Below are 56,547 nucleotides of genomic sequence, written 5' to 3' on the forward strand. Positions count from 1 at the left end.
GGCGCCCCCACCGTCGTACCGCCACAGGTGTGGACGGCGCCGGCCCGTCAGCTCTTGCGGTGTCTGCCGCCGTGCGTGTCGGCGGCGTCGCTCCCGGCGTCCGCGGGCTGCCACACGGCGGCCTTCTCGCGCTCCGCCCGCTCCTTCTCGGCCTTCTCCGCCTCCTCGGCGGCCTCCATCTCGGCGAAGACGTCGATCGGGGCCGGCGCCTTGGCCAGGAAGACCCAGGTCAGCCAGACGGCGAGCAGGAAGGGCGGGATCTTCAGGGTGACCAGGACCCAGCCGAGCTGCTCGGTGTCCGCCCACCAGTACAGCGGGAAGAGGATCGCGCTCTTGGCGAGCAGGATCAGGCCCCAGGCGTAGCTGGCCTTGGTGTACGCCTTCTTGCGGCCCGGGTTGCGGGTGCGCCAGGAGAGGTTCTCCTTGAAGACCGGGCCGAGGATCAGGCCGATCAGCGGCACTCCGGCCAGCGAGGTGACGATGTACGCCATGGCCAGGCCGAGGGTGTAGAGCATGCCCGGCAGATAGAAGTTCTTGGCGTTGTCGGTCATCATCGCGAAGACCACACCGAAGGCGACGCCGAAGACACCGCTGAAGGCGTGCTTCACGGTGTCCTTCATCACCAGCCGCACCACGACCAGGATCAGCGACACGGCGAGCGCCGCGATCGCGGACATGTGCAGGTCGTTGTTGAGCGTGAAGATGGTGACGAAGAGCAGGCCCGGCAGCACCGTCTCGACCATGCCCCGCACGCCGCCGAACGCCTCGAACAGCGCGGCCTCGGTCACCGCCCGGGAGTCGTCCGCCTCTTTCTCTTCGGTCGGCTTGTCGAGCGACGTCACCGGCTACTCCCGTCCGAGGGGTCTCAGTTCGTATTTCGGGTTGAAGAGCACCCGGCGGCCCCGGCTCATCGAGATCCGGCCCGATGCGATGAGCTTGCGCCCCGGCTCTATGCCCACGATGGAGCGTCTGCCCAGCCACACCACGTCCAAGGCCGCGGAACCGTCGAACAGCTCGGCCTCCAGGGCCGGAACGCCCGCGCGCGGTCGCAGAGTGACCGTGCGCAAGGTACCAGTAACCGACACGACCTGCCGGTCCTGACAGTCGCAGATGCGGGTGCAGCCGGCGGTGTCGGCGTCCTCGCGCAGTTCCTCCGACTCCAGGTCCTCCTGCGAGGAGGAGAGCCGGTCGAACATGCGCCGGAACCGGCCCACCGGCTTGCCGGAACGCGGAGCAGCACTCATATGTGAAGCGTACCGGGGCCCGCCGACAGGGACGCACCCTCCGGGGGAAGGGATGGCGCGGCTCACTTCTCGAAGCGGTATCCCATGCCGGGCTCGGTGATGAAGTGCCGCGGGTGCGCCGGGTCCGCCTCCAGTTTGCGGCGGAGCTGGGCCATGTAGACCCGCAGGTAGTTGGTCTCCGTCCCGTACGACGGCCCCCACACCTCCTGGAGCAGCTGTTTCTGGCTGACCAGGCGCCCCGTGTTGCGCACCAGTACCTCCAGCAGGTGCCACTCGGTGGGCGTCAGGCGTACGTCCCTCCCGTCCCGGTGGACCTTCTTCGCGGCCAGGTCGACGCTGAAGCGTTCGGTCTCCACGATCACGTCGTCCCCGTCGCCGGGGACCGGTTCGGCGCGGCGTACGGCCGCCCGCAGCCGGGCCAGCAGCTCGTCCATGCCGAAGGGCTTGGTGACGTAGTCGTCGGCGCCCGCGTCCAGTGCCTCGACCTTCTCGTCGGAGGAGTGCCGGGCGGAGAGCACCAGGATCGGTACCCGGGTCCAGCCGCGCAGGCCCTTGATCACCTCGACGCCGTCCATGTCGGGCAGGCCCAGGTCGAGGACGACCACGTCGGGATGGCGGGCGGCGGCCAGCTGGAGGGCGCCCGCGCCGTCGTGGGCGGCGTCGACCTCGTAGTGGCGCGCCTTGAGGTTGATGACGAGGGCCCGCACGATCTGCGGTTCGTCGTCGATCACGAGGACCCGGGTCATGGGGCGGCCTGCCTTTCTGCCGGCGCACGGAGGGGGGTCGCGGTGGGTGGTCCCGCCACGCGGAGGGTGAGAACCATGGTGAGGCCGCCGCCGGGGGTGTCCTCCGCGTTCAGGGTGCCGCCCATCGACTCGGCGAAGCCCCTGGCCACGGCGAGACCCAGCCCGACGCCGGCTCCGCGCGGGGCGTCGCCGTAGCGCTGGAAGGGCTCGAAGATGCGCTCCTTGGCCTCGTCCGGCACCCCGGGGCCCCGGTCGACTATCCGTACCTCGACGCGGTCCGCGAGGGCGCTGGCGGTGACCAGGACGCCCCGGTCGTCCGGGCTGTACTTGACGGCGTTCTCCACGAGGTTGGCCAGCGCCCGCTCCAGGAGCCCGGCGTCCACGGCGACCATGGGCAGCGTCTCCGGGATGTCCAGCTCCGCGCTTCCCTCGGGCACCCCGCCGAGCGCCATCGGCGCCACCTCGTCCAGGTCGATCTCGCGGATCAGCGGGGTGACGGTGCCGGTCTGGAGGCGGGACATGTCGAGCAGGTTGCCGACGAGGTGGTCGAGCCGGTCGGCGCCCGCCTCGATGCCCTCCAGCAGCTCCGCCCGGTCCTCGTCGGACCAGGCGACGTCGTCGGACCTGAGGCTGGTGACCGCGGCCTTGATCCCGGCCAGCGGGGTGCGCAGGTCGTGGCTGACGGCGGCCAGCAGCGCGGTGCGGATGCGGTTGCCCTCGGCCAGTGCCCTGGACCGGTCGGCCTCCTCGCGCAGCCGGCGCCGGTCCAGGACGACGGCGGCCTGGGAGGCGAAGGCGGCCAGCACACGGCGGTCCTCGGCGGGCAGCACGCGGCCGGTCAGCGCGAGCGCCATGTGGTCCCCGACCGGCATGTCCACGTCCGCGTCCTCCGGGCGCTCCACCGGGGGCCCCGACCCGGCACGCCCGGCGCAGGTCCAGGGCGCCACGTCGCTCTCCCGTTCCAGCAGCGCGGCCGACTCCATGCCGAAGGTCTCGCGCACCCGCTCCAGGAGCGTCTCCAGACTGGTCTCGCCGCGCAGGACGTCGCCGGCCAGGAAGGAGAGGATCTCGGACTCGGCACGCAGCCGGGCGGCCTGGTGGGTGCGGCGGGCCGCGAGGTCGACGACCGAGGCGACGGAGAGCGCGACGCCGACGAATATGGCGAGCGCAAGGATGTTCCTGGGGTCGGCGATCGTGATCCGGTTGACGGGCGGTGTGAAGAACCAGTTCAGCAGGACCGAGCCGACCGCGGCCGAGGCCAGCGCCGGGTACAGCCCGCCGAGCAGCGCGGCGGCCACCGTCAGCGCGAGGTAGAGCAGCACGTCGTTGGCGAGCCCGAGGTTGACGGTGTTGAGCAGCAGGGTCAGCAGCACCGGGCCGCCCAGGCCCACGAACCAGCCCCAGACGCTCCGGGAGCGCCCCAGGCGCGCGCCCCTGGCCACGGGGAGTCCGCGGCCCTTGGCGACCTCCTCGTGGGTCACGATGTGGACGTCCAGGTCGGGGCCGGACTCACGGGCGACCGTGGCGCCGACGCCGGGGCCGAAGACGTACTGCCACGTCTTGCGGCGCGAGGAGCCGAGGACGATCTGGGTGGCGTTGACGCCGCGCGCGAAGTCGAGGAGGGCGGCGGGTACGTCGTCGCCCAGGACGTGGTGGAAGGTGCCGCCGAGGTCCTCGACGAGGGTGCGCTGGAGTGCCAGCTCCTTCGGGGACGCCGAGGTCAGCCCGTCGCTGCGGGCCGTGTACACGGCCAGCACCTCGCCGCCGGCGCCCTTCTCCGCGAGGCGCGCGGCCCGGCGTATCAGCGTGCGGCCCTCGGGACCGCCGGTCAGGCCGACCACGATGCGCTCGCGCGAACCCCAGATCTTCGAGACGCGGTGCTCGCTGCGGTACTGCTGGAGGTACTCGTCGGCCCGGTCGGCCACCCAGAGCAGGGCCAGTTCCCGCAGGGCGGTGAGGTTGCCGGGGCGGAAGTAGTTGGACAGGGCCGCGTCGACCTTGTCGGGCTGGTAGATGTTGCCGTGCGCCATGCGCCTGCGCAGCGCCTGTGGCGACATGTCGACCAGCTCGGTCTGGTCCGCGCGCCGCACCACCTCGTCCGGCACGGTCTCCCGCTGTCGTACGCCGGTGATCGACTCCACGACGTCGCCGAGTGACTCCAGGTGCTGGATGTTGACGGTCGAGACCACGTCGATCCCGGCGGCCAGCAGTTCCTCGACGTCCTGCCAGCGCTTGGCGTTGCGCACGCCGGGGACATTGGTGTGCGCCAGTTCGTCCACGAGGGCGACCTGCGGCCTGCGGGCCAGTACGGCGTCCAGGTCCAGCTCCGTGAAGGTCCCGCCGCGGTACTCCAGCTCCCGGCGCGGCACCTGCTCCAGGCCGCGCAGCATCACCTCGGTGCGGGCCCTGCCGTGGTGCTCGACGAAGGCGACCACGCAGTCCGTGCCCCGCTCGACGCGCCGGTGGGCCTCGGCGAGCATCGCGTACGTCTTGCCGACGCCCGGAGCCGCGCCGAGGTAGATCCGAAGCTTGCCGCGTCCCATGGCCTCATTGTCTTCCGGTCACCGCTGATTGCGCAGCGTCGACCTTACGGCCCACAAACGCGACATAACGGGGCGGGGTGCGGTTGTGGGCCGTCTTTGACGGAACCCTGACGCCCGGTGTCACTGCCCGACGATCTCCCCGTCCCGCAGTTCGAGCACCCGGTCGGCGAGGTCGAGGAGGGTGGTGTCGTGCGTGGCGACCAGGGCGGTGACCCCCTCGCTGCGCACGACGGCCCGCAGCAGCTCCATCACGGCGTGCCCGGTCTCGGCGTCCAGCTGGCCGGTGGGCTCGTCGGCGATCAGCAGTGCGGGGTTGTTGGCGAGGGCACGGGCGACGGCGACCCGCTGCTGCTGCCCGCCGGACAGCTCGCCGGGCCGCTGGGCCGCGTGGTCGGCGAGGCCCACCAGGGCGAGCAGGAGGGCGACGCGCTCCTCGCGCTCGCGGGGCGCGGCCCGGCGCAGCCGCATCGGCACGCCCACGTTCTCGGCGGCCGTGAGGATCGGGATGAGCCCGAAGGACTGGAAGACGAAGCCGACGCGGTCCCGGCGCAGGGCGAGCAGCCCGTCCTCGTCCAGGTCCGCCAGGTCACGGCCGTCGACCTCGACCCGTCCGGCGTCCGGTACGTCGAGTCCGCCGACGATGTTGAGCAGCGTGGTCTTCCCCGACCCCGACCGCCCCTTGAGGGCGACCAGCTCGCCCCGCGGCACCTCGAAGGAGACGCCGCGCAGGGCGTGCACGACGGCGGTCCCCTGGGCGTACGACTTCCGCACGTCCTCGACCCGCACCATGGTCTCGGTGACCACCGCCTGGCTCATGAGCCCCTCCCCCGCCGGACGACCGGGCGCCAGTATCGCCAGCGGAGCCCGCCGGATTCAACGGCCCGGCACCGCGGTCCGCCGGGCCGGCAGCGCGAAGGGCCGCATCCCCTGGGGAAGCGGCCCTGATGGCGCGCGTACGGAGAACCGCACGAAGTTCCTGCCTAGCGGACCTCGGTGATCTCCGGCCCGCGCTGGAGCTGGCCCATGCCTCCGGAGAAGCGGGATCCCTCTTCCTGCTGGACACCCTCGGGGACCATCTGCGCGTCGTCCGGCAGCTTGAGGACGATCGGGTCGCGGGGGGCCATGGGGCCGTCTCCGCGGACCACGACCGTGTCCCGGAAGATCTGCTCCAGCAGACCGGCGGCCTGCGGCTGCACCGCGCCCTGCCCCGAGATCACGCCCCGCAGGAACCAGCGGGGGCCGTCCACGCCGACGAACCGCACGACCTGGAAGCCGCCCGTGCCGTCCGGCAGCTGCACCGGCACCTGGGCCCGCAGCTCCCAGCCCAGCGGACCCTCGACCTCGTCGATGATGCCGCCCTGCTGGGTGATGCCGGAGCCGATCTCCTCGCGCACCTCGCCCCAGATGCCCTCGCGCTTGGGCGCGGCGAATCCCTGGAGCTGGATGGCGCTGTCGCGCAGCACGACGGTCGCGGCGACGATCGCGTCTCCGGCGACCTCCACCCGCAGTTCCATGCCCTCGACCCCGGGGATGAACATGCCGCCCAGGTCCACGCGCCCCTCGGCGGGGTCGCGGACCTCGGTGCTGTCCCAGGGCCCGTCGGGCCGCGGCTCGGGGTCGAGCCGCACGCGCTCGCGCTCTTCGTCCGCCTCGGTGTCGACGCTGTCGACGACCTGCTCGGTCTCGCCGGCCGCGTCCTCGGCGGCATCCCTCTTCTTGCGACGTCCGAACACGTCACTGTCCTTCCCGGTCGGATACGACCGAAGCGTATCGATTCCCACCCGTCGGGCCGCCCTCGGCGACCTGACCGCTTGTGCCGCTTGCACGGTCCGTCCCGGCGTGGCCGCCGGTGGACCCGAAGCCCCCCTCGGCCCGCGCCGAGCCGGGAAGCTCCGCGACCTGCCGGAAGCGGACCTTCTCGACCTGCTGGACGACCAGTTGGGCAATCCGGTCGAAGCGCTCGAACCGCACCGTCTCGCGCGGGTCGAGATTCACCACGATCACCTTGATCTCCCCACGGTACCCGGCATCAATCGTCCCCGGGGCATTCACGAGGGCGACACCGCAGCGCGCGGCCAGTCCGGAACGTGGGTGCACGAACCCCGCGTACCCCTCCGGGAGCGACACAGACACGCCGGTGGGCAGTACGGCGCGCTCACCGGGGGCCAGCGCGCAGTCGACGGTGGTGCGCAGGTCGGCGCCCGCGTCACCGGGCTGCGCGTACGTCGGAAGCGGTACGTCGGGGTCGACGCGGCGGATCAGCACCTCGAGCTCGGCGCGGGTCACGGGTTCACCTCGAAGGCACGGGTGCGGCGGATCTGGTCGGGGTCGTCCATGGCCGCGCGGATCTCCTCCTCGCGGCCGTGGTTCACGAAGTGGTCGACCTTGACCTCGATGAACAGGGCGTCGGCGCGGACGGCCACGGGCCCGTCAGGACCGCCGATCCGGCCGGTGGCGGTGGAGTAGATCTTCCGGCCGGCCACCGCGGTCACCTCGGCCTCCAGGTACAGCGTGGTGTCCACGGGCACCGGCCGCCGGAAGTCGGTCTCCAGCCGTCCGGTCACCGCGATCGTCCGCAGCAGCCAGTTCAGCGAGCCCAGGGTCTCGTCCAGGGCGGTGGCGAGCACTCCGCCGTGCGCCAGACCGGGCGCGCCCTGGTGGGCCGGCCGGACCAGGAACTCGGCGGTGATCGACACGCCCTCGCCGGCCCGGGCCTGGAGGTGCAGTCCGTGGGGCTGGTCGCCGCCGCAGCCGAAGCACTGGCCGTAGTGGGCGCCGAGTAGCTCGCCGGGGGCGGGCGCGTCGGGGTGCCGTACGGGTTTCACGGCGTCGGCGGGAGGCTGAAGACCTGGGGAAGTACCACTCACAGGCGCAGACCTTACCCGCGCGTCGGCCGAACACCGCCACCGTGCCAAGCTTGTTGCATGCAGCCCTCCCCCGCCCCGTACGAAGAACGCCTCACCGCGCCCCGCTCCTGGTGGCTGGTCTCCTTCCTGGTGGGGCTCGCGTTCGCGCTGATCCTGCTGCCCTTCGGCACGCTGCCGATGCTGGGCGGCCTCGCCGGCGGCACCGCGGTGGCGGCGGTGGCGGCCAGTTCGTACGGCGCGGTCCGTATCCGGGTCGTGGGCGACTCGTTGATCGCGGGCGAGGCGCGGGTGCCGCTCTCGGCGCTGGGCGAGGCGGAGGTCCTCGATCCGGAGGAGGCCCGCGCCTGGCGCACGTACAAGGCCGACACCCGGGCGTTCCTGCTGCTGCGCGCCTACATCCCGAGGGCCGTGCGCGTGGTGGTCACGGACCCGCAGGACCCGACTCCGTACCTGTACCTGTCGACGCGCGAGCCGGAGCGGCTGATCGAGGCCCTCACGGCGGCGAAGGCGGCCGCGTAGCCGGAGCGCACGCGCGCGGGGACGCGCGCGTGGTCAGTGGTCCGGCCGGCCGCCGGGTCCGAGTCCTCTGCCCGGCTCGCCCATCTCGAGGGCGTCCTTGGGCCGTTCCAGGGCGGGGAGGTCACCGAGGGCGCTCCAGGGGACCTGGCGCTTGCGCAGGTCGTCCCGGATCTTGTCGGCGAGCTTTCTGGTGTCACGGCGGTTCATGACGGCTCCCACGGCCGCTCCCACCATGAAGGGCATCAGGTTCGGCAGGTTGCGCACCATCCGCTTCATGATCTGCTGGCGCAGCTGGCGCTTCATGTGGCTGTTCATCGCCGCGCCGAGGGTCGACGGTCTGGACACGTCGACGCCGCGTTCGTCCGACCAGGAGTTCAGGTACGCGGTGCTGCGCTGCCCGAGGCCACCGGGCGGACGTACGCCGTAGACCTCGTGGAGTTCGGCGATCATCTTGAGCTCGATCGCCGCGACGCCGGTGACCTCGGCGGCCAGTTCGGTGGGCATCGCGGGCGGTACGGGCATCATCGCCGCCGCGCCGATCCCCGCTCCCACGGTCGCGGTGCCCTTGGCGGCACCGGCCACGAGGCGGTCGGCGAGCTCTTCGGGGCCGAGGCCCGGGAACTGCCCGCGCAGCGTCGCCAGGTCCCGTACGGGCACGCGCGGGGCCAGATCGATGATCCGGTCGGCGAGGTGCCCCAGGGCGGCTCTGGCGCGGGTGCCGCCGTTGCGGACGCTGTGTCCGGCCCTTTCCCGGAACGCCGCTGCCCGGCGCCGGGCAGCGGGCGCCGGGGTGTTCGTGGTCGCCGGGAGGTCACTCCGGCCGGCCACTGCTTCGAGCGAGGCCGTACCGGTATCGGTCGTGCCTCGCTCGTCGTCACGCGCGCTGTACGGACCGCCCGACTGCGGCGGTCCTTGGTCCGCTCCCGGCTTGGGGAGGCGGCGCTTCCAGGGAGGGGTCGAGCCGGTCACGGCCGACCCCGCCTCAGTCGCAGTCGCGGCAGATGGGCTGGCCGTTCTTCTCCCGGGCCAGCTGGCTGCGGTGGTGCACCAGGAAGCAGCTCATGCAGGTGAACTCGTCCTGCTGCTTCGGCAGTACACGGACCGCCAGTTCCTCGTTCGAGAGGTCGGCGCCGGGAAGTTCGAGGCCTTCCGCGGCCTCGAACTCGTCGACGTCGACGGCCGAGGCGGACTTGTCGTTCCGCCTCGCCTTCAGCTCTTCGAGGCTGTCCGAGTCGACGTCGTCGTCGGTCTTGCGTGGAGTGTCGTAATCGGTTGCCATGGTCGCTCTCCCCCTCTGGGTGTCTGCGGTGTCTCCAGCGCACGTAACGCGTGAGAGGCCGGACTTGTGCCCGACCTGAGGCGGAGATTTTGCCTCACATCAAGGTCTGTTACTCAATCGACACCCAACCGGACCCCTCATGAGTGATCGGCTTGGATGGCGATGGGGACCGTACACGGTCCTAATACCGCACTTCAAAGGCGTCTCACCGTGTACTTCCCGTGATCAAGACCCCTGAAAACCGGGATTTTCCCGGCTTTCCGACAGAGTGCATGATCACGGAGAGTAGATGGCGCGAAAGACGCTGCTGTGATCGATCACACACGCGACTCCAGGGCTGTTGGCCTGGAAATTCCGCTCAAAGCGAACATCCTCGGTTCTCGGTGAGATGTCGGGGTCATGATCTCAGACGGGCAGCGTGACGCGCATGACGAGCCCCCCGCCCTCGCGCGGCTGCGCGTAGATGTGCCCGCCGTGCGCGCGGGCCACGGACCGCGCGATGGAGAGCCCGAGGCCCACGCCCTTGTCGCTGCCCGTCCGCTCCGTACGCAGCCGCCGGAACGGCTCGAAGAGGTTGTCCACCTCGTACGCCGGTACGACCGGACCCGTGTTGGTGACCACCAGGACCGCCTGGCCGCCCTCCACGGCGGTGGAGACCTCGACCCAGCCCTCCTCCGGCACGTTGTAGCGCACGGCGTTCTGGACGAGGTTCAGGGCGATCCGCTCCAGCAGGACGCCGTTGCCCTGGACCACCGCGGCCTCGCGGGCGCCGCGGACCTCCACACCCTTGCTCTCCGCCTCGGCGTGCACCTGGTCGATGGCCTGACCGGCCACCTCGGCGAGGTCCACCGGTTTGCGCTCGACGATCTGGTTGTCGCTGCGGGCGAGGAGCAGCAGGCCCTCGACGAGCTGCTCGCTGCGTTCGTTGGTGGCCAGCAGCGTCTTGCCGAGCTGCTGGAGCTCCACCGGGGCGTTCGGATCGGACAGGTGCACTTCCAGGAGCGTGCGGTTGATCGCCAGGGGCGTGCGCAGCTCGTGGGAGGCGTTGCCGACGAAGCGCTGCTGGGCGGTGAACGCCCGCTGCAGCCGCTCCAGCATGTCGTCGAAGGTGTCGGCCAGCTCCTTCAGCTCGTCGTCCGGCCCGTCCAGCTCGATGCGGCGGGAGAGGTCGGAGCCCGCCACCGCGCGGGCGGTGCGGGTGATCCGGCCCAGCGGCGACAGGACGCGCCCGGCCATGGCGTAGCCGAAGGCGAAGGCGATCACGGCGAGGCCGAGCAGCGCCAGCAGCGAACGGCTGAGCAGGTTGTCCAGGGCGACCTTGCGCTGGTGGTCCATGCAGTCGCTGATCGCGGCGTTGAAGTCGGACAGCGACAGGTTGCCGTTGTCGACCACGGGGCAGTCGCTGCTGGAGACCTTGAGGTCGGCGAAGTCGACGATCTTGTACAGCGGTTCGTTGCCGGTGCGCACCGCCTGGGCGGCGAGCAGGTAGATGATCGACAGCAGCAGGATGCCGGCGATCAGGAACATGCCGCCGTACAGCAGCGTGAGCCTTATGCGGATGGTGGGGCGCAGCCACGGCAGGGGGGTGGCCGAGCGCGGGTCCCACGTGGGCTTGGGCGGCGCCCCGGGGGGCGCGGGTGTCGTCGCCACGGCCGATCAGATCCGGTAGCCGGAGCCGGGGACGGTGACGATGACGGGCGGCTCGCCCAGCTTGCGGCGCAGGGTCATGACGGTCACGCGTACGACGTTGGTGAACGGGTCGGTGTTCTCGTCCCAGGCCTTCTCCAGGAGTTGCTCCGCGGAGACCACGGCGCCCTCGCTGCGCATGAGCACCTCTAGCACGGCGAACTCCTTGGGGGCGAGCTGGACCTCCTTGCCGTCGCGGAAGACCTCGCGGCGGTTCGGGTCGAGCTTGATCCCGGCGCGCTCCAGGACGGGCGGCAGGGGCACGCTGGTACGGCGGCCCAGGGCGCGCACCCGGGCGATCAGCTCGCTGAAGGCGAAGGGCTTGGGGAGGTAGTCGTCGGCGCCGATCTCCAGGCCCTCGACGCGGTCGCTGACGTCTCCGGAGGCCGTGAGCATCAGTACGCGCGTGGGCATGCCCAGCTCGACGATCTTGCGGCACACGTCGTCGCCGTGCACGAGGGGGAGGTCGCGGTCGAGGACCACCACGTCGTAGTCGTTCACGCCGATGCGCTCCAGGGCGGCCGCACCGTCGTACACGACGTCGACGGCCATGGCCTCCCGGCGCAGTCCGGTGGCCACCGCATCGGCGAGCAGTTGCTCGTCCTCGACGACGAGTACGCGCACGTCGCTTGTCCTTCCTCTGTCCACCCGCGTAGCGCCGGTCGGCGCACGAGGGCTGGGGCCTGGTGGGTGTGTTGCCTCCATCCTGCCCTTTTCGGCCATAAGTCGGCTGTAAGGCGGGAGACGGGGCGGCGACGGGGAAAGTCCCGTGGGCGGGAATGAAGGATTTTCTCGCGTGGTTGAGGTTTCCGCGAAGAGGAGCGGGGGGAGGACGGCTTTACACCCCGCGATCACGCTCTGCCTGTACCGCGTTACCGCGCGGTACGCCGCGGTCCGCTTCCGCAGAGCGGGCGTGGGTGTCCGGCACCGTCGCCGCCCAGCAGGGCAGCGCTGGGCACTCCACAGGAGACGTGATCGCCCCTTCCGAACGGCACACCCCCGTGCCAACGACCCACGACCCAGGACGAGGGGGCGCAGCATGGACGCTTTCACCGCAGGACTTCTGCAGCGCATACAGACGACCGAGTCCGACCTGTCCCGGGCCCGAGACGAGGGCGACGAGTTCCTTGTCGACGTGGAACTGGGAGAGCTCGACGACCTGCGCCGTCTCGCCGCCGAGCACGGCGTGGAGGTAAGGGCGACCAACGCCTGACCGACTCAGGAATGACGGAGCCCCGGCGATCCAGCGCCGGGGCTCCGTCGCGTCCGGGTGCGCCGGCGGGCGGGGAGGCGGCGGGCTGACGCACGGACTCGAGCCGAGGCCCGTGACGACGGGCACCCGGTGCGCTGCCGCGCGGTGGCCCCCGCCGGCCCTGCCAAGCGGCCCCCGACGTCGGTGACGCCCGGGCAAGGCCGCCCGCCAGGGCCGGCTCGTCGGGCCTGACGTGCCGACGCGCCACCCGGCCCCGTGGCCGGGCGATGGAACGTTTGACGGGCGACCGTCGTGGCGGGCGTCTTCGCTCGCCCCACCGGCGCCTCCCGGCGCCCTGCCGGGGCCGGAGGGGCGCCCGTGCACCGCGCGGGAGCCATGGGCCCGGCCGGGTCATGCCTTGCCGCGCCGATGGGGCCGGGGTCCGACCGCCACCCCCTGATCCACCGCCGGGGGCCTACGCTCCGAAGTCCGTCAGCAGGTGCTGGAGGGGTTCGAAGACGGACGGGCTGGCCGCGATGGTCAGGGTGCCGGAGGGGCGCTCACCCGGGCGTCCTCCGGTCACCGCGCCCGCCTCACGGGCGATCAGGTCGCCCGCCGCGAGGTCCCAGGGGTGCAGCCCGCGTTCGTAGTAGCCGTCGAGGCGTCCCGCGGCCACGTCGCACAGGTCGATCGCGGCCGAGCCACCACGCCGGATGTCCCGCACCAGCGGGATGAGCCGTCGCGCGATCTCGGCCTGCTCCGCGCGGACGTCGGCGACGTAGTTGAAGCCGGTGGAGACCAGCGCCTGGTCCAGCGGGGCCGCGGGCCGGCAGGCGAGCGGGCGTTCGCCCTCCCAGGCTCCGGTCGCCCAGGCTCCGCCGCCCAGCCTCGCGTGGTAGGCCTCGCCCCGCATCGGGGCCACGACCGCCGCCGCCACCCGCTCGCCGTCCTGCTCGGCGGCGATGGAGACCGCCCAGGTGGGCAGTCCGTACAGGTAGTTGACCGTGCCGTCGAGCGGGTCGATGACCCAGCGGACGCCGCTCGTGCCCTCGGCGGCGGCGCCCTCCTCGCCGAGGAAGCCGTCCTCGGGGCGGCGCTCGGCGATCAGCCCGGTGATCAGCCTCTCCGCCGCGATGTCCATCTCGGTGACCACGTCGATCGGGCTGGACTTGGTGGCGGCGACCGCGAGGTCGGCCGGCCGTCCGTCGCGCAGCAGCGCGCCCGCGCGGTGGGCGGCCTCCCGGGCGATCGTCAGCAGCTCGGCGTGGAGCGGGTCGGTCGTCAGGTCGGTCACGGGCTTCCTCACGCGTAGGGGCTGTCGGCGCCCGCCGCGGCGGGCCGGGGGGCGCGGGCGGGGCAGCAGCCGACCGGGCACAGGTGGTGGCTCGCGCCGAGCGCGCCGAGGACGCACGGCGCGACCTCCTGGCCGCGCTCGCCGGCGGCCCGCTCCAGGACGAGGTCGCGGACCGCGGCGGCGAACCGCGGGTCGGCACCGACGGTCGCCGAGCGGCGCACCGGCAGCCCCAGCTCCCCGGCCTTGGCGGTGGCCTCGGTGTCGAGGTCGTACAGGACCTCCATGTGGTCGGAGACGAACCCGATGGGGGCCATCACCACCGCGGGCGCACCGGCTGCCCGGCGCTCCTCCAGGTGGTCGCAGATGTCGGGCTCCAGCCACGGGATGTGCGGGGCGCCGGAGCGCGACTGGTAGACCAGCTGCCAGGGGTGGTCGACGCCGGTGCGCTCGCGGACGGCGTCGGCGATCATCTGGGCGACGTCGAGGTGCTGGCGGACGTAGGCCCCGCCGTCACCGTGGGCCCCGACCGGGCCGGAGGTGTCCGCGGCCGAGGTGGGGATCGAGTGGGTCGAGAACGCGATGTGGGCGCCGTCGCGGACCTCCTCGGGCAGCTCGGCGAGGGACCGGACCACCCCGTCCACCATCGGCTCCACGAACCCCGGGTGGTTGAAGTAGTGCCGCAGCTTGTCGACCCGGGGCGGCTGAAGCCCCTCGGCCTCCAGGGCGGCCAGCGCGTCCGCGAGGTTCTCCCGGTACTGGCGGCAGCCCGAGTACGAGGCGTAGGCGCTGGTCGCGAGGACCAGGATGCGGCGGCGGCCGTCGCGGACCATCTCGCGCAGGGTGTCCGTCAGGTACGGCGCCCAGTTGCGATTGCCCCAGTAGACCGGCAGCTCCAGGCCGTGCTCCGCGAAGTCCTTGCGGAGGGCGTCGAGCAGGGCGCGGTTCTGGTCGTTGATCGGGCTGACCCCGCCGAAGAGGAAGTAGTGCTGCCCGACCTCCTTGAGGCGTTCCTTCGGGATGCCCCGCCCGCGCGTCACGTTCTCCAGGAAGGGGACCACGTCGTCCGGGCCCTCCGGGCCGCCGAACGAGAGCAGGAGCAGGGCGTCGTACGGACTGACATCGAGCACGTCTGGCATGTCTCGATCCTGCCACCAGGCACTGACAGCGAGGAAACGGCGGGGTACCGACCGTGTGTTTCACCAGGTCCGCGGGGGTGTTTCCGAGCGTTTGGGCGAGTAATCTGTATCGACTGTGTTCGCACCTTACTGAGCGCGTTGCCGAGCTTTTCCGGAGACCTCGTTGGCCAGCCCCTACCGCGCCCTGTTCGCCGCCCCCGGCAGCAAGGGCTTCTCCGCCGCGGGCTTCCTCGGCCGGATGCCGCTGTCGATGATGGGCATCGGCGTGGTGACCATGATCTCGCAGCTCACCGGCCGGTACGGACTGGCCGGGGCGCTGTCGGCCACCGTCGCGCTCGCCGCCGCCGTGGCCGGACCGCAGGTCTCCCGTCTGGTGGACCGCTACGGGCAGCGGCGGGTGCTGCGCCCGGCGACCCTGGTGTCGCTGACCGCGGCGGCGGTGCTGCTGCCGGCCGCACACTACGGGTGGCCGGACTGGGTGCTGTTCGTGGCCTGCGTCGGCATCGGCTGCGTGCCGAGCCTCGGCGCGATGGTCCGGGCCCGCTGGGCGGCCCTGTACCGGGGCACCCCGCAGCTGCACACCGCGTACTCCTTCGAGTCCGTGGTGGACGAGGTCTGCTTCATCTTCGGGCCGATCATCTCCATCGGCCTGTCCACGGCGTGGTTCCCGGAGGCCGGGCCGCTGCTCGCCGCCTGCTTCCTGGCGACCGGCGTCTTCTGGCTGACCGCGCAGCGGGCCACCGAGCCGGTCCCGCACCCGCGCGAGCACAAGGGCGGCGGCACCGCGCTCCGCTCGCGCGGCCTCCAGGTCCTGGTCGGCACGTTCGCGGCCACGGGGACGATCTTCGGGGCCATCGACGTCGTCACCGTGGCGTTCGCCGAGGAGGAGGGGCACAAGGCCGCCGCCAGCCTCGTCCTCGCCCTGTACGCGGCCGGATCGTGCACGGCGGCCATGATCTTCGGGCTGCTGCGCTTCGCCGGTCCGCCCGAGCGTCGCTGGCTTCTGGGCGTGTGTGCGATGGCCGTGAGTATGATCCCCCTGCTACTGGTCGGAAACCTGCTGTTTCTGGCCGCGGCGCTGTTCGTTGCGGGTCTGTCCATCGCTCCGACGATGATCACGACGATGTCCCTCATCGATCAGCACGTACCACGCGCGCAGCTCACCGAGGGCATGACCTGGGTGAGCACCGGACTCGCGGTCGGGGTCGCGATCGGTTCCTCCGGCGGCGGCTGGGTGGTCGACGCCTCCGGGGCGCGTGCGGGGTACTGGGTTCCGGCGGTGGCCGGGGCCGTCGCGGTCGCGGTCGGTTTCCTCGGGTACCGCCGGCTCAAGCGGCCGGATCCGCGTCGGGGAGGCACCGTTGAGCAGCACACGCACGGCGAGCGGCAGGGCGAACGGCCGGAACGGCACATGGCGTAACTGGGGCGGCAACGTCTCCGCGCGCCCCGCGCGGGAGGTCACCCCCGCCTCCGTCGAGGAGCTGGCGGACGCGGTCCGCGCGGCGGCCGGGGAGGGACTGCGGGTCAAGGCGGTCGGCACCGGGCACTCCTTCACCTCCATAGCGGCGACGGACGGCCTGTTGATCCGCCCTCAACTGTTGACGGGCATCCGTGACATCGACCGTGCCGCCATGACGGTCACGGTCGAGGCCGGCACTCCGCTCAAGCGGCTCAACCTGGCCCTCGCGCGTGAGGGGCTGTCGCTGACCAACATGGGCGACATCACGGAGCAGACCGTCTCCGGGGCCACCAGTACCGGCACCCATGGCACGGGCCGCGAGTCGGCCTCGATCGCCGCTCAGATCCGGGGGCTGGAGATGGTCACCGCGGACGGCTCGGTGCTGACCTGTTCCGAGCGGGAGAACCCCGAGGTGTTCGCCGCCGCCCGGATCGGCCTGGGCGCGCTGGGCGTCGTCACCGCCATCACCTTCGCCGTGGAGCCGCTCTTCCTGCTCACCGCGCGTGAGGAACCGATGCCCTTCGAGCGGGTCCTCGCCGACTTCGACGAACTGTGGACCGAGAACGAGCACTTCGAGTTCTACTGGTTCCCGCACACCGGCAACACCAACACCAAGCGCAACAACCGCAGCGCCGGACCGGAGCAGCCGGTCGGCCGGCTCCAGGGCTGGTTCGAGGACGAGTTCCTGTCCAACGGCGCCTTCCAGGCCGCCAACTGGGTCGGCCGCGCCGCCCCCGGCACGATCCCGGCGATCGCCCGGTTCTCCAGCAGGGCGCTCTCCGCGCGGACGTACACGGACACCCCGCACAAGGTCTTCACATCGCCGCGCCGGGTGCGGTTCGTGGAGATGGAGTACGCCGTGCCGCGCGAGGCGGTCGTCGAGACGCTGCGCGAACTCAAGGCGATGGTCGACCGGTCACGGCTCAGGATCAGCTTCCCGGTCGAGGTGCGCACGGCCCCGGCCGACGACATCACGCTGTCCACCGCCTCGGGCCGCGACAGCGCGTACATCGCCGTGCACATGTTCCGCGGCACGCCCTACCAGGCGTACTTCACCGCCGCCGAGCGCATCTTCACGGCGCACGAGGGGCGGCCGCACTGGGGAAAGGTGCACACCCGGGACGCCGAGTACCTCTCCCGGGTCTACCCGCGCTTCGGCGAGTTCACTGCGCTGCGGGACCGCCTTGACCCTGACCGTCTGTTCCTGAACGACTACTTGCGCCGGGTTCTGGGGCCGTAGCCGAGCCGTCGGGGGCGGGGCTCCCGGAGTCGCCGGAGCCCTCGTCCCCGGTGGCGTCCGGGGTGGGCGTCGGGCTGGTCGCCGTGCCGCCGTCCTGCCCGGCGTCGTCACCCGAGGAGGTGTCGTCGCCGGTTCCGCCCGGGGTGCCGGAAGGGGTGGCGGCCGGGGTGTCGCTCCCCGAGCCGTCGTCGCCCGAGTTCCCGGAACCGCCCGAGTCGCCCTTACCGTTCTCGGAGTTCCCGGAACCGCCGGAATCGCCCGAATCATCGGAATCGTCGGAGGTCCCCGAATCCGAAGCGGACTTGTTGTGACCGGAGAGGGCGTTGCCGACCGTGGTGCGGTGGCCACCGCTCAGGTTCTCGCCGGAGGCGACCTCGTAGGTGGTGATCCCCGCCATGGCGACCCCGAAGACGAGGGCCGCCGCGAGCACCGGGCGCTTCCAGCCCGTGGTCCGCGCGCGGTAGACGGTGCCCCTGGAGAACTCTCCCGGAGCCGGAGCCGCTCCGTGTCCCGCCCCCTGGGCGACGGCCGCCGTGCGCTTCACCCGGAGCTGTTCCCCGGTGCGCTTGAAGAAGTGCTGGAGGACCGAGCCCCCGCAGGTGGCGACCACACTGATCACACCGGCGCCCAGGATCGTGCCGTAGACGCCGAACGAAGAGGCGAGCTTGGCGGCCACCACCGCGGCCAGCGCGCTGCCCGCGACCTGGGCCACGCTCAGGTCGATCCGCCTGGCTTCCCCCTCCGTACGCACGTCCGCCTCCCCGGCGCCATCGGACTTTTCACGCATCCTCTGACCTTGCCTGCCTTTCCCCTACGGGACCGATCAACTGCACGAGAAAGGGACGTGCGACCGAAACCATTAGTTCCGTTTCTGGTGATTGCGTGAAGTACGCCACGTCCAAGATCGCGCACATCGCGGCGGGGGCGGCCAAGTACCCCCTCTTGCCAGAAGTTGGGCGGCGTGCCAATCCACGCACGTGGCCCGAATGGAGTACTGTTGCGAGCCCTGGGTCCGGTCTCCCGACAGGGGGTTCTGAGCCTTGAAGGACCGCCGGGAGGGGGCTAGTTGCACAGGGTGACGGAGTTGGTCACTTAGCGTTGCGAACAGGTAACCGTGCCATAACGGCGATCCAGGGCCCGCGCCCGACACGCCGGGCAACTCGGCAAGGTTGTGGCAGGCTGCACCCGGGCAGGCCACACTCGACAGAGCGGAAGCAGCGACGCACGTGACGTCGGCAGGCACCACCCGGGAGGTCCCCATGCCCGAACTGCGTGTCGTGGCCGTCTCGAATGACGGCACACGGCTGGTGCTGAAGGCTGCGGACAGCACGGAGTACACGCTTCCGATCGACGAACGACTCCGGGTCGCCGTGCGCGGCGACCGTCCCCGCCTCGGCCAGATCGAGATCGAGGTGGAGAGCCATCTCCGCCCCCGCGACATCCAGGCGCGTATACGTGCCGGCGCGACCGCGGAAGAGGTCGCCCAGATGGCCGGCATCCCCGTCGACCGCGTACGGCGCTTCGAGGGTCCCGTGCTGGCCGAGCGCGCCTTCATGGCGGAGCGGGCCCGCAAGACCCCCGTCCGCCGCCCCGGCGAGAACTCCGGGCCGCCCCTCGGCGAGGCGGTCCAGGAGCGGCTGCTGCTGCGCGGCGCCGACAAGGACACCGTCCAGTGGGACTCCTGGCGCCGCGACGACGGCACCTGGGAAGTGCTGCTGGTCTACGTGGTCGCCGGCGAACCGCACTCGGCGAGCTGGACGTACGACCCGCCCCGGCGGCTCGTCCAGGCCGTCGACTCGGAGGCACGCGCGCTGATCGGCGAGTCCGACGACCTCGCCGCGGCCGAGCCCAGCTTCCCGTTCGTGCCGCGCATCGCCCGGCTGCCGCGCGACCGGCCGCTGGACCGTTCCCTCGACCGGGAGCAGCGGGAGCGGCCGAGCCTGCCCCCGGCGCCGTCCGAGCCCGCCGAGGAGACCGCGGCCACCGCCTCCGCCGAACGCGAACGGGACTCGCTGACCAGCCTCCTGGAGGCCGTGCCGAGCTTCCGCGGCGACCTGGTGGTGCCCGAGCGCGCCCCGGAACCGGTGGTGGAGGAACCGGCCGAGGAGCCCGAGGTGGAGGAGCCCCCGGCGCCCGCCGCATCGGCAGGTTCCGCCTACGCCGACGTGCTCATGCCGCGCTCGGTGGCCAGTCACCGCGACCGGCTCACCGGCTCCACCGACCGCCAGGCGGAGGCCGACGGCGTCCGTCCGGGCCGCCGCGCGGCGGTGCCGAGCTGGGACGAGATCGTCTTCGGCACCCGCCGCAAGAAGCAGGACTAGGCGCCCTTCATCCGGGACCGGGGCCGTACCCACGCGGGTGCGGCCCCGGTGCCGTGCGCGGGACCTTGCACTGTTCGGTCGCGGGCCGACCGGTCACCCGTCGGGTGCGCCCTGTCCCCCCGCCCGCGTCCGCCTCCCCCGGCCAAGCGCACACACGGCCCGTTCGCTCCGGTCGCCACCGACAAGCGTCACCGGAGCCCGGCGTGCACCCCGCCCCGCGAACAGGACCGCCCTGTACGTGCCTTCCGCTCCCCTACTGGGGGTCCGGGCCCACCGCGACCGGCCGGGACGGGTCCGAGGACCACTCCGACCACGAGCCCACGTACAGCGCCGCCGGGATGCCCGCCACCGCCAGGGCGAGCACCTCGTGGGCGCCCGACACGCCCGAGCCGCAGTAGACGCCGACCTCGTCGCCCTCCGTGGCGCCGAGTGTCCTGAAACGCGCCCCGAGTTCCCCGGCGGGCAGGAAGCGGCCGTCCGCCGTCACGTTGTCCGTCGTCGGCGCGGACACGGCGCCCGGGATGTGGCCGCCGACGGGATCGATCGGCTCGACCTCACCCCGGTAGCGCTCCCCGGCGCGGGCGTCGAACAGCACCCCGGAGCGGGCCAGCGCGGCGGCACCGTCCGCGTCCAGCAGTCCCGACGCGCCCGGTGACGGGGCGAAGTCGCCCTCCTCCGGGGCCGGGACGTCCGTCGACAGCGGCGCCTCCCAGGCCGGCAACCCGCCGTCGAGAACCCGCACGTTCGGGTGACCCGTCCAGTGCAGGAGCCACCACGCGCGGGCCGCCGCCCACCCCTGCCCGCCGTCGTAGGCGACGACCGGCCGGCCCGACGACACGCCCGCCCGGCGCATCGCCGCGCCGAACTCGGCCACGTCCGGCAGGGGATGCCGGCCGCGCCCGCCGGGCGCGGAGGCGAGTTCCCGGTCCAGGTCGACGTAGACGGCGCCGGGAAGATGCCCGGCCGCGTACTCGGCCCGGCCGTCGAAGGGCGGGGCGCCGGCCGCCCTGGCCGTACTCAACTGCCAGCGCACGTCGAGCAGGACGGGCGGGTTGGCGCCCGCCAGCTCCTTCATGAGTTCGGATGCGGAGATGATGGCGTTCATGGCCCCATCCTGGCGTACCGAGTGGCCGAGGCGTCGATGTCGGGCTACTCTGCCCGCCGGACAGTACCGATCACGAGGCGTGCGGGTTCGGGCACATGCTGTACCACCCGGGCAGCCGGGCTGCCCCACGAGCGCACCCGAGGCGCACGGCGCCGGGACCGGTGCCGGCATCGGCGCGGGGTCCGTCGGAGCGAAAGCGGACGCACGGCCCGCGCAAGGGCCGAGAAGAGAGTGACGATGACGGACGCACGGGGGTCGACCGGCCGGAACGGCGAGACGAACGCCCGGCGCACACCCGGCGCACCCTGCTGGGTGAGTCTGATGGTGCACGGACCGGCCGCGACCCACGACTTCTACGGGGGCCTGTTCGGCTGGGAGTTCCAGCCCGGACCCCAGCAACTGGGCCCCTACGCGCGGGCCCTGCTCGACGGGTACGAGGTGGCGGGAATCGGCCAACTGCCGCCGGACCGCCAGCTCCCCATCGCCTGGACGCCCTACTTCGCCTCCGACGACGTGAACCGCACGGCCGAGACGGTGCGCCTGTGCGGTGGCACGGTCGGCGTCGGCCCGCTGGACGCGGGCGAGGCCGGCCGGCTGGCCATCGCCTCGGACCCTTCGGGCGCCGTCTTCGGAATCTGGCAGGCGGCGGAACACCTCGGCACCGCCGTCACGGGCGTGCCCGGCACACCGGCGTGGAACGAACTGATCACGTTCGAGACGGCGAACGTCGCCAAGTTCTACGAGACGGTGTTCGGCTTCGAGCCGACGCCGTCGGTCTCGGCCGGCTTCGACCACGTGACCCTGCGCCTCGACGGCCGCCCGGTCGCCGGCATCCACGGTCTGGGCAACGCGCTCCCCCGGGAACGGGGGCCGCACTGGCTGACGTACTTCGAGGTGGCCGACGCGGACGCGGCCCTGGAGCGGCTCGTCGGCCTCGGCGGCCATGTGGTCGAGCCGGTCCGGGACTCGCCCCAGGGCCGGAGGGCCATGGTCGCGGACCCGGAGGGGGCACGGTTCTCGCTGCTGCAGCACCTGGGGGGCGGGGCTCCGAGCCCCACGGGTCCCTCAGGCGGGTGACACCGGCAGCACGTCCGGCGACAGCGCCGCCGCGCGGGCCGTCGCAGCGGTCGTACGGCGGCGGTGGTGGCGTCGGCACAGCACCTCGTAGCCGATCTCGTCGGGAGACTGGGCGACGTCGCCGACGACCACCTGAGCGCCCTCGACGACCATGACGCCGCCCACGGTACGGGCGTTGTGCGTGGCGCGGGCCCCGCACCAGCACAGGGCCTCGACCTGGAGCACCTCGACCCGGTCGGCGAGTTCGACCAGGCGCTGGGAGCCGGGGAAGAGTTTCGAGCGGAAGTCGGTGGTGATGCCGAAGGCGTACACGTCGACGTCGAGATCGTCGACCACGCGCGCGAGCTGGTCGATCTGGTCCGGCGCGAGGAACTGCGCCTCGTCCGCGATCACGTAGTCCACGCGTCCGCCCTGCGAGAGGTGGTCGACGACGTGGGCGTACAGGTCCTGTCCGTCCTTGACCTCCGCCGCGTCGGTGACCAGGCCGAGACGCGAGGAGAGCTTGCCCTCGCCCGCGCGGTCGTCGCGGGTGAATATCATCCCGGCGAGTCCGCGCGCCGAGCGGTTGTGCTCGATCTGGAGAGCCAGTGTCGACTTCCCGCAGTCCATCGTTCCGGAGAAGAACACCAGCTCGGGCATGAGGGGTTGGGCACCTTTCGGCAACGGGTCGGGTGTGCGGCAGGGCGTCAGGAGCGTACTTCGAGCAGGGGGACGAGCTGCTCGGCAGGGGTCATCGAACCGTGGTTGCCGACCATCGCCGACTCCTTCGGCTCGCGCTCGGAGGCGATGAGCAGGACGTCGTCCCGCGCGGCGGCGACCACGTCGCCGATGCGGTCGTACACCCGGTCGTCGATCCGGGGGCCGAACCAGCCCGCCTCGATCGCCTCGTCCCGGGACGCCACCCAGAACTGCTCGCCCAGCACCTCTCGCCAGCAGGTCAGCACGTCGCCCCGGGCACCCGGGACGGCGTACACGTGCCGGGCGCGGCCCTCGCCGCCGAGGAGGGCGACGCCCGCCTTCAGCTCCCAGTCCTCGTCGAAGTCGATGCGGTGGTCCTCGTCGAAGGGCACGTCGATCATGCCGTGGTCGGCGGTGACGTAGAGGGCGCTGCGCGGCGGCAGCTGCTCGGCGAGGCGCTGGACGAGCCGGTCGACGTGCCCGAGCTGGCCCCGCCAGGTGTCGGAGTCGACGCCGAAGCGGTGGCCGGCGCCGTCGACCTCGGAGTAGTACGTGTACACGAGGGCGCGGTCGGCTCCGGCCAGCTGCGCGGCGGCGCTGTCCATCCGGTCCTCGCCGGAGAGCTGTCCCACGAACGTGCCGCCGCTGAGCGCGACCTTGGTCAGCGGGGTGTTCGCGAACGTCGGCGAGGACACCTGCGCCGCGTGCACACCCGCCTGCTGGGCGAGTTGGAAGACGGTGGGGTACGGCTGCCAGACGGCCGGCGCGGTCCACGGCTGCCAGCGCAGCTGGTTCATCAGCGCGCCGGTGGCGGGGTCGCGGACGGTGTATCCGGGCAGGCCGTGGGCGCCCGGCGGCAGGCCGGTGCCGACGGAGGCGAGAGAGGTCGCGGTGGTCGCCGGGTAGCCCGCGGTGATCGGACGCCCGGTGCCGCCGCGCGAGGTGCCGAGGAGCGAGCACAGGAAGGGGGCTTCGTCCGGGTGGGCCCTCAGCTGCTCCCAGCCGAGGCCGTCGATCAGGAACACGCAGTTCCGGTCGGCCGGGGTCAGTTCGGTGATGCCCGCGGTCATGCCGGGGACGCCGAGTCCGGCGGCCAGGGTGGGCAGCAGGTCGGCGAGGGAGCCCCTGCCGTACTCGGGGACGGGGGCGGAGTCGACCGGGAGCGGTTCCGGGTCGGTGTCCCAGGAGGCGGAGCCGAGGGAGGTGGGCGCGAAGCGCCCTCGGTCATGGGCTGCGGGGGGAGGCGGGTGGGCCATCAGCGGCCGGTCTCCGCGGTCGCCTCGGAGAGGGCCTGCGCGAAGGTGAGCGCCTGGCGCACCGTCTCGGGGCCGTCCCCGGCCTCACTGACCCGCAGGCTGAGGTCGTCGGCCGTCGAACTGCCCGTGTAGCCGTGGTCGGCCTCGCAGTTGGGGTCGCCGCAGGCGGCCGGCTCCAGGTCGAGTCTGGAGACGGCGCCCCAGCCGATGGTGAGCACGATCTCGCGGGGCAGGGTGCCCGGCTTGTACTGCTCCGGGTTGGCGACCACGCGGCTGACGACGATGGACGAGATCCGGCCGAGCTTGACGGACTCCGTGGACGTCGTGGCGTACGGCGTCGGGGAGGTGTCGTCGGCGGCCTGCTCGTCGGTGTGGCTGACGATGAAGCGGTTGCCGGTGAGCACGAGCACGGTCACGTGCCGGCGCACCTCGTTCTGGTCGAACGTCGTCTCCTGGTGGACCAGGTACGACCGCACGGGCTCGCCGCCCACGGCGGCCTCCACCGCCTCGGCCACGAGGGCCGGGTAGTAGCCGCTGCGCTCGATCGCCGCTCGCAGCCCCTGGGTCGTCGTACTGGTCTTGGCCATGCCCTCCATCCTAAGGGGGCCCACTGACTGTGCGGCACGCTCCCGCGGGACCCGGCCCAGGCCGTGCGCGGTCAGTACGCGGGGAGGGTCCGGGGGCCGAGGTCGTCCCTGGCGGGAGGGGGCGCGAGCCGGACGGAGGCTCCGAGGACGCTCAGGCCGTGCGGGGCCACCACCACCGGTTCCAGGGTGACGGCGACGACCTCGGGGTGGTCGTCGACCAGCCGGGAGACCCGCAGCAGCAGCTCTTCCAGGGCCGGGGCGTCGACCGGCGCCGAGCCGCGCCAGCCGAAGAGGAGGGGGGCGGTGCGGACCGAACGGATGAGCGAGGTGGCGTCGCGGTGGGTGACCGGGATCAGCCGGTGCGCCGTGTCGCCGAGCAGCTGTGTGGCGGCACCCGCGAGTCCGAAGGAGAGCACCGCGCCGGCCGCCGGGTCGATGACGGCCCTGACGACGGTGTCGACGCCGCGCGGTGCCATCCCCTGCACCACCGGGCGCAGCTCCGCGGGCCTGCCGAACAACTCGGTCAACTCGGCGTAGGCCCGGCGCAGTTGCTCCTCGTCCGCGAGGTCCAGGCGTACGCCGCCCAGGTCGGCGCGGTGGCGCAGGTGAGGGGCGGTGGCCTTGAGGGCGACGGGGTAGCCGATGGTCCGCGCGGCGGACGCGGCCTCGTCGGGGTCGGGGGCGGGCAGCGCGCGGTGGACGTCGATGCCGTACCTGCCGAGCAGCTCGCAGGTCTCCGCCGAGCCGAGGGTGAGCCCCTGCCCGCGCGCGAGGTACCCGGCTATCTGCCCGGCGGCGCCCTTCTCGTCGATGTCGTCGTACTCCGGGACCTTGCCGGGGTCCACGGCGTCGCGGCGCCACTGGGCGTAGGAGACGGCCTCGGCGAGGGCGCGGACCGCGCGTTCGGCGGCGGGGTAGGCGGGGATGAGGCGGGTGCCGTCGCCGGGGGCGGGAGCCTCCCGGGGCTCGGGGCGCTCCGGGGCCGTGGCCGCTCCGGGCTCGGCGGGCGTGGGCCGCCGGGGCTCCGCGGGGGGCGGCGCCTGCGGCGCGGTGCTGGCCGCGGCCGAGAGGGCCTCCGCCAGGCCGCCCAGTTCCACGTGGACCACCAGGACCGGCTTGGCGGGCACCGCGGCCGCCGCCGACCGCAGGGCCTTGGCCAGCGCGGCGTCCCCGGCCGGACCCTCCCCCACCGTCGGGATGGCGGTCACCACCACCGCGTCGCAGGTGTCGTCGGCGAGCGCCCGGGAGAGCGCCGCGTGGAAGTCGTCCGGCGAGGCCGCCGTCGTCAGGTCCAGCGGAGGGTGCGGTCGCAGCCCCTCGGAGAGGCACGCGTCGTAGGTCAGAAGGCCCAGTGATTCGGAGTTCCCCAGGATGGCGACCCTGGGGCCGGCGGGCAGCGGCTGGCGGGCGAGCAGCAGCCCCGCGTCCACCAGGTCGGTGATCGTGTCGACCCGGATCACGCCGGCCTGGCGGAGCAGCGCGGAGACGGTGGCGTGCGGCAGCCGCGTCGCCCGTACGGCGTGTCCCTGCGGGGCGACGCCGCCGTGCCGTGCGCCCTGCACCACGACCAGCGGCTTGGCGGCCGCGGTCCGGCGCGCCAGGCGGGTGAACTTGCGCGGGTTGCCGATGGACTCCAGGTACATCAGCGCGACGTCGGTCTCCGGGTCGTCGTACCAGTACTGAAGGACGTCGTTGCCGGAGACGTCGGCCCGGTTGCCGGAGGAGACGAAGGTCGACACGCCCGTGACGCCGGTGACTCCCCCGCCGCGCCGGTGCAGCCGGGAGAGGAGGGCGATGCCGATGGCGCCGGACTGGGCGAAGAGGCCGATCCGTCCCGGGCGCGGCATCTCGGGGGCGAGGGAGGCGTTGAGCCGGACCTCCGGTGAGGTGTTGATGATCCCGAAGGCGTTGGGGCCGATGATCCGCATGCCGTAGCTGCGCGCCTGCCGTACGAGGGCCCGCTGGCGTTCCCGTCCTTCGGCGCCGCTGTCGGCGTATCCGGCGGAGACCACCACCAGTCCCTGCACGCCGTGCTCACCGCACTCGTCGACGACCTCGGGGACCTGCTCGGCGGGGACGGTGACCACGGCGAGGTCGACGGGGCCGTCGACGGCGCGCACGGAACGGTGCGCGGGCACACCGTCGAGGTCCGTCAGATCGTCGGCGAACGACTTGTTCACGGCGTAGAGCCGGCCGGTGTAGCCCGCGTCGCGGATGTTGCCGAGGACGCTGCGGCCGACACCGCCCGGTGTCCGGCCGGTGCCGATGACGGCCACCGAACCCGGCTGGAGCAGGCGCTGGACGGAGCGGGCCTCCGCGCGGTGCTCGCGCGCGTACTGCACGGCGAGGGAGCGGTCGGTGGGTTCGAGATCGAACTCCAGGCGGACCACGCCGTCCTCGAAGCTGCGCTTCTGGGTGTACCCGGCGTCCATGAACACCTTGATCATCTTGGTGTTGGCGGGCAGCACCTCGGCGGCGAAGCGGCGGATCCCGCGCTCGCGGGCCACGGCGGCGATGTGCTCCAGGAGCGCGGAGGCGACGCCTCGGCCCTGGTGGGCGTCCTGGACGAGGAAGGCGACCTCGGCCTCCTCGGCCGGTGCTGGAGCAGGTGTTCCGGCGGGGCCGATCCGGTCGTAGCGTACGGTGGCGATGAACTCGCCGCCGATGGTGGCCGCGAGTCCCACCCGGTCCACAAAGTCGTGGTGGGTGAAGCGGTGGACGTCCTTGGCGGACAGGCGAGGGTACGGCGCGAAGAAGCGGTAGTACTTCGACTCGTCGGAAACCTGCTCGTAGAAGCTGACCAGGCGCTCGGCGTCATCGACGGTGATGGGGCGTACGCGCGCGGTGCCGCCGTCGCGCAGCACCACGTCGGCTTCCCAGTGGGCGGGGTACTCGTGCCGGTCCGACGAGGTCTGCATGGGCCCCAGAGTACGGCTCGCGTACGACAACGGCGCGGGGCAGTCTGTGGGGTACACGAGGACGAGACGAACTCGGACCGAGGCCGCGGTCCGACCACCACGCGGGACGGCACAGGGCCGTCCCGGCATGCTTCACGATGTGGGAAACTGGTCTAGACAACACTGGTCTAGACAACCTCAACCCTCTGAACACCTGAAGGGCAGCATCACATGGCTGAGCGCCGCGTCAACGTCGGCTGGGCCGAGGGTCTCCACGCCCGCCCCGCCTCCATCTTCGTCCGAGCCGCCACGGCCACAGGCGTCCCGGTGACGATCGCCAAGGCCGACGGTTCCCCCGTCAACGCGGCCTCCATGCTGGCCGTCCTCGGCCTCGGCGCCCAGGGCGGCGAGGAGATCGTCCTCGCCTCCGACGCCGAGGGCGCGGACATCGCCCTGGACCGGCTGGCGAAGCTGGTCGCCGAGGGGCTCGAGGAGCTTCCCGAGACCGTCTGACAGACGGCGACCGCGTGACGACGGCCCGGACGCGCCGCTTGAGCACGCCCTCTCCCTCAGCAATGTGATCTTCGGTCCGCGGGAGATCCGGGACCTGCTGCGGGAGGCGGATCTGTCCCGCGCCGGCCGACCGCCTCGTCCCGCCCCGCACCCCCTACCGCGGTATCACGCACACATTGGCTCCCGGGTATGACGCCCGCCGTATGGCCGTCCACCCACTCTGTCCTCCGTCAACGGCCCTCACCCCGGCCACGACGGAAAGGACACCCATGACCACAACCCTGGCTCCCCCGGTCCCCATCCGGAAATCCGCCGTCGGGGCCCTCGGCATCCTGGCGCTGTCCACCGGTGCCCTGGAGTCGGTGGTGGCACCGACGATCCCGCTCCTGGAACGCGAACTGGACATGAGCCAGTCCGAGGGAGCGCTGCTCAGCATCATCCTCCTCATCACCGGTGCGCTCATCACCCCATTGGCGGGCAAGTTCGGCGACCGCTACGGCGGGAAGAAGATCCTGATCCGGCTCATGGCGGTGGTCTCGGTCGGCGGCACGGTGTCCGCCCTGGCCCCCAACCTGCCCGTGCTGCTGGTCGGCCAGGTGTTGCAGGGTGCGATGATCGGCGCGCTGCCCCTGTCGTTCATCGTGGTCCGCGAACACCTCCCCGCCGGTGAGTCCAAGGTGGCCATCGGTGTGGTCAGCGGACTCTTCGTCGGCGGGTCGATGGTCGGCATGCTGTCGGCCGGTCCGGTGGCGGAACAGCTCTCCCGGCACTGGATGTTCGCGCTGCCGACGATCGCGGTCATCGGCGCCACCCTGCTCGTGAACCGGCTGATGCCGACGGATCCACCGGGCCGGTCGGACGGCTCCGGGATCGACTGGCCCGGCCTGCTGCTGCTGAGCGGGATGCTGGTCACCCTCATGCTCGTCCTCGCGCTGGCGCCCGAAGCCGGCTCGCAGCCACTCGCGCTCGTCGCCCTCGTGCTGGTTCTGGCCGCGTTCGTCACCGGATGGGTGAGGGTCGAACGGCGCGCGGCGGCACCGATGATCGACCTGCGCATGCTGGCACGGCCCGCGATATGGAAGGCGTGCGTGCTCACGTTCGTCATCTGCCTCGGTGCCACGATGGCGGTCTATCTGATTCCGCAACTGCTCGACGAGCGCGGCGACGGTTACGGATTCCGGGCCAGTGCCACCGAGATCGGTTTCTTCCTGCTGCCCGGCGCTCTCGCCGCGACGCTGGCCGGGCCGCTCGGCGGGATCGGGGACCGGCGTTTCGGCTCGCGTGCCGTGGTCAACACCGGCGTCGTCATGATGGCCGCCGGCCTGCTCGCCGTGGCGGCCGTGCACACCGAGGTGTGGCACCTCGTCGTCGGCAAGGTGCTGATCGCGCTGGCCAACGGCCTGTGCGTCACGGCGATGATGACCAGCACCGCCACCGCCGTCGACCAGGGCGACACCGGCATCGCGACCAGCCTGATCCTGGTGAGCCGCGTGGTCGGCTCCGCCGTCGGCGGGCAGCTCGGCGGCGCGCTCCTCACCGCCGGCACCCCTTCCGGGTCGAAGGTCGCGGCCGAATCGGCCTACGTCACCGGATTCGTCCTCGCCGGCGTCGTCGTCTCGCTGGCCCTGTTCGTCACCCGCACCATGAGCAAAGGAGTCAAAGCATGACCCGCACCGCACCGGGGCCCAAGGTCCTGATCTCCGGGGCCGGCATCGCCGGTGCCGCCCTGGCCTTCTGGCTCGACCGCCACGGATTCGAGGTCACCGTGGTGGAGAAGGCCGGCACGCTGCGCAGCGGCGGCTACCCCGTCGACGTACGCGGCACCGCACTCGACGTCGTGGAGAGGATGGGGATCCTGCCGCGGTTGCGGGACGCGCACATCGACCTGCGCCGGCTCACCTTCCGGGACGGGGACGGCGGCGAGGTCGCCTCGCTCCACCCGCACGCCGTCACCGGCGGCGTCGCGGGACGGGACCTGGAGATACGCCGCGGGGATCTGACGGACGCACTGTACACGGCGGTCCGGGACGAGGTGGAGTTCCTCTTCAACGACTCCGTCGACACCCTCGACCAGTCCGGGCACGGGGTCGACGTCACCTTCCGCGGTGGCGGCAGCCGCACCTTCGACCTGGTGTTCGGCGCGGACGGCATGCACTCACGCACCCGGGAGACGCTCTTCGGTCCCGAGGAGCGGTTCCACCGGTACCTCGGCTACTGCTTCGCCGTATTCACCATGCGCAACACCTTCGGCCTCTCCCACGAGAGCGTCATGTGGAACGCCCCGGGCAGGGCCGCCGCCCTCTACGCCGTGGGGGACGACGACGAAGTGCACGCCTTCCTGAACTTCGCCCGGCCACAGCCGCCCTTCGACGCCTTCGGCAGCCCGGACGCCCAACGGGACCTGTTCGCCGAGGTCTTCGCCGACGCCGGCTGGGAGGTCCCGGGCATCCTGACCGCCCTCCAGGACGCGGACGACGTGTTCTTCGACGCGGTCGGGCAGATCCGCATGCCCCGCTGGTCAAGCGGCAGGGTCGCACTGGTGGGCGACGCCGCGTACGCGCCCTCGTTCCTCACCGGGCAGGGCACCAGCCTCGCCCTCGTCGGCGCCTACATGCTGGCCGGTTCCCTGGCCGACCGAGACCACGCCGCGGGCTTCGCCGCCTACGAACACGGCACCCGTGACTTCGTGACCCTGAACCAGAACCTGGTCGGCCAGGGCGGCGCCACCCTCTTCCCGACCACCGCGCGCGCCCTGGAGCAGCGCAACGACCGACTGCGCGACCTCAGCGCCATGCCCGCGCCGGAGCCCCGCCCCGCCCATTCAGCCCTCACCCTGCCCGCCTTCGGCAGCCGCTGATACTCCGCTCGGTTCTCACACCGCCGCTGCCGGACCGGGTGCTTTTTTTCGCACCATTCCGCCTGCCGTATTCCTGCCGACCGGCAGGAATACGGCAGGCGGAAAATCCCCCCGAATTTCCTGCTCTTTGTATACGGGACCCATGTTAATGCCGCAGGCTCGCCGTGTTTACGGGACGTTGCGGGTTCCTCACACGCTCCGTCCTGCCGCCGCCGGAGTCGAATCGCAGGCGGTGTCCCGGTACCGACTGCTCGACGTGCAGCGCCATGAGCGCCCGCGCCCGGTCGCCGTCGCCCCGGGCCACCGCGTCGAGGATCGCGCCGTGCTCGGCCCAGTACTCCACCGGTCCGGCCGGCGCCTCCACGTCGTACATCCAGGCGATCTTGTGGCGCAGCTGGGTCAGCAGCGCCGTCAGGGAGGGGCTGCCGGCGGCCTGGGCGAGGGTCTCGTGGAACCAGCCGCCCAGGGAGCGCAGATCCTCGCCACTGCCCTGCCTGGCACGTTCCTGCCCCAGGCGGACCAGGCCGCGCAACACCTTGAGGTGGGCGTCGGTCCGGCGGCGGGCGGCCCGGGCGGCGCCCAGGGGCTCCAGGAGCGTACGGGTCTCCAGCAGGTCTTCGGCCTCCCGTTCGGTCGGTTCCGCGACGCACGCGCCCGCGTGCCGCCGGGTCACCACGAAGCCCTCGGCCTCCAGCGTGCGCAGGGCCTCGCGGACGGGGACGCGGGAGACGCCGTAGCGACGGGCGAGGAGTTCCTCGGTGAGCCGGCCCCCGCGCACGTGGACGCCGGCGACGATGTCGTCCCGGATCGCCGTGCACACCGAATGCGCCGGAATACGCATGACCGACCTCCGCTTTAATCCCCGTGAAACGTCGACGATTGACGTGTCCAGCGACTCTAGGCCAATCCAGCGGATATTCCGACGGCGGAGCGGATTTCATGGATCTTTTTTGGCCTACGACGGGCGGCTGCGCACCGACGAAAACCAAAAGCCCCGGCTCGGACGGCCGGGGCTTTCGGGTGGTGTCGCGGGGTCCGCCGTCAGACGTTCACGCCGTGGGAGCGGAGGTAGGCGACGGGGTCCATGTCCGAGCCGTACTCGGGGCTCGTACGGGCCTCGAAGTGCAGGTGGGGCCCGGTGACGTTGCCGGTGGCGCCGGAGAGGCCGATCTGCTGGCCGGGTTCGACCGACTGGCCGACGGAGACGCCGACGGACGACAGGTGCCCGTACTGCGTGTACGTGCCGTCGTGCATCTTGATCACGACCTGATTGCCGTACGCCCCGCCCCAGCCGGCCTCGACGACGGTGCCGACGCCGACCGCGTGCACGGTCGTGCCGCTGGAGGCGTGGAAGTCGATGCCGGTGTGGCTGCCGGAGGACCACAGGGAGCTGCCGGCCTGGTACGCGGTGGAGACGTAGGACGAGGTGATCGGCGGAACGAACGTGTTGAGGCGCTTGCGCTCCGCCTCCCGCGCGGCGCGCTCCTTGGCCTCGCGTGCCTCCTTGGCCGCCTCGGCGGCCCGCTCGCGCGCGGCCTCCTGGGCCGCCTCACGGGCGGCGGCGTCCGCGGCGGCCTGCCGCTGTGCGAGGGCCTGGGCGTCGATCTCCTCGGCCAGGGAGTCGCCGATGGTGATGACCGGGGTGAGTCCGCTCCGTTCCGCCTGGGGCTCGGCGGCGAGCGCCGGTGCCGCGAGGGTGCCGACGACGCCGGTGGTGGCGAGAGCCGCGACACCCGCCGCGCGGGCGGTACTGCGATGCATCTTGCTGGGACGCCGGTGCTTCCCGGTGGCGCGCGTGAACGCCATGTAGAGGCTGGTCCTTTCCTTCCCTCTCGCCTACCGGGTTAGCTGACGGGTTCGGAGCAGGAAGGTCTCCTACGGGCCCCCTCGCGACACGCGCGGGCGTCCGATTCACCCCAGGGACTGCGATGGGTCCCCGGCTCCCCTGGCTCGCGCCATGTGGGGACTCGGCGATGACTGTCCGGTGCCGCGGGTGCGGCGCACTGCCTGACGAACAGCCCGGATGACGCTAAACGGGGCTGCGTTCAATCCTCAAACGCAACAAGACTTTTGTAGCGCATGCCACAGGGCAGACGGGCAGCCTCTCCCTCAATTCGGACAAACGGCGGCCCCGGTGACACTCCGGTCACTGGGGCCGCTCTCCGCGCGTGCCGCTACTCGGCCGCCACCACGGTGACTTCACCGATGCCGAGGGCCTCGACGGGCTCCTTGATCTGTGCGGCGTCACCGACGAGGACGGTCACCAGACGGTCGACCGGGAAGGCGTTCACGACCGCCGCCGTGGCCTCCACGGTGCCCGTGGCGGCCAGTTGACGGTAGAGGGTCGCCTGGTAGTCGTCGGGCAGGTACTGCTCGACCTGGTCGGCCAGGGTGCTCGCCACGGCCGCGGCCGTCTCGTACTTCAGCGGCGCCACGCCCACCAGGTTCTGCACGGCCACGTCGCGCTCGGGGTCGGTGAGCCCCTCCGCGGCGAGCTTGCGCAGCACCGTCCACAGGTCCTCCAGGGCGGGGCCGGTGTTCGGGGTGTCGACGGAGCCGCTGATGGCGAGCATGGCGGCGCCGGTGCCGTCCGGCGCGGACCGCAGCACCTGCCCGAAGGCCCGAACGCCGTAGGTGTAGCCCTTCTCCTCGCGCAGGACGCGGTCCAGGCGGGAGGTGAGAGTGCCGCCGAGGCAGTAGGTGCCGAGCACCTGTGCGGGCCACACGCGGTCGTGCCGGTCGGATCCGGTGCGGCCGATCAGCAGCTGCGTCTGGACGGCGCCGGGCCGGTCCACGATGACGACGCGGCCCCGGTCGTCGGCGGTCACCGGCGGCACGGGACGGGGTTCGGCGGCGGAGCCGGTCCACGCGCCCAGGGTCTCGCCCAGCAGCGCGTCCAGGTCGAGGCCGGTGAGGTCGCCGACGACCACGGCGGTGGCCGTGGCGGGGCGGACGTGCCTCTCGTAGAAGGCGCGTACGGAGCCGGAGTCGATGGCCTCGACCGTCTCCTCGGTGCCCTGGCGCGGGCGCGACATGCGGGTCCCGGCCGGGAACAGCTCCTTGGAGAGCTCCTTGGCCGCGCGGCGGGCCGGGTTGGCCAGCTCGTGCGGGATCTCGTCGAGGCGGTTGCGGACCAGCCGTTCGACCTCGCTGTCCGCGAAGGCGGGTGCCCTCAGGGCGTCGGCGACGAGGCCGAGCGCCTTGGCGAGGCGCGAGGCGGGCACCTCCAGGCTGAGCCGGACACCGGGGTGGTCGGCGTGCGCGTCGAGGGTGGCGCCGCAGCGCTCCAGCTCGGCGGCGAACTCCTCGGCGGAGTGCTTGTCGGTGCCCTCGGAGAAGGCGCGCGCCATGATCGTGGCGACACCGTCGAGGCCGGCCGGCTCGGCGTCCAGGGGCGCGTCGAGGAGCACCTCGACGGCGACGACCTGCTGGCCGGGGCGGTGGCAGCGCAGTACCGTCAGCCCGTTGTCGAGGCTGCCGCGGCCGGGCGCGGGGAACGCCCACGGCTTGGGCTCGCCGGCCTGCGGCTGGGCGTGGAAGTCCATGGTGGCGAGGTCGGTCACTTGGCCGCCTCCTCGTTCTCGTCGGTGGCGTCGTTCTCGGCGGCGTGCTCGTCGGTGGGGGCGGTCGGCTCGTAGACGAGCACCGCGCGGTTGTCGGGGCGCAGGCGGGCCTTGGCGACCTCCTGGACCTCCGCCGCCGTCACCTCGAGCACCCGCTGCACGGCGGTGAGGGCGAGCTGCGGGTCGCCGAACAGCACGGCGTACCGGCACAGTTCGTCGGCGCGTCCGGCGACCGTGCCCAGCCGGTCCAGCCATTCGCGCTCCAGCTGGGCCTGGGCGCGCTCCATCTCCTCGGCGGTGGGGCCCTCCTCGGCGAACCGGGCCAGCTCCTCGTCGATGGCGGCCTCGATGACCGGCACCTCGACGTCACCGGACGTCTTCACGTCCAGCCACCCCAGGGAGGGCGCCCCGGCAAGCCGCAGCAGGCCGAACCCGGCGGCGACGGCCGTGCGGTCGCGCCGCACCAGCCGGTTGTAGAGGCGGGACGACTCGCCGCCGCCCAGGACGGTGAGCGCCAGGTCGGCCGCGTCGCTCGCGCGCGTGCCGTCCTCCGGGAGCCGGTAGGCCGCCATCAGGGCGCGGGCCGGGACCTCCTCCTCGACGACCTCGCGCAGCTGGCCGCCCATGACGTCGGGCAGCGAGCCGTCCCGGGGGGCCTGCTTGCCGTCGTGCGAGGCGATGGAACCGAAGTACTTCTCGATCCAGGCCAGCGTCTGCTCGGGGTCGATGTCGCCGACGACCGACAGCACCGCGTTGTTCGGCGCGTAGTACGTGCGGAAGAACGCGCGGGCGTCCTCCAGGGTGGCCGCGTCCAGGTCGGCCATGGAGCCGATCGGCGTGTGGTGGTAGGGGTGGCCCTCCGGGTAGGCGAGGGCGGTCAGCTTCTCGAAGGCCGTGCCGTAGGGGACGTTGTCGTAGCGCTGGCGGCGCTCGTTCTTGACGACGTCCCGCTGGTTCTCCATCGACTCCTCGTCCAGGGCGGACAGCAGGGAGCCCATGCGGTCGGCCTCCAGCCAGAGGGCGAGCTCCAGCTGGTGGGCGGGCATGGTCTCGAAGTAGTTGGTCCGCTCGAAGCTGGTGGTGCCGTTGAGCGAACCGCCGGCGCCCTGCACCAGCTCGAAGTGACCGTTGCCCTTGACCTGGGCGGAGCCCTGGAACATGAGGTGCTCGAAAAGGTGAGCCAGGCCGGTACGTCCCTTGACCTCGTGGCGGGAACCGACGTCGTACCAGAGGCAGACCGCAGCGACCGGGGTCAGGTGGTCCTCGGAGAGCACCACGCGCAGGCCGTTGGCCAGGCGGTGCTCGGTCGCTGTCAGGCCGCCGGAGTCTGCCTGGGCTGTGGCCGTGTGACCCATGGGCATGTACGTCCCTTCGATCGCGGAATCCTTGGTGGAATCACTGGGTGGATCATTGGGCGGAACTGCGGAATTCCGCCGATCCTGCCACTGTATGCAAGCGTGCGGGACGCCGGTGGAGTTCCCGGGCCTCCTACGCCGAGAGCGAGAACGGGGTTGGCGGCCCGCCGGGGACGAGGGCGCGGGAGGAGGGCGTACCCTGCGGGCAGCGCCGGGCCGGGCAGCCCGTGACGGGTCCTGGTCGGTGGCTGTCAGTGCCGCAGTCCACAATGGACGGCGTCAGATCACCGTTCACGCTTCAGCAAGGAGCCGGCAGCGATGGCCCGCCGTAGTACGAAGACCCCGCCGCCCGACGACTCGTACGAGGAGAAGATCCTCGACATCGACGTCGTCGACGAGATGCAGGGCTCCTTCCTCGAGTACGCGTACTCGGTCATCTACTCCCGTGCACTGCCGGACGCCCGCGACGGCCTCAAGCCGGTGCACCGCCGGATCGTGTACCAGATGAGCGAGATGGGCCTCAGGCCCGAGCGCTCCTACGTGAAGTGCGCCCGCGTCGTCGGCGAGGTCATGGGCAAGCTGCACCCGCACGGTGACGCGTCCATCTACGACGCGCTGGTGCGCATGGCCCAGTCCTTCTCGATGCGCGTCCCCCTGGTGGACGGCCACGGCAACTTCGGCTCGCTGGGCAACGACGACCCGCCGGCCGCCATGCGGTACACCGAGTGCCGGATGGCCGAGGCCACCAGCCTGATGACGGACTCCATCGACGAGGACACCGTCGACTTCGGGCCCAACTACGACGGCCAGGAGCGGGAGCCGGTGGCGCTGCCCGCCGCCTTCCCGAACCTGCTGGTCAACGGCGCCTCCGGCATCGCGGTCGGCATGGCGACGAACATGCCGCCGCACAATCTGCGCGAGGTGATCGCCGCCGCCCGGCACCTGATCCGGCACCCGAACGCCGATCTCGACGCCCTGATGAAGCACGTGCCGGGCCCCGACCTGCCCACCGGCGGCCGGATCGTGGGCCTGCCCGGCATCCGGGACGCGTACGAGACGGGCCGCGGCACCTTCAAGATCCGCGCGACGGTGTCCGTGGAGACGGTGACGGCCCGGCGCAAGGGCCTCGTCGTCACCGAGCTGCCCTTCGCGGTCGGTCCCGAGAAGGTCATCGCGAAGATCAAGGACTTGGTGGGCTCGAAGAAGCTCCAGGGCATCGCGGACGTCAAGGACCTCACCGACCGCGAACACGGACTGCGTCTGGTCATCGAGATCAAGAACGGTTTCGTGCCCGAGGCGGTCCTGGAGCAGCTCTACAAACTGACGCCGATGGAGGAGTCCTTCGGCATCAACAACGTCGCTCTGGTGGACGGCCAGCCCCTCACGCTGGGCCTCAAGGAGCTGCTGGAGGTCTATCTCGACCACCGCTTCACCGTCGTGCGGCGCCGCAGCGAGTTCCGCCGGGGCAAGAAGCGCGACCGGCTGCACCTGGTGGAGGGCCTGCTCACCGCACTGCTCGACATCGACGAGGTCATCCGCGTCATCCGCTCCAGTGAGAACTCCGCGCAGGCCAAGCAGCGCCTGATGGACCAGTTCTCGCTGAGCGACGTGCAGACCCAGTACATCCTCGACACGCCGCTGCGCCGGCTCACCAAGTACGACCGCATCGAGCTGGAGGCCGAGAAGGAGCGGCTCAACGCGGAGATCGAGGAGCTGACCCGGATCCTCGACTCGGACGCGGAGCTGCGCAAGCTGGTCTCCGCCGAGCTGGCCTCGGTCGCCAAGAAGTTCGGCACCGACCGCCGTACGACGCTGCTGGAGTCGGGCGGCGTCCCGGTCGCCGCCGTGCCGCTCCAGGTGGCGGACGACCCGTGCCGGGTGCTGCTCTCCTCGACGGGCCTGCTGGCCCGCACCGCGAACGCCGATCCGCTGGTCACGGAGGCCGGTGCCAAGCGCGTCAAGCACGACCTGATCGTCTCGGCGGTGGCGGCCACCGCGCGCGGCGAGGTCGGCGTGGTGACGTCCGCCGGGCGCCTGCTGCGGGTGAACGTGGTGGACCTGCCCCAGCTCCCCGAGTCCATGCCGGCGCCCAACCTGGCGGGCGGCGCGCCGCTGGCCGAGTTCGTGTCCCTGGAGGACGACGAGACGGTCGTCTGCCTGACCACCCTGGACGAGTCCTCGCCGGGCCTGGCGCTCGGCACGGAGCAGGGCGTGGTCAAGCGGGTGGTGCCCGACTACCCCTCCAACAAGGACGAGTTGGAGGTCATCACCCTCAAGGAGGGCGACCGCATCGTCGGCGGCGCCGAGCTGCGCACCGGCGAGGAGGACCTGGTCTTCATCACGGACGACGCGCAGCTCCTGCGCTACCAGGCCTCGCAGGTGCGCGCGCAGGGCCGCCCGGCGGGCGGTGTGGCGGGCATCAAGCTCACCGACGGAGCCAAGGTCATCTCCTTCACGGCGGTGGACCCGGCCGTGGACGGGGTGGTCTTCACGGTGGCCGGTTCGCGCGGCACCCTGGACGACTCCGTGCAGACCACGGCCAAGCTCACGCCGTTCGACCAGTACCCCCGCAAGGGGCGCGCCACGGGTGGCGTGCGCTGCCAGCGCTTCCTGAAGGGCGAGGACTGCCTGGCCTTCGCCTGGGCGGGCCCGACCCCGGCGCTGGCCGCCCAGAAGAACGGCACACCGGCCCAGCTCCCGGACATCGACCCGCGCCGCGACGGCTCCGGCGTGTCGCTGCCGAAGACGGTGTCGGTGGTGGCGGGCCCCGCCTAGGCGGTGGACGGCTCCTCACCGTCCGGGGATGCGCCGTCCGGGGACGGTACGTAGCGCAGGACGCCCCACATGCCGTGCTCGTCGGCGTGCGGGGTGTCGCTGCGGCAGGCGTCGAGTTCCTTGTCGAGGGCGGGCGCGTCGATGCCCGAGCCGATGAGGACGAGTTGGGTGCGGCGGGCGGCGCCGGGCGGCCAGGGCTCCGGGTAGAAGCGCAGGAAGCGTCCCACGGCGTGCACGGCGTACCGGTTGCGCGGGTCGGACGGGCCGAAGTCGACGTACCCCTTGATCCGGTACAGGCCCTCGGGCCGGCTGTCGAGGAACCGCATGAGCCGGCGCGGGTCGAGCGGCTCGTCGGAGACGAACGAGAGGGTGTCGTACGCCGCGTGGAGGTGCTCGGCGTGAGCGCCGTGCGCGTCGCGGTCGTGCAGGTCGTCGAAGGACAGCTGCCCCACGCGCTCCTCGCTCGGCCGGCACTCGTAGAGGAACGCGGGGTCGATCCGGCCGTAGGTCGCGGGCACGACGGCGGCGCCGTCGCTGAGCGAGCGGACGAGGGCGAGCACGCGCTCGGCGTCCTCGGCCCGGTCGGTCTTGTTGACCACGACCAGGTCGGCGAGGGCCAGGTGCCGGTCGATCTCGGGGTGCCGGGCGCGCGTGTCGTCGAACTCGGCGGCGTCGACGACCTCGACGAGTCCGCCGTAGACGACCTCCGGCTGTTCGCCGGCGAGCACCATGCGTACGAGTTCCTGCGGCTCGGCCAGGCCGCTCGCCTCGATGACGATGACGTCGATGCCGGCCTCGGGCCGGGCGAGCCGCGCCAGGTACCCGTCGAGTTCGCCCACGTCGACGGCACAGCACAGGCAGCCGTTGCCGAGCGACACGGTGGAGTCGCCGAGGGCGCCGGCGACGGCCATCGCGTCGATCTCGATCGAGCCGAAGTCGTTGACGACGGCGCCGATCCGGTTGCCTCCGCTGCGGTGGAGGAGGTGGTTGAGGAGTGTGGTCTTCCCGGAGCCGAGGAACCCGGCGAGTACGACGACCGGAATCTGCTGGCGTGTCGGGCGCTGCCCCACCGTGCGACCTCTCTCTCACCTACGCGTGCGCCGTTGCGCGGGAGTCCTGCACCGCGCGCGGAATGGCCTGCTCAGGATACGAGTCGCCGCGACCGACGCGGAGTGAACGATTGTTAGCAGCACTCTCGGGGCATGCGTCTGGCAAGGCGCCGGAGTGTGCGACCCTCGCTTCCCTCCGTGCGCCTCCTCTCCGCCTCCCCGCCGATCAGCGCCGCTCGGCACTCTGGAGGTGGCACGCGCCGCCCATCGCTCGCCGGTCCCCGTCAGCCGACCCGCACTCGACGACCGGCGGGCGGTCGCCTGAATCGGGGGTTGACATGGCCACACGCAAGAAGATCACGGGGAGGTTCGGCTCCGCGGCGACCGGGCTGCTGCTCGCCACGGCGGGACTGTCGCTGGCCGCGCGGCAGTGGCGGCTGGAGACGGTGCGCTTGCAGGAGCGAATACTGGAGCTGGAGGAGCTGACCAGTCGGCGGCAGTCGCTGGCGCATCAGCAGCGTATGCACTGGGAGTTGCTCACCAGGGCGATCGACGACCCGTCCCTGGCCGAGGTGATCGACACCTACGACAAGGGCATCCCGGCCGAACGACGCCGCCAGTTCTTCTACGCGAACGCCTGGTACGTGAACCTCTACCACGTTCACCAGGCAGGACTCCTGGATCAGGAAGGACTCCAGGGGCGCCTGCGGGAGTTCTTCCAGAGTCCGATCTTCCGTGAGTACTGGGAGGCGTCGAGGAACATGCGCGCCTCCCTCGACGAGCGCTCCGAGGAAGCCCGTCTGGGACGGGTGGTCGACGCTCTCGTCAGGGACCTGGACGAGGCCGACACGGAAGAGTGGTGGGTCGTGGGCACGCCTCCGAACGACTGAGGCCACCCAACGGAGTTAATGGCGGTTGATGACGGAGTGTCTCTCGGCGTACGGGCCGACGCGGTCAGCGATCACCCAGTACGGTGTGGCCTCGTCACTCCGCCAGCCCCTGCCTCTAAGGACCGGTACCCCTTGAAAATCGTGCGCCGCATCGGTGTGCCTCCCAGCGCTCGTGGCAGTACCACCGGATCCACCTGCCCGGACGTCTTCGAACTGAGCGACGGCAACTTCGCCGTCATCGGCACCGAGGCCACCGAGGCGTTGGAGCGTGAACTGCCCGCCGACGCCGCCCGCGCCGACTACGAACGCATCGTCGTCGTGAGCCGGGAGACCTTGATCCGGGCCAAGGCGGACATCCCCGACGCCTGACGCACCCCGTTTCTCCGGCCGCACCCACCGCCCGCCCGCGCCGGACACGCCACCGTCGAGGCATCCGGCACCCCGTCCATGCCCGACGCCCCCTCGACCAGGCCTGGCGCCCGAACGGCACCAGGCCAACTCGTTTCTCAGGCCACCGCCGGCACCCCGACCGGCGCCCCCGGCCCCACATACCGCGCCGCCGGACGGATGATCTTCGAGTCCCGCGCCTGTTCGAGGATGTTCGCGCTCCAGCCCACCACCCGCGCCGCGGCGAACGTCGGGGTGAACATCTCGCGCGGCAGACCGCACAGTTCCATGACCACGCCCGCGTAGAACTCGACGTTGGTGTGCAGTTCCCGCCCCGGCTTCAGCTCCGCGAGGATCGCCTCGACCCGGCGCTCCACCTCGACGGCGAACTCCACGCGCGGACCCCCGAACCCCTGCGCCACCTCACGGAGCATCCTGGAGCGCGGGTCCTCGGTGCGGTACACGGCGTGGCCGAAGCCCATGATGCGGTCACCGGCGAGCACCCGCTCGCGGATCCAGCCGTCGATGCGCTCCGGTGTGCCGATGGCGTCCAGGGTGTCCAGCGCCCGGCTGGGCGCACCGCCGTGCAAGGGCCCGGACAGCGCCGCCACGGCGCCGGTGAGGCCCGCCGCCACGTCCGCGCCCGTCGAGGCGATGACCCGCGCGGTGAACGTTGACGCGTTGAAGCCGTGGTCAATGGTGGAGATCAAGTACTGCTCGATCGCCCGTGTGCGCCGGGCGTCCGGCTCCTCGCCCGTCAACATGTAGAGGTAGTTCGCCGCGTAGGACAGGTCCTCGCGGGGCTCGACCGGGTCGAGTCCGTGCGCCAGCCGGTGCAGGGCGGTCAGCAGCGTCGGGACGGCGGCCGCGGCCACCAGGGTGTCCTGGCGGCGCTGCTCGGCCGACAGGTCGTACACGGGCCTGAAGCCCCGGGCCGCGCCCAGCAGCGACAGGGCCGTGCGCATGCCGGCGAGCGGGCCGGAGTGCCCGCCGGCCGCCGCGATGGCGGGGAGCGCCGCGCGCACCGCTCTGGGGAGGCTCCGCATCGCCGCGGTCTCGGCGGCGAAGGCCGCCCCGCGCCGCGCGTCCGGGAGTTCGCCGTGCACCAGCAGATGCCAGACGTCCTCGAAGCCGCGGCTGCGCGCCAGCTCGACGGCCGAGTACTGGCGGTAGTGGTAGAAGCCCTCGAGCCCCCGCACGTCGCCGACCTCGGTCTCGGCCACCACGACGCCGGCAAGCCCGCGCGGCACCTCGACGGGCGCCGCTGGGGACGGGCCGGCCGCGGTTCTGTTGACAGACATGATTACCTCCTTGAACTTGATTCAACTATCTATACTTGACCAGAAGATTGTCAATATTGATTGAATCAATGTTCGGTCCAGAACAAACCCCCAGGATCGATACGGTGACCCCATGCGCGATCAAGACCCCGGCCGCCCGGACGACGCCGAACGGCGCCTGACCACCAAGGAGGCGGCCGAACTCCTCAGTGTGAAGCCCGAGACCGTGTACGCGTACGTCAGCCGCGGCCGGCTCGGCAGCCGACGGACCCACGACGGCCGGGGCAGCACCTTCGACGCGGAGGAGGTGCGGGCCCTCGCCCGGCGCAACCGGCGCGACACCGGCGCCCCTGCGGCCTCCGGTCAGGAACTGGCCGTGCGCACCGGCATCACGCTCATCGAGAGCGACCGGTACTACTACCGGGGCGTCGACGCGGTCGAACTCGCCGCGCGCCACAGCTACGAAGAGGTCGCCGAATGGCTCTGGACCGGGGAGTTGCGCTCCCCCGCCGCCTTCTCCGCGCCCGAGTCCTCCGTGGCCGTCGCCCGACGGGCCGTCGGCGCCCTGCCCGAACACGCCGCCCCCACGGACCGGTTGCGGGTCGCGGCGATCGCCGCCGCGGTCGCGGACCCGCTCCGCTTCGACCTGTCCGAGGACGCGGTCCTGGGCACCGCGCGCATCCTCATCCCCACCCTCGTCGCCGCGCTGCCGCCCGTAGCGCGCGACGGCGACGACCGCGCCCCCCTCGCCCACCGCTTGTGGACCCGGCTCAGCGGGCGTCCCGCCGACGAGCCGGCACTGCACGCCCTGGACACCGCACTCTCCCTGCTCGTCGACCACGACCTGGCCGCCTCCACGCTCGCCGTGCGCGTGGCGGCGTCGGCCCGGGCGCACGCCTACGCCGCGGTGTCCGCCGGGCTCGGCGTGATCGAGGGGCCACTGCACGGCGCCGCGGGCGGGCTCGCGCACCGGATGCTGCTGGAGGTGCTCGACCAGGGCAACGCGGCGCCCGTGATCGCCGAGGAACTGCGGGCCGGCCGGCGCATCCCGGGCCTGGGGCACCGCCTCTACCCCGGCGAGGACCCACGCGCGCGTGCCCTGTTCGCGATCCTGGAGGACATCCCGCGAGCCGGGCCCGCGCTCGCCGCGGCCCGGGACGTCGAGGCCACCGCCGCCCGCCACACCCCGCTGCACGCCAACGTCGACCTGGCCCTCGCCGTCCTCACCGCCTCCTCCGGCATGGCGCCCTCAGCGGCCGAGACGATCTTCGCGGTGGCCCGCACGGCGGGCTGGATCGCGCACGCGCTGGAGGAGTACGGGGAGCGCCCCCTGCGGATGCGGCCCAGTGGGCTCTACACGGGCCCGCGGCCGCCGCAGCCACTGCCGGAGTAGCGTTCCCGCGCGGTGGGCAGTCACCGCGCGGCAAGTCAGGTTAGGCTCACCTCTGTGAGTACGTGCTCTACCGTCTCCTGGGACCTCGACGAGCCCGTTTCGGGCACCGCGCCCACCGCGACGACCTGGCTGCTTCTCGAACAGCCCGGCCCGTGGGGCGCCAAGGCGCTGACGTCGAGCCACCTGGACCCCGCGCTCGGCCGCACCCTGGAAGAGGCGGTCAAGGGTACGGGTGTGCGCGTCGCGCTCATCCGCCGGCCCGGACGGCACGCGGACCGCGGCACTCCGGTCGAACGCAGGGTGTACGCCGCCCACACCGTGCCGGGAAACGTGTGGGTGCACGCCACCACGATCAGGGATCCCCGGCGACTGCTCGACCTCGATTTCGCGGCGCTCGGCCGGGGCGATCACCGCGGCTTCGACTCGGCCCTCGACGGCGGCCCCCATATCGGTGATCCCCTGGCTCTCGTCTGCACCAACGGCAAGCGGGACCGCTGCTGCGCACTCCTCGGCCGCCCGCTGGCGGCCGAACTCGCCGCCTCCGGGGCGTCGGGCGTCTGGGAGATCACGCACCTGGGAGGCCACCGCTTCTCGCCGACCGTGCTCGTCCTGCCCCACGGATACGTCTACGGCCGCGTCCAGGCCCACGACGTCAAGGAGATCGTGCACCGCGCGCGGGAGGGCCGGATCGTCGTCGAGGGCTGCCGCGGGAACTCCGCGTGGGAACGTCCCGGACAGGCCGCCGAGCTGGCCCTGCGCTCGACGCTGGGCGAGGACGCGGCCGGGGCGCTGAGCGTCGTACGGACGGACGGCGCCGCACCCCGCTGGGAGGTGACCCTGGCCCACGCGGACGGGCGGCACTGGCGGGTCACCGTCGCCCAGGGCGCGTCGTCGCCGCGCCCGGAGAGCTGCGGGGCCTCGGTCCTCGGCTCGCCGGCGCGTATGGAGATCGCGGCGGTGCGCGCACTGACCGTGACGGCGGCGCTCGCGAGCTGACGCACCGGCCCGCCCGGACGCGAGCCGCACCCGCCCGCCCGGAACGCCTACGGGAGATCCGCGCCACATCCCTCTACGGGATGCCCCCACCTCCCACGTACGGTCATGGGTATGAGCTCCACTCCCCCAGTACGCCGCAGGCGCCTCGGCCTGCCGCGGCGGGTGTTCTCGCAGGTGCTGCTGATGCAGCTGGCGATCGCCGCGGGAGTCGCGGTGCTCGCGACCGGGCTGTTCCTGGCGCCGCTCAGTGACCAGCTGGACGACCAGGCGATGCGCCGGGCGCTGGCGATCGCGCAGACCACCGCGCAGCAGCCGCAGGTCGCCGAGGAAGTGCGGACCACCCGTCCGGCGACGGACGGGCCGGTGCAGACGGAGGCGGAGCGGATCCGGAAGGCCACGCAGGCCGAGTACGTCGTCGTGATGGACCGGCAGGGCGTGCGCTGGTCGCACACCGACCCGTCACGGATCGGCGAGGTCGTCTCGACCGACCCCGGGCAGGCGCTGGCCGGACATGACGTGATGGAGATCGACGACGGCACCCTCGGCCGCTCCGCACGCGGCAAGGTGCCCCTGCGCGCCACCGACGGCGACATCGTGGGAGCGGTCTCGGTCGGCATCGCCTACGACAGCGTGCGGGCACGGCTGATCCACGCCATCCCGGGCCTGTTCGCGTACGCCGGCGGCGCCCTGGCCGTGGGCGCGCTGGCGGCCTGGCTCATCTCGCGCCGGGTGCAGCGGCAGACCCGCGACCTGGCCTTCTCGGACATCGCGGGCCTGCTCGCGGAGCGCGAGGCCATGCTGCACGGCATCCGGGAGGGTGTGGTCGCCCTGGACCGCGGGGGCAGGGTGCGGCTGCTCAACGACGAGGCGCAGCGGTTGCTCGGCCTCGGCGCCGAGGCCGTCGGCCGCTCCCCCGACGAGGCGCTCGGCGCGGGGCGCACGGCCGATGTCCTGGCCGGCCGGGTGACCGGCACCGACCTGCTGACCGTCCGCGGCCAGCGGGTTCTGGTGGCCAACCGGATGCCCACCGACGACGGCGGTGCGGTCGCCACCCTCCGCGACCGCACCGAGCTGGAGCAGCTCGGCCGGGAGCTGGACTCGACGCGCGGCCTGATCGACGCCCTGCGCGCCCAGGACCACGAGCACGCCAACCGCATGCACACCTTGCTGGGGCTGCTCGAACTGGAGATGTACGACGACGCCGTGGAGTTCGTCGGGGAGGTGGTCGGCGATCACCGGGTGACCGCGGAGCAGATCACCGAGCGGATCCAGGACCCGCTGCTGGCCGCCCTGCTGGTCGGCAAGGCGACCGTCGCGGCGGAACGCGGAGTGCCCCTCGGGGTGTCGGACCGGACGCGCCTGCCGGACGGGCTGGTCGACCCCAGGGGGCTCGTCACGATCGTCGGCAACCTGGTGGACAACGCTCTCGACGCCGCCTCGGGGACACCGCACGCGCGCGTGGAGGTCGAACTGCGCGCACAGGGGCGCGCCGTCACGCTCCGGGTGCGCGACACCGGGCCCGGGATCCCGGCGGAACACCGCGAGCTGGTGTTCACGGCGGGATGGTCGACCAAGGAGCCGCCGACGCACCGGCGACGCGGTATCGGGCTGTCGCTGGTGCGCAGGCTGGCCGAGCGGCAGGGCGGCAGCGCCACCGTCGGCGCGGCGCACGGCGGAGGCGCGGAATTCGTGGTCGTCCTGCCCGAGGCACTGGCGGAGGCGAGCATGGAACCCGTCCCCACCGCCCGCGCGGTACCGGCCCCCGCGCCCGTGAACACCGCTGCCGAGGAGGAGTCCCGATGATCGAGGTCCTGGTCGTGGACGACGACACGCGGGTCGCGCGGGTCAACGCCGCCTACGTGGAGAAGGTGCCGGGCTTCCACGTCGCGGGCGAGGCGCACAGCGCCGTGGAGGCCCTGCGCCGCGTGGAACGACTGCCGCGCCTCGACCTGATCCTGCTCGACCACTACCTGCCCGACCGGACCGGCCTGGAGGTCGTCCAGGAGATGCGGCGGCGCGGCCACCAGACGGACGTGATCATGGTGACGGCCGCCCGGGACGTGTCGACCGTCCAGGCGGCGATGCGGCAGGGAGCCCTCCAGTACCTGGTGAAGCCCTTCGCCTACGCGGGGCTGCGCGCCAAGCTGGAGGCGTACGCGGAGCTGCGGCGCACCCTCGACGGAGGCGGTGAGGCGGAACAGGCGGAGGTGGACCGGATCTTCGGCGCCCTGTCCGCGCCGTCGGAACCGGGGCTGCCCAAGGGCCACTCCCCCACCACAGCCGAGTCGGTGCGCCAGTGCCTGATGCAGTCCGACGGACCGCTCTCGGCCCAGGAGATCGCCGAACGGACCGGGGTGAGCCGCCAGACCGCACAGCGCTACCTGAAGCTCCTGGAGCGCACGGGACGGGCCAGGCTGACGCTCAAGTACGGCGACGCGGGCCGCCCGGAACACCGCTACGAGTGGGCGACCCGCCCGTGAACCGGGCGAGTCGCACCCCCGTCCACCCGCTACACGGCCCCCGCCCCGGTCAGTGACCGCACCTCCGTCTCGGCGTGCTTGGCCTCGTCCGGGACCTCCGGCGAGGTGACCGTGCCCAGCCAGCCGGCGAGGAAGCCCAGGGGGACCGAGACCAGACCCGGGTTCTGCAGCGGGAAGTACTGGAAGTCGACGTCCGGGAAGAGCGACTGCGGACCGCCCGACACCACCGGGGACAGCAGCACGAGCACCACCGCCGGGACCAGGCCGCCGTAGACGGCCCACACCGCTCCGCGCGTGGTGAAGCCGCGCCAGAACAGCGAGTAGAGCAGCACGGGCAGGTTTGCGGAGGCGGCGACGGCGAAGGCGAGGCCCACCAGGAACGCGACGTTGAGATCGCGGGCGAGCAGGCCGAGTCCGATCGCGACGGCACCGATCCCGACGGCGGCGATCCGCGCCACGGCGACCTCGCTGCGCGGCTCCTTCCCGCGGCGGCGCAGGGACGCGTAGAGGTCGTGGGCCACGGACGCGGAGGACGCGAGGGTGATGCCGGCGACCACCGCGAGGATGGTGGCGAAGGCTATGGCGGCGACGACCGCGAACAGCACCGTCCCTCCGGTGGAGCCCGCGCCGCCGCCCAGGTCGAGGGCGAGCAGCGGGACCGCCGTGTTGCCGGCCGCGTTGGACGCGCGCACGGCGTCCGGCCCGACCAGGGCGGCGGCGCCGAAGCCGAGCACGATCGTCATCAGGTAGAAGCCGCCGATGAGTCCGATCGACCAGACGACGGACCGCCGCGCGGCGCGGGCCGTGGGGACCGTGTAGAAGCGGGACAGGATGTGCGGCAGCCCGGCCGTGCCCAGCACCAGGGCCAGCCCCAGGCTGATGAAGTCGAAGCGGGAGGTCCAGTCCCCGCCGTACGCCAGCCCCGGCGCGAGGAACGCCTCGCCGTGGCCACTGCGTTCGGCCGCCGTGCGCAACAGCCGGTCGAAGTCGCCCTGGAAGCGCACCAGGACGAGCGTGGTCAGGGCCACGGTGCCGCCGAGCAGCAGCATCGCCTTCACGATCTGAATCCAGGTGGTGGCGCGCATCCCGCCCAGCGACACGTAGATCACCATCAGGGCGCCGACGCCGATGACGGTCCAGGTCCGCGCCGCCTCGGTGGTGCCGCCGAGCAGCAGGGCGACCAGACTGCCCGCGCCGACCATCTGCGCCACCAGGTACAGGACGGACACGGTGACCGAGGAGGTCCCCGCCGCGATCCGCACCGGTCGCTCCCGCATCCTGGAGGCCACGACGTCGGCGAGGGTGAATCTGCCGCAGTTGCGTACCAGTTCGGCGACGAGGAAGAGCACGACGAGCCAGGCCACCAGAAAACCCACCGAGTACAGCATGCCGTCGTAGCCGTAGAGCGCGATGAGCCCCGAGATGCCGAGGAAGGACGCGGCCGACATGTAGTCGCCCGCGATGGCAAAACCATTCTCCATCGGTGAGAAGAGACGGCCGCCCGCGTAGAACTCCTCCGCCGACCCCTGCCGGTGGCGGCTCACCCACGTGGTGATGCCCAGCGTGACGGCGACGAACGTGCTGAACAGCAGCAGCGCCAGCGTCTGGTGGTCGCCGGTCATGACGCGCCACCTCGTACGCCGCGGGTCAGTTCCTGGGTGTCCCAGCGCAGTTCGAGCGCGGCCCGGTCCCTGCGCAGCCGGGCATGCCGGGCGTACGCCCAGGTGAGCAGGAAGGTGGTGAGGAACTGGCCGAGTCCCGCGACCATCGCCACGTTCACCGCTCCCGTCACCGGACGGGCCATCAGCTCGGGTGCCGTGGTGGCGGCCACCACGTAGGCGAGGTACCAGACGAGAAAGGCGGCGACCGCCGGCACCACGAACCTCCGGTACCGGCTGCGCACCTCCTGGAAGGCGGGACTTCGCTGCACCTCCAGGTATGCCTCGGCCGCACCCCGGGACGGTTCCCCGGCCGGTTCCCTGCGCATCCCCGGCAGTACCGGCTCAGGCGGCCCGGCGTCCCCGGTCTCACCCCAGCCGGAGGCGAGCGCGTCGTACCACGGGTCGTCGTACCGGATGTCGTCGTACCGGGGGTCCGGTGCCGCTTCGATGTATCCCCGGTCCGGCACGGCGCGGGGGTCGACCGCGCTTTCGGGACCGCTCCCGGCGCCGCGGGAACGGTCATTGCTTGACTGCATGCCCAAGGATGGACAGAACGGGAAGATCCCCGACTCTTCTTCCCTTACCGCTTCACCCCTTCAGGTGACTCAACCCCTGGGTGGCGGGACCAGCCCCTTCCCGTAGGCGTAACGCACCGCCTGAGCACGGTCCTTGAGCCCCGTCTTGGCGAACAGGTTGTTGATGTGGGTCTTCACGGTCGCCGTGGAGACGTGCATTCTGCTCGCGATCTGCTGGTTGTTGAGCCCTTCGGCGATCAGGACCAGGACCTCGGTCTCCCGGGTGGTGAGTCCGTCCGGCGGCTCCTGGCGGCCGGCCGGCCGGAGCCCGGACTCGGACAGGTGCTCCAGCAGTCGCCGCTGGATGCTGGGAGAGAGCCCCGCGTCGCCGGACAGGACGCTGTGCACCGCCCGGACGATCTCGTCCCCGCCCGCGTCCTTGGTGAGATAGCCGCGCGCTCCCGCCGTCAACGCCGGGAAGAGCGACTCGTCGTCCGCGTACGTCGTGAGCACGACGACCTGGGTCCCGGGGTGCTCGGAGCGGATTCTGCGGGTCGCCTCGACGCCGTCGCAGCGGGGCATGCGCAGATCCATCAGCACCACGTCCGGGGCGAGTTCGGCGACCAGGCGCACCGCCTCCTCGCCGTCGCCCGCGGCGCCCACGACCTCGACGCCGGGCAGCAGTCCGAGAAGCATCACGATCCCCTCCCGCACCACGGTCTGGTCGTCCGCGACGACCACCCGCGCGGGCGTCCCCCGGGCTTCCTCCGTCATACCGGCACCTTCAGCGTCACCACGAACCCCTCCTCGCCCGGACCGGCCCGCAGCGAGCCACCCAGCAGTTCGGCACGCTCCCGCATGCCCAGCAGACCGTACCCACCTCCGGTGGTGGTGAGTTCGCCGGGCGAGCCTCCGGAGTCCCGCACGTCGAGCATCACCTCATGGGCGCCGTAGTCCAGGCGCAGCCGCACGCCGGCGCCCGGGGCGTGCTTGCGGGCGTTCGTCAGAGCCTCCTGGGCCACTCTGCGCACGGCCTGCGACGCCTCCGCCGGCAGAGGTCGGCGATCCCCCGTAATGGTGACCTCGGCGTCACTCTCGGTCGTCCGGACGAGGTGGGCCAGGAAGTCCTCCAGCGGCGTCAGCTCACCACGCAGGGCGGACAGTGCCTGCCGTGTCTCGGTGAGTCCGTCGCGGGCCATGCCACGCGCCGCCACCACCCGCTCGAGGATCCGCTCCCGGTCTGCTCCCCGCTCGATCAGCAACCGGGCCGCCTCCAGGTGCACCAGTTGCGCGGAGAGGCTGTGCGCCAGTACGTCGTGGATCTCCCGGGCGATGCGGGCCCGCTCGGCGAGCGCGGCGGACTCGGCCTCGGCCGCCCGCGCGGCTCGCTCCTGGGCCAGCAGCCGTAGGGTGCTCCCTCTGCCCTCGGCGTCCAGCCGCAGCACGTATCCGGCGAGGGCCAGTCCGGCCGTCGTCGCCAAGGTGGTCAGCCACGGGTCGTCCGCGGCGGCGGCGTAGGAGGTCAGGGCCACCGCCGTCATCGGCAGGGCCGCCACGAGGGGCATCCTCTCCAGGGCCGCGACGGAGCCGGCGCACCATATGACCAGGGCGGGCAACCGGAAGCCTCCGCTCTGGGCGGCGGCCGCCACCCCCAGCAGCGCCGCGAGGAGCGCCAGGGAGGGCCACAGCCGGTGCGCGAGCGTGGTCCTGGAGTAGGCCCATGCCAGGAACACCGCCCCCAGCAGTCCGGCGGCCGCCGCGGCCGCGCCCCAGCCGTGCACATGGCTGCTCGTGAACGCTCCCCACAGCAGCGCCCCGAACACCACCAGGCGCGCGAACCAGGCCAGCAGGCGACGGGGGGTGGAGACTCCCTCGTGGCGGAGCGACTCCTTGGAGGGCCACCTCGTCCAGACGTTCTCCGTCACGCGGGCTCCTTCCGGCTGGGCCGGGACACGGCGGCACCGTGCGCGGGCCCGGTCGCTCCCGCCGCGAGGGCGAGGAGCGGGGCGGAGCAGTCCTGGCAGAATCCGAGAGCGGCGCGCGGCCCGGACATCATGCCTCCGTGAGCGGGAGAAGGATGTGCCGGCGGCGGATCCCGCCGACGCCTTCGACGTTACGGAAACGGCGAGGCCACGGGATCGGAGCCCGGGTGGATCATGGGTGGAGCCCGGCACGGCCGAGAACTCCACCCCTGGGTGGAGAAAACAGTGCCGGGCCCGGATACGGATCCCGGGCCCGGCTTCAGCGGCTGAGCGTGGTCACGCGTCGATGCGCGACCGGTCCAGCGTCGCCGCCGAGTTGGAGATGAACTCCTTGCGCGGAGCGACGTCATTGCCCATCAGCAGGTCGAAGACCTGCTCGGCGGATTCCAGGTCGGTCAGGTTGATCCGGCGCAGCGTGCGGCGCCGGGGGTCCATGGTCGTCTCCGCGAGCTGGTCGGCGTCCATCTCGCCCAGACCCTTGTACCGCTGGATGGAGTCCTTGTACCGGATGTTCTTGCTCTGGAACTCCATGAGCCTGTCCCGCAGCTCGCGGTCCGAGTACGTGTAGACGTACTTGTCCTGGCCCTTCTTCGGCTGGATCAGCTCGATGCGGTGCAGCGGCGGCACGGCGGCGAAGACCCGGCCGGCCTCCACCATGGGCCGCATGTAGCGGTGGAACAGGGTGAGCAGCAGGGTGCGGATGTGGGAGCCGTCGACATCGGCGTCGGTCATCATGATGATCTTGCCGTAGCGAGCCGCGTCGATGTCGAAGGTGCGGCCCGACCCCGCTCCTATGACCTGGATGATCGCTCCGCACTCGGCGTTCTTGAGCATGTCGGTCACGGACGACTTCTGCACGTTGAGGATCTTGCCGCGGATCGGCAGCAGCGCCTGGAACTCCGAATTCCGGGCGAGCTTCGCCGTACCCAGCGCGGAGTCTCCCTCGACGATGAAGAGCTCGCTGCGGTCGACGTCGTCACTGCGGCAGTCCGCGAGCTTCGCCGGCAGCGAGGAGGACTCCAGGGCCGTCTTGCGGCGCTGTGCGTCCTTGTGCTGGCGGGCGGCGATGCGGGTCCGCGCCGCCGCGACGGCCTTCTCCATCACCACGCGGGCCTGCTGGGCGGCGTCCCTCTTGGTGGAGGTCAGGAACGCCTTGAGTTCCTTGGTGATGACGTTGTTCACGATCCGGCGGGCCGCCGAGGTACCGAGGACCTCCTTGGTCTGGCCCTCGAACTGCGGCTCCGCGAGCCGGACCGTGACGACCGCCGTGAGCCCTTCCAGGGCGTCGTCCTTGACGACGTCGTCCTCGGCGACGCGCAGCATCTTCTTGGTCCGCAGCACCTCGTTCATCGTCCTCGTCACCGCCTGCTCGAAGCCGGCGACGTGGGTGCCGCCCTTCGGGGTGGCGATGATGTTGACGAAGGACCGGAGCGTGGTGTCGTAGCCGGTGCCCCAGCGCATGGCGACGTCGACACCGAGGTCGCGGGTGACCTCGGTGGGCGTCATCTGGCCGTGCTCGTCGAGCACCGGGACCGTCTCCTTGAAGCTGCCCTGACCGCTGAAGCGGAGGACGTCGCAGACGGGCCGGTCACCGGCCAGGAACTCGCAGAACTCGCTGATGCCGCCGTCGAAGCGGAACGACTCCTCGCCCTTGCTGCCGCCGTCACCGAGGCCGAGCTCGTCCCGGACGACGATGGTCAGTCCGGGCACCAGGAAGGCGGTCTGGCGGGCCCGCTGGTGCAGCGTGTCCAGGGAGAGCTTGGCGTCCTTGAGGAAGATCTGGCGGTCGGCCCAGTAGCGCACGCGGGTGCCGCTGCGGGTCTTGGGGATCTTCTTGGCCTTGCGCAGCCCGTTCTTCGCCTCGAACTTGGCGTCCGCACCCGTCCCCGTGAAGGCGCCGGGGACACCGCGCCGGAAGCTGATGGCGTGGGTGTGGCCGCCGCGGTCCACCTCGATGTCCAGGCGGGCCGACAGGGCGTTCACCACGGAGGCACCGACGCCGTGCAGACCGCCGGAGGCGGCGTACGAGCCGCCGCCGAACTTGCCGCCGGCGTGCAGCTTGGTCATGACGACCTCGACGCCGGAGAGGCCGGTCTTGGGCTCGACGTCGACGGGGATGCCCCGGCCGTTGTCCCGGACCTCCACCGAACCGTCGTCGTGGAGGATCACTTCGATGTGGTCGCAGTAGTCGCCCAGGGCCTCGTCGACGGAGTTGTCGATGATCTCCCACAGGCAGTGCATCAGGCCGCGGCTGTCGGTGGATCCGATATACATGCCCGGACGCTTGCGTACGGCCTCGAGCCCCTCGAGGACGAGCAGGTGCCGCGCGGTGTAGTTGGATCCGTCCCGGTCTGCTCCTGCCAGCAGCGCAGTGGACGGCACGGATGTCTCGGCGGTCACGCGGTTCGCTCCTCGCTGAATTTCAGATGGGGCCCCGCTGGGTAAGGGCGCGGCTCGGTTCACCGGTCAGAGGGTACCGAGCCCTGGTAGAGCCGTTGCAACGCCACCCTCGTCGCCGTCTCACCCTAGTCCAGAGTCGTATGCCTGTTCGATCCCTCGATGGGGTGAAGTACACATCACGTTCCCTTCGAGGCATGAACCATTTAGGCTCCGGGCACGTCCTCATGAACAAACCGGCAACCCAGCCGGCCGGACCGACACTGACCGACCGCGCGAACCCGTACGACACAGAGACACGCAATACGGCACATTCGCCGCCAATCGGCAACAGCCGGCCCCTCGGAAAGTTTTTTCGAGGAAAAGCCACGAGCGGGAACGTTTTGGGGCTGGTTGGATGTTGACCCTGGTACGACAGCTCGTCGAGCTAGAGAAGAGGCGACGTGACTACTGTTCTGACTTCCGCAAGCCCGCTGACGGCCGCCGATCGCTGCGACCGCTGCGGCGCCCAGGCATACCTGCGCGTCGTCCTGCTGAGCGGCGGAGAACTGCTCTTCTGCGCCCACCACGGGCGCAAGTTCGAGCCGGAACTCAAGAAGATCGCCGCTGAGATACAGGACGAGACGGAGCGGCTCACAGCCGTTCCGGCTTCTTCCCCCGAGGAAGAGCGCTGACACTACGCGCCCGACGACGAGCCGAATCGGCGCTAGGCCGATGAACGGGCGGCCGCCTCCGGAAGCCGGAGGCGGCCGCCCGTGCTCGTGCCCCAAGGGCCCTCAGCGGCCGTCAGGCGCCTCCTGCCGTCGCTCGGCGGCGGCTACGGGCCTGTCCCAGCCGAGCGTCCGCAGCATCGAGGAGACGCGCGTGTACACCCCGGGGCTGCCCGGGCGCCCGCAGCCGCTCCCCCAGGACACCAGGCCGATGAGCCTGCCCTGGCCGACCAGCGGCCCCCCACTGTCCCCCTGGCAGGCGTCCCGCCCGCCGACGTCCTCGCCCGCGCAGAGCATGCTGCCCGCGAGGTAGCGCCCCTCGTCACTCCCCGGGTACGCCCGCTGACAGCTCGCGTCGGGGAGGACGCGCACGCGTGCCGCCCGCAAGCCGTTCGCGTAGTCCCCGGCCCCCGAGGCGTCGCCCCAGCCGTACACGAGTGCTCCCGTCTCCGGCGTGTAGGCCGGGTCGCCCTCGGCCGCCATCCCTATGACCGAGTCGGCGGGCAGGGCTTCGGAGAGGGTGAGTACCGCGAAGTCGCCGGCGTTGCTGGCGTCGTCGTGGCCCGGGTTGACCCAGACGGCGCGGACGCGGATCTCCTGGCCCTGGTCCGACATCAGGTCCGTCCGGCCGACGATGACCTTCAGGTCGTCCACCTGCTCCGGCGGCGAGCCGAGCACTTCCTCCCCCAGGCAGTGGGCGGCCGTCAGGACGGTGGTCCGGCCGACGGCCACTCCCCCGCAGAACTGACCCGCCCGCGCACCTCCGAACCGGTCACGGCTGGACAGGGCGACGGTCCATGGACTGTCGGAGACTTCGACCGGAAAGCCCCCGACGACGATGCTGTCGGCGGACGCGGGGGCGGCTGATCCCAGCGGTATCGCGGTCGCCGCGGCCGCCAGGACCAGCGGCCGGGCCAGTGCCCGGGCAAAGAGGCGACGCATGCGGGCTCCTCACTCCTAGGTGGTCGTGGGACACCCAGAGTGATCCAGTACGCCCGGACACGCACCCGCTGATCAACACGAAGGCCCGGTTCCGCTGTGCCGGAACCGGGCCTTGTCGCTCGTACGACGAGTCCTAGTCGAGGTAGTCGCGCAGCACCTGGGAGCGCGACGGGTGACGCAGCTTCGACATGGTCTTGGACTCGATCTGGCGGATGCGCTCGCGCGTGACGCCGTACACCTTGCCGATCTCGTCGAGGGTCTTCGGCTGACCGTCGGTGAGACCGAAGCGCATGGAGACGACGCCTGCCTCGCGCTCGGACAGGGTGTCGAGAACGGAGTGCAGCTGCTCCTGCAGGAGGGTGAAGCTGACCGCGTCGGCCGGGACGACCGCTTCGGAGTCCTCGATGAGGTCACCGAACTCGCTGTCGCCGTCCTCGCCCAGCGGGGTGTGCAGCGAGATGGGCTCGCGACCGTACTTCTGGACCTCGATGACCTTCTCCGGGGTCATGTCGAGTTCCTTGGCCAGCTCCTCCGGGGTGGGCTCGCGGCCCAGGTCCTGGAGCATCTGGCGCTGCACACGGGCCAGCTTGTTGATGACCTCGACCATGTGCACCGGGATACGGATGGTGCGGGCCTGGTCGGCCATCGCGCGGGTGATCGCCTGACGGATCCACCAGGTGGCGTACGTGGAGAACTTGTAGCCCTTGGTGTAGTCGAACTTCTCCACCGCGCGGATCAGACCGAGGTTGCCCTCCTGGATGAGGTCCAGGAAGAGCATGCCGCGGCCGGTGTAGCGCTTGGCCAGGGAGACCACCAGGCGGAGGTTGGCCTCCAGGAGGTGGTTCTTGGCGCGGCGCCCGTCCTCGGCGATGATCTCCAGCTCGCGCTTGAGCTTGGGCGCGAGCTTGTCGGAGTTCGCCAGCTTGTCCTCGGCGAACAGGCCGGCCTCGATGCGCTTGGCGAGCTCGACCTCCTGCTCGGCGTTGAGCAGGGGGACCTTGCCGATCTGCTTCAGGTAGTCCTTGACCGGGTCGGCGGTGGCACCGGCGGCGGCCACCTGCTGGGCCGGGGCGTCGTCCTCGTCGTCGTCGGACAGCACGAAGCCCGCGTTCTCGGTGCCCTCGGGCTCCTCTGTCGCGGCCTTCGGCTCCTCGATCGCCTCGTCCTCGGGAAGATCGCCGTCTTCCTTCTTGGCGGTGGTCTTCTTGGCCGCGGTCTTCTTGGCGGTCGTCTTCTTGACCGCCGCCTTCTTGGCGGTGGTCTTCTTGGCCGCCGCCTTCTTCGCGGGCGCCTCCACCTCTTCCTCGGCGGCGGGCTCGGGGGCCGGCGCCGTCGGGGTGGCGGGAGCGGCGGCCTTCCTGCCGGGCACCGCCTTCGCCGCGACCGCCTTCGTGGCGGTGCGCTTGGCGGGGCTCTTCGCTGCGACGCTCTTTCGGGTGCGCTTGGGCTCTGCGGCACTGACCATCAGCGTCACACCCTCTTCCTCGAGGATCTGGTTGAGGCTGCGCAGTACGTTCTTCCACTGAGTGGCCGGAATCTGGTCAGCTTCGAAGGCCCGACGCACGTCGTCGCCGGCGATCTGCCCCTCAGCCTTTCCCCGCTCAATGAGCGCCATGACAGAGACGGACTCGGCGATCTCCGGCGGGAGCGTACGGGATGTGCTGGCCGACACGAAC

The 56,547-nt window shown here is 71.9% G+C and carries 50 protein-coding genes and 1 riboswitch; of the genes, 17 read left to right on the top strand and 33 right to left on the bottom strand.

Features of this window, described 5'->3' with window-relative positions; translation table 11 throughout:
- Window positions 1-47: 47 nt before the first annotated feature.
- From ACFW01_RS17270 to ACFW01_RS17305, 8 genes are all read right to left on the bottom strand, one after another.
- A complete protein-coding gene (locus tag ACFW01_RS17270) occupies window positions 48-842 on the bottom strand; it encodes a DUF3159 domain-containing protein (RefSeq protein ID WP_234958515.1) in 795 nt (264 codons plus the stop codon).
- Window positions 843-845: 3 nt separating this feature from the next.
- Entirely contained in the window at window positions 846-1,244 is a 399-nt protein-coding gene (locus ACFW01_RS17275) for an OB-fold nucleic acid binding domain-containing protein (RefSeq protein WP_234958514.1), read from the bottom strand.
- Window positions 1,245-1,306: 62 nt separating this feature from the next.
- The gene (locus tag ACFW01_RS17280) at window positions 1,307-1,990 is read right to left on the bottom strand and encodes a response regulator (RefSeq protein WP_122618451.1); all 684 of its coding nucleotides are present in this window, start codon (window positions 1,988-1,990) and stop codon (window positions 1,307-1,309) included.
- On the bottom strand, window positions 1,987-4,533 hold the full coding sequence (locus tag ACFW01_RS17285) for an ATP-binding protein (RefSeq protein ID WP_384504354.1): 2,547 nt from the start codon (window positions 4,531-4,533) through the stop codon (window positions 1,987-1,989). Before ACFW01_RS17285 ends, ACFW01_RS17280 begins: the two co-directional genes overlap by 4 nt.
- Before the next feature lie 120 nt (window positions 4,534-4,653).
- Window positions 4,654-5,349, bottom strand: a complete 696-nt coding sequence (locus ACFW01_RS17290; protein ID WP_234958511.1) for an ABC transporter ATP-binding protein — start codon at window positions 5,347-5,349, stop codon at window positions 4,654-4,656.
- A gap of 164 nt (window positions 5,350-5,513) precedes the next feature.
- Window positions 5,514-6,266: a DUF3710 domain-containing protein gene (locus ACFW01_RS17295; RefSeq protein ID WP_234958510.1), complete on the bottom strand. Its 753-nt coding sequence runs from the start codon at window positions 6,264-6,266 to the stop codon at window positions 5,514-5,516.
- 1 nt (window position 6,267) lies between these two features.
- On the bottom strand, window positions 6,268-6,819 hold the full coding sequence (gene dut / locus ACFW01_RS17300; protein WP_122618455.1) for a dUTP diphosphatase: 552 nt from the start codon (window positions 6,817-6,819) through the stop codon (window positions 6,268-6,270).
- On the bottom strand, window positions 6,816-7,400 hold the full coding sequence (locus ACFW01_RS17305; protein ID WP_064730235.1) for a PaaI family thioesterase: 585 nt from the start codon (window positions 7,398-7,400) through the stop codon (window positions 6,816-6,818). Before ACFW01_RS17305 ends, dut begins: the two co-directional genes overlap by 4 nt.
- Before the next feature lie 57 nt (window positions 7,401-7,457).
- Between ACFW01_RS17305 and ACFW01_RS17310 the strand changes: the two genes are divergently transcribed.
- Window positions 7,458-7,919 carry a DUF3093 domain-containing protein gene (locus ACFW01_RS17310; RefSeq protein WP_161330204.1) on the top strand — a complete coding sequence of 154 codons (462 nt, stop codon included), beginning with the start codon at window positions 7,458-7,460 and terminating at the stop codon, window positions 7,917-7,919.
- 33 nt (window positions 7,920-7,952) lie between these two features.
- Here ACFW01_RS17310 and ACFW01_RS17315 read toward each other — a convergent pair whose 3' ends face one another.
- The 4 genes from ACFW01_RS17315 to ACFW01_RS17330 all read right to left on the bottom strand — a co-directional run bounded on the left by ACFW01_RS17315 (window position 7,953) and on the right by ACFW01_RS17330 (window position 11,508).
- Window positions 7,953-8,888 carry a hypothetical protein gene (locus ACFW01_RS17315; RefSeq protein WP_234958509.1) on the bottom strand — a complete coding sequence of 312 codons (936 nt, stop codon included), beginning with the start codon at window positions 8,886-8,888 and terminating at the stop codon, window positions 7,953-7,955.
- A 13-nt stretch (window positions 8,889-8,901) separates the two neighbouring features.
- Window positions 8,902-9,198, bottom strand: a complete 297-nt coding sequence (locus ACFW01_RS17320; RefSeq protein WP_003993510.1) for a DUF4193 domain-containing protein — start codon at window positions 9,196-9,198, stop codon at window positions 8,902-8,904.
- 405 nt (window positions 9,199-9,603) lie between these two features.
- On the bottom strand, window positions 9,604-10,848 hold the full coding sequence (locus tag ACFW01_RS17325) for a HAMP domain-containing sensor histidine kinase (RefSeq protein ID WP_234958508.1): 1,245 nt from the start codon (window positions 10,846-10,848) through the stop codon (window positions 9,604-9,606).
- A 6-nt stretch (window positions 10,849-10,854) separates the two neighbouring features.
- Complete coding sequence (locus ACFW01_RS17330; protein WP_003993508.1) at window positions 10,855-11,508, bottom strand: response regulator transcription factor; 654 nt, start codon at window positions 11,506-11,508, stop codon at window positions 10,855-10,857.
- 415 nt (window positions 11,509-11,923) lie between these two features.
- Here ACFW01_RS17330 and ACFW01_RS17335 point away from each other — a divergent pair, with 415 nt between their 5' ends.
- A complete protein-coding gene (locus ACFW01_RS17335) occupies window positions 11,924-12,097 on the top strand; it encodes a hypothetical protein (protein ID WP_163016070.1) in 174 nt (57 codons plus the stop codon).
- Between the two features lie 454 nt (window positions 12,098-12,551).
- On the opposite strand, the gene ACFW01_RS17340 is transcribed toward ACFW01_RS17335, so the two are convergent.
- Window positions 12,552-13,370, bottom strand: coding sequence for an inositol monophosphatase family protein (locus ACFW01_RS17340; protein ID WP_384504359.1), 819 nt, complete (start codon window positions 13,368-13,370; stop codon window positions 12,552-12,554).
- A gap of 8 nt (window positions 13,371-13,378) precedes the next feature.
- Entirely contained in the window at window positions 13,379-14,506 is a 1,128-nt protein-coding gene (locus ACFW01_RS17345; protein WP_234958506.1) for a ferrochelatase, read from the bottom strand.
- Window positions 14,507-14,669: 163 nt separating this feature from the next.
- Between ACFW01_RS17345 and ACFW01_RS17350 the strand changes: the two genes are divergently transcribed.
- The gene (locus ACFW01_RS17350) at window positions 14,670-15,926 is read left to right on the top strand and encodes an MFS transporter (protein WP_234958505.1); all 1,257 of its coding nucleotides are present in this window, start codon (window positions 14,670-14,672) and stop codon (window positions 15,924-15,926) included.
- On the top strand, window positions 15,868-17,205 hold the full coding sequence (locus ACFW01_RS17355; RefSeq protein ID WP_234958504.1) for a D-arabinono-1,4-lactone oxidase: 1,338 nt from the start codon (window positions 15,868-15,870) through the stop codon (window positions 17,203-17,205). The genes ACFW01_RS17350 and ACFW01_RS17355 overlap by 59 nt, the downstream gene beginning before the upstream one ends.
- Here the strand turns inward: ACFW01_RS17355 and ACFW01_RS17360 are convergent.
- Complete coding sequence (locus tag ACFW01_RS17360) at window positions 17,129-17,992, bottom strand: hypothetical protein (protein WP_384504362.1); 864 nt, start codon at window positions 17,990-17,992, stop codon at window positions 17,129-17,131. The two genes, ACFW01_RS17355 and ACFW01_RS17360, sit on opposite strands and share 77 nt — an antisense overlap.
- Window positions 17,993-18,464: 472 nt before the next feature.
- On the opposite strand from ACFW01_RS17360, the gene sepH reads away from it, so the two are divergent.
- On the top strand, window positions 18,465-19,526 hold the full coding sequence (gene sepH, locus ACFW01_RS17365; protein ID WP_234958502.1) for a septation protein SepH: 1,062 nt from the start codon (window positions 18,465-18,467) through the stop codon (window positions 19,524-19,526).
- Between the two features lie 253 nt (window positions 19,527-19,779).
- Here sepH and ACFW01_RS17370 read toward each other — a convergent pair whose 3' ends face one another.
- Window positions 19,780-20,631, bottom strand: coding sequence for a sulfurtransferase (locus ACFW01_RS17370; protein ID WP_234958501.1), 852 nt, complete (start codon window positions 20,629-20,631; stop codon window positions 19,780-19,782).
- Between the two features lie 237 nt (window positions 20,632-20,868).
- Here ACFW01_RS17370 and ACFW01_RS17375 point away from each other — a divergent pair, with 237 nt between their 5' ends.
- Window positions 20,869-21,708 (top strand): VOC family protein, encoded by an 840-nt coding sequence (locus tag ACFW01_RS17375; protein ID WP_234958500.1) that lies wholly within the window; start codon window positions 20,869-20,871, stop codon window positions 21,706-21,708.
- On the opposite strand, the gene ACFW01_RS17380 is transcribed toward ACFW01_RS17375, so the two are convergent.
- The 4 genes from ACFW01_RS17380 to ACFW01_RS17395 form a co-directional block, all read right to left on the bottom strand.
- Window positions 21,697-22,347 carry a thymidine kinase gene (locus tag ACFW01_RS17380; RefSeq protein WP_234958499.1) on the bottom strand — a complete coding sequence of 217 codons (651 nt, stop codon included), beginning with the start codon at window positions 22,345-22,347 and terminating at the stop codon, window positions 21,697-21,699. The two genes, ACFW01_RS17375 and ACFW01_RS17380, sit on opposite strands and share 12 nt — an antisense overlap.
- Before the next feature lie 47 nt (window positions 22,348-22,394).
- A complete protein-coding gene (locus ACFW01_RS17385) occupies window positions 22,395-23,642 on the bottom strand; it encodes a nucleotide pyrophosphatase/phosphodiesterase family protein (protein WP_234958498.1) in 1,248 nt (415 codons plus the stop codon).
- Complete coding sequence (locus ACFW01_RS17390) at window positions 23,642-24,238, bottom strand: DUF5998 family protein (RefSeq protein WP_161330192.1); 597 nt, start codon at window positions 24,236-24,238, stop codon at window positions 23,642-23,644. The genes ACFW01_RS17385 and ACFW01_RS17390 overlap by 1 nt, the downstream gene beginning before the upstream one ends.
- A 62-nt stretch (window positions 24,239-24,300) precedes the next feature.
- On the bottom strand, window positions 24,301-27,147 hold the full coding sequence (locus ACFW01_RS17395; protein ID WP_384504366.1) for a GNAT family N-acetyltransferase: 2,847 nt from the start codon (window positions 27,145-27,147) through the stop codon (window positions 24,301-24,303).
- 210 nt (window positions 27,148-27,357) lie between these two features.
- On the opposite strand from ACFW01_RS17395, the gene ACFW01_RS17400 reads away from it, so the two are divergent.
- The 3 genes from ACFW01_RS17400 (at window position 27,358) to ACFW01_RS17410 (ending at window position 30,496) form a co-directional block, all read left to right on the top strand.
- The gene (locus ACFW01_RS17400; RefSeq protein WP_122618470.1) at window positions 27,358-27,639 is read left to right on the top strand and encodes an HPr family phosphocarrier protein; all 282 of its coding nucleotides are present in this window, start codon (window positions 27,358-27,360) and stop codon (window positions 27,637-27,639) included.
- 269 nt (window positions 27,640-27,908) lie between these two features.
- On the top strand, window positions 27,909-29,306 hold the full coding sequence (locus ACFW01_RS17405) for an MFS transporter (protein WP_384504368.1): 1,398 nt from the start codon (window positions 27,909-27,911) through the stop codon (window positions 29,304-29,306).
- Entirely contained in the window at window positions 29,303-30,496 is a 1,194-nt protein-coding gene (locus ACFW01_RS17410) for an FAD-dependent monooxygenase (RefSeq protein WP_384504370.1), read from the top strand. Before ACFW01_RS17405 ends, ACFW01_RS17410 begins: the two co-directional genes overlap by 4 nt.
- A 145-nt stretch (window positions 30,497-30,641) precedes the next feature.
- On the opposite strand, the gene ACFW01_RS17415 is transcribed toward ACFW01_RS17410, so the two are convergent.
- The 4 genes from ACFW01_RS17415 to ACFW01_RS17430 all read right to left on the bottom strand — a co-directional run bounded on the left by ACFW01_RS17415 (window position 30,642) and on the right by ACFW01_RS17430 (window position 35,420).
- A complete protein-coding gene (locus ACFW01_RS17415; protein ID WP_384504372.1) occupies window positions 30,642-31,337 on the bottom strand; it encodes a GntR family transcriptional regulator in 696 nt (231 codons plus the stop codon).
- 200 nt (window positions 31,338-31,537) lie between these two features.
- Entirely contained in the window at window positions 31,538-32,302 is a 765-nt protein-coding gene (locus tag ACFW01_RS17420) for a M23 family metallopeptidase (protein ID WP_384504374.1), read from the bottom strand.
- Between the two features lie 12 nt (window positions 32,303-32,314).
- Window positions 32,315-32,479: riboswitch (cyclic di-AMP (ydaO/yuaA leader) on the bottom strand.
- A 191-nt stretch (window positions 32,480-32,670) separates the two neighbouring features.
- The gene (locus ACFW01_RS17425; RefSeq protein ID WP_384504376.1) at window positions 32,671-34,059 is read right to left on the bottom strand and encodes a M16 family metallopeptidase; all 1,389 of its coding nucleotides are present in this window, start codon (window positions 34,057-34,059) and stop codon (window positions 32,671-32,673) included.
- Window positions 34,056-35,420, bottom strand: coding sequence for a M16 family metallopeptidase (locus ACFW01_RS17430; protein ID WP_384504378.1), 1,365 nt, complete (start codon window positions 35,418-35,420; stop codon window positions 34,056-34,058). The genes ACFW01_RS17425 and ACFW01_RS17430 overlap by 4 nt, the downstream gene beginning before the upstream one ends.
- Window positions 35,421-35,732: 312 nt before the next feature.
- Here ACFW01_RS17430 and ACFW01_RS17435 point away from each other — a divergent pair, with 312 nt between their 5' ends.
- The gene (locus ACFW01_RS17435) at window positions 35,733-38,189 is read left to right on the top strand and encodes a DNA topoisomerase IV subunit A (protein WP_234958490.1); all 2,457 of its coding nucleotides are present in this window, start codon (window positions 35,733-35,735) and stop codon (window positions 38,187-38,189) included.
- Here the strand turns inward: ACFW01_RS17435 and ACFW01_RS17440 are convergent.
- A complete protein-coding gene (locus ACFW01_RS17440; RefSeq protein ID WP_384504380.1) occupies window positions 38,186-39,259 on the bottom strand; it encodes a CobW family GTP-binding protein in 1,074 nt (357 codons plus the stop codon). The two genes, ACFW01_RS17435 and ACFW01_RS17440, sit on opposite strands and share 4 nt — an antisense overlap.
- A 317-nt stretch (window positions 39,260-39,576) precedes the next feature.
- On the opposite strand from ACFW01_RS17440, the gene ACFW01_RS17445 reads away from it, so the two are divergent.
- On the top strand, window positions 39,577-40,128 hold the full coding sequence (locus ACFW01_RS17445) for a DUF6082 family protein (RefSeq protein ID WP_234958488.1): 552 nt from the start codon (window positions 39,577-39,579) through the stop codon (window positions 40,126-40,128).
- A gap of 132 nt (window positions 40,129-40,260) precedes the next feature.
- On the top strand, window positions 40,261-40,497 hold the full coding sequence (locus tag ACFW01_RS17450) for a hypothetical protein (RefSeq protein WP_122618478.1): 237 nt from the start codon (window positions 40,261-40,263) through the stop codon (window positions 40,495-40,497).
- Window positions 40,498-40,634: 137 nt separating this feature from the next.
- Here the strand turns inward: ACFW01_RS17450 and ACFW01_RS17455 are convergent, their stop codons facing one another.
- Window positions 40,635-41,816 (bottom strand): citrate synthase/methylcitrate synthase, encoded by a 1,182-nt coding sequence (locus ACFW01_RS17455; protein ID WP_234958487.1) that lies wholly within the window; start codon window positions 41,814-41,816, stop codon window positions 40,635-40,637.
- Between the two features lie 112 nt (window positions 41,817-41,928).
- On the opposite strand from ACFW01_RS17455, the gene ACFW01_RS17460 reads away from it, so the two are divergent.
- The 4 genes from ACFW01_RS17460 (at window position 41,929) to ACFW01_RS17475 (ending at window position 46,664) form a co-directional block, all read left to right on the top strand.
- Complete coding sequence (locus tag ACFW01_RS17460; RefSeq protein ID WP_384504383.1) at window positions 41,929-43,188, top strand: citrate synthase; 1,260 nt, start codon at window positions 41,929-41,931, stop codon at window positions 43,186-43,188.
- 54 nt (window positions 43,189-43,242) lie between these two features.
- Entirely contained in the window at window positions 43,243-44,184 is a 942-nt protein-coding gene (locus ACFW01_RS17465) for a sucrase ferredoxin (RefSeq protein WP_384504385.1), read from the top strand.
- Between the two features lie 111 nt (window positions 44,185-44,295).
- Window positions 44,296-45,987 (top strand): ATP-binding protein, encoded by a 1,692-nt coding sequence (locus ACFW01_RS17470; protein WP_384504387.1) that lies wholly within the window; start codon window positions 44,296-44,298, stop codon window positions 45,985-45,987.
- Window positions 45,984-46,664 (top strand): response regulator, encoded by a 681-nt coding sequence (locus ACFW01_RS17475; protein ID WP_234958483.1) that lies wholly within the window; start codon window positions 45,984-45,986, stop codon window positions 46,662-46,664. Before ACFW01_RS17470 ends, ACFW01_RS17475 begins: the two co-directional genes overlap by 4 nt.
- A 29-nt stretch (window positions 46,665-46,693) precedes the next feature.
- Here the strand turns inward: ACFW01_RS17475 and ACFW01_RS17480 are convergent, their stop codons facing one another.
- The 5 genes from ACFW01_RS17480 to ACFW01_RS17500 form a co-directional block, all read right to left on the bottom strand.
- Window positions 46,694-48,286, bottom strand: coding sequence for a cation acetate symporter (locus ACFW01_RS17480; RefSeq protein WP_384504389.1), 1,593 nt, complete (start codon window positions 48,284-48,286; stop codon window positions 46,694-46,696).
- A complete protein-coding gene (locus ACFW01_RS17485; RefSeq protein WP_384504391.1) occupies window positions 48,283-48,861 on the bottom strand; it encodes a DUF485 domain-containing protein in 579 nt (192 codons plus the stop codon). Before ACFW01_RS17485 ends, ACFW01_RS17480 begins: the two co-directional genes overlap by 4 nt.
- Before the next feature lie 69 nt (window positions 48,862-48,930).
- Window positions 48,931-49,614 carry a response regulator gene (locus ACFW01_RS17490; protein WP_384504393.1) on the bottom strand — a complete coding sequence of 228 codons (684 nt, stop codon included), beginning with the start codon at window positions 49,612-49,614 and terminating at the stop codon, window positions 48,931-48,933.
- Entirely contained in the window at window positions 49,611-50,765 is a 1,155-nt protein-coding gene (locus ACFW01_RS17495) for a sensor histidine kinase (protein ID WP_384504395.1), read from the bottom strand. The genes ACFW01_RS17490 and ACFW01_RS17495 overlap by 4 nt, the downstream gene beginning before the upstream one ends.
- A 333-nt stretch (window positions 50,766-51,098) precedes the next feature.
- The gene (locus tag ACFW01_RS17500) at window positions 51,099-53,222 is read right to left on the bottom strand and encodes a type IIA DNA topoisomerase subunit B (protein ID WP_384504397.1); all 2,124 of its coding nucleotides are present in this window, start codon (window positions 53,220-53,222) and stop codon (window positions 51,099-51,101) included.
- Window positions 53,223-53,662: 440 nt separating this feature from the next.
- On the opposite strand from ACFW01_RS17500, the gene ACFW01_RS17505 reads away from it, so the two are divergent.
- Window positions 53,663-53,893, top strand: coding sequence for a hypothetical protein (locus ACFW01_RS17505; protein WP_122618489.1), 231 nt, complete (start codon window positions 53,663-53,665; stop codon window positions 53,891-53,893).
- A 102-nt stretch (window positions 53,894-53,995) separates the two neighbouring features.
- Here ACFW01_RS17505 and ACFW01_RS17510 read toward each other — a convergent pair whose 3' ends face one another.
- On the bottom strand, window positions 53,996-54,871 hold the full coding sequence (locus ACFW01_RS17510; protein WP_384504399.1) for a S1 family peptidase: 876 nt from the start codon (window positions 54,869-54,871) through the stop codon (window positions 53,996-53,998).
- Between the two features lie 133 nt (window positions 54,872-55,004).
- Window positions 55,005-56,543 carry an RNA polymerase sigma factor gene (locus tag ACFW01_RS17515; RefSeq protein WP_161328822.1) on the bottom strand — a complete coding sequence of 513 codons (1,539 nt, stop codon included), beginning with the start codon at window positions 56,541-56,543 and terminating at the stop codon, window positions 55,005-55,007.
- Window positions 56,544-56,547 lie beyond the last annotated feature (4 nt).

This window comes from Streptomyces sp. NPDC058985 (assembly GCF_042740985.1).
Classification (GTDB): Bacteria; Actinomycetota; Actinomycetes; order Streptomycetales; family Streptomycetaceae; genus Streptomyces.

Bases quoted from the DNA above. Each gene is read 5' to 3' on its own strand.
- ACFW01_RS17275 (WP_234958514.1), bottom strand. From the start codon at position 1,244: ATGAGTGCTGCTCCGCGTTCCGGCAAGCCGGTGGGCCGGTTCCGGCGC.
- ACFW01_RS17280 (WP_122618451.1), bottom strand. From the start codon at position 1,990: ATGACCCGGGTCCTCGTGATCGACGACGAACCGCAGATCGTGCGGGCC.
- ACFW01_RS17285 (WP_384504354.1), bottom strand. From the start codon at position 4,533: ATGGGACGCGGCAAGCTTCGGATCTACCTCGGCGCGGCTCCGGGCGTC.
- ACFW01_RS17290 (WP_234958511.1), bottom strand. From the start codon at position 5,349: ATGAGCCAGGCGGTGGTCACCGAGACCATGGTGCGGGTCGAGGACGTG.
- ACFW01_RS17310 (WP_161330204.1), top strand. From the start codon at position 7,458: ATGCAGCCCTCCCCCGCCCCGTACGAAGAACGCCTCACCGCGCCCCGC.
- ACFW01_RS17320 (WP_003993510.1), bottom strand. From the start codon at position 9,198: ATGGCAACCGATTACGACACTCCACGCAAGACCGACGACGACGTCGAC.
- ACFW01_RS17335 (WP_163016070.1), top strand. From the start codon at position 11,924: ATGGACGCTTTCACCGCAGGACTTCTGCAGCGCATACAGACGACCGAG.
- ACFW01_RS17345 (WP_234958506.1), bottom strand. From the start codon at position 14,506: ATGCCAGACGTGCTCGATGTCAGTCCGTACGACGCCCTGCTCCTGCTC.
- ACFW01_RS17360 (WP_384504362.1), bottom strand. From the start codon at position 17,992: ATGCGTGAAAAGTCCGATGGCGCCGGGGAGGCGGACGTGCGTACGGAG.
- sepH (WP_234958502.1), top strand. From the start codon at position 18,465: ATGCCCGAACTGCGTGTCGTGGCCGTCTCGAATGACGGCACACGGCTG.
- ACFW01_RS17370 (WP_234958501.1), bottom strand. From the start codon at position 20,631: ATGAACGCCATCATCTCCGCATCCGAACTCATGAAGGAGCTGGCGGGC.
- ACFW01_RS17375 (WP_234958500.1), top strand. From the start codon at position 20,869: ATGACGGACGCACGGGGGTCGACCGGCCGGAACGGCGAGACGAACGCC.
- ACFW01_RS17380 (WP_234958499.1), bottom strand. From the start codon at position 22,347: ATGCCCGAGCTGGTGTTCTTCTCCGGAACGATGGACTGCGGGAAGTCG.
- ACFW01_RS17385 (WP_234958498.1), bottom strand. From the start codon at position 23,642: ATGGCCCACCCGCCTCCCCCCGCAGCCCATGACCGAGGGCGCTTCGCG.
- ACFW01_RS17390 (WP_161330192.1), bottom strand. From the start codon at position 24,238: ATGGAGGGCATGGCCAAGACCAGTACGACGACCCAGGGGCTGCGAGCG.
- ACFW01_RS17395 (WP_384504366.1), bottom strand. From the start codon at position 27,147: ATGCAGACCTCGTCGGACCGGCACGAGTACCCCGCCCACTGGGAAGCC.
- ACFW01_RS17400 (WP_122618470.1), top strand. From the start codon at position 27,358: ATGGCTGAGCGCCGCGTCAACGTCGGCTGGGCCGAGGGTCTCCACGCC.
- ACFW01_RS17405 (WP_384504368.1), top strand. From the start codon at position 27,909: ATGACCACAACCCTGGCTCCCCCGGTCCCCATCCGGAAATCCGCCGTC.
- ACFW01_RS17410 (WP_384504370.1), top strand. From the start codon at position 29,303: ATGACCCGCACCGCACCGGGGCCCAAGGTCCTGATCTCCGGGGCCGGC.
- ACFW01_RS17415 (WP_384504372.1), bottom strand. From the start codon at position 31,337: ATGCGTATTCCGGCGCATTCGGTGTGCACGGCGATCCGGGACGACATC.
- ACFW01_RS17420 (WP_384504374.1), bottom strand. From the start codon at position 32,302: ATGGCGTTCACGCGCGCCACCGGGAAGCACCGGCGTCCCAGCAAGATG.
- ACFW01_RS17430 (WP_384504378.1), bottom strand. From the start codon at position 35,420: ATGCCCATGGGTCACACGGCCACAGCCCAGGCAGACTCCGGCGGCCTG.
- ACFW01_RS17435 (WP_234958490.1), top strand. From the start codon at position 35,733: ATGGCCCGCCGTAGTACGAAGACCCCGCCGCCCGACGACTCGTACGAG.
- ACFW01_RS17445 (WP_234958488.1), top strand. From the start codon at position 39,577: ATGGCCACACGCAAGAAGATCACGGGGAGGTTCGGCTCCGCGGCGACC.
- ACFW01_RS17455 (WP_234958487.1), bottom strand. From the start codon at position 41,816: ATGTCTGTCAACAGAACCGCGGCCGGCCCGTCCCCAGCGGCGCCCGTC.
- ACFW01_RS17460 (WP_384504383.1), top strand. From the start codon at position 41,929: ATGCGCGATCAAGACCCCGGCCGCCCGGACGACGCCGAACGGCGCCTG.
- ACFW01_RS17470 (WP_384504387.1), top strand. From the start codon at position 44,296: ATGAGCTCCACTCCCCCAGTACGCCGCAGGCGCCTCGGCCTGCCGCGG.
- ACFW01_RS17475 (WP_234958483.1), top strand. From the start codon at position 45,984: ATGATCGAGGTCCTGGTCGTGGACGACGACACGCGGGTCGCGCGGGTC.
- ACFW01_RS17480 (WP_384504389.1), bottom strand. From the start codon at position 48,286: ATGACCGGCGACCACCAGACGCTGGCGCTGCTGCTGTTCAGCACGTTC.
- ACFW01_RS17485 (WP_384504391.1), bottom strand. From the start codon at position 48,861: ATGCAGTCAAGCAATGACCGTTCCCGCGGCGCCGGGAGCGGTCCCGAA.
- ACFW01_RS17490 (WP_384504393.1), bottom strand. From the start codon at position 49,614: ATGACGGAGGAAGCCCGGGGGACGCCCGCGCGGGTGGTCGTCGCGGAC.
- ACFW01_RS17510 (WP_384504399.1), bottom strand. From the start codon at position 54,871: ATGCGTCGCCTCTTTGCCCGGGCACTGGCCCGGCCGCTGGTCCTGGCG.